A 57,671-nucleotide genomic window follows, 5' to 3' on the forward strand; every position below is an offset into this window, starting at 1 on the left:
TTTCATTCAAATCCTCTCAACCAAATGTTTATATGTTACATTTATTGGAATAAAAACAAATGGTATTTTACTACCAATTACTTAACATCATACTATAATCATTAAAATTTATTTTAATAGTGGAATAAAATTGTCCTATTCTCTCACTAAAATAATCTAATTTTTAGAATCATTGTAAGAACAAAATTTAAACACAAGACAGGAAAAGAATTTGGAGTAGGTTTAGAATCCTAAATATAAATTTATAGAATCTTTTCTCTAAAAAATAAAACCAACCTATGAGATTCTAAACTCTGCTATAATACTATGATATTTTTATAAGTGAGGTAAAGATGCTTTCTATTGTTATTTTGGCAGCAGGATTTGGCACAAGAATGAAGTCGCAGACTCCAAAGGTTTTGCATACATTATGTGGAAAGAGTATGATTGAATATGTGATTGATGAGTCTTTAAAAATTAGTTCTGACATTCATATTATCCTGTTTAATCAAAAAGAAAAAATTATTTCTTATTTAAAAAATAAATATCAATATTATATTATAGATAAAATTACCTTTCATGTGCAACTCCATGATATATATCCAGGCACAGGTGGTGCATTTATGCAAGAAAATAAAGAATTAATTCCAATAAAAGAAGATAAAGTCCTTGTGTTAAGTGCTGATTCTCCTATGATTTGTGCCGATTCTTTGTTACCTCTTTTGCAATCTGAAAGTGCAATCAATATTGCAACTTTTAAGACACGTAACCCAAGCGGATATGGACGCATTATAAAAGAGGATAATACTAATCATGTTATTCGTATTATTGAAGAAAAAGATTGCACACACACACACAAAAAGATTGATGAAGTAAATGGTGGGATTTATTGTTTTAATAAAACCATTTTGCAACATTATATTCCATTACTTCTTAATGACAATGCTCAAAAGGAATATTATCTAACAGATGTAATAAATCTATTTGCTAGAGATTCTCAAGCAATACATGATAAGGGAAAAAATTGTCAAGGAATTATGGCTTGTGAATTGAGTGAGAAAGAATTAATGGGTGTAAATACAAAGGCACATTTAGCTATCGCACAGAATCTTATGTTAGAACGTGTACGACACAGAGCAATGTTGCAAGGTGTGATTATGGATATACCAGAAAGTATTTATCTTGATTCCTCTGTTGAATTTGAGGGTGAATGCAAGCTTGAAAATGGAGTAAGAATTGTCGGAAAAAGCAAGATTCAAAATAGTATAATCAAAGCACATAGCGTAATTGAAGAAAGTGAGATTATCTCAAGTGATATTGGACCTCATGCACATATTCGCCCCCAATGCAATATTCAAGATTCTCATATTGGTAATTTCGTAGAATGCAAGAAGGCAATGTTGAAAGGTGTAAAAGCTGGACATTTAAGTTATCTTGGAGATTGTGAAATCAATACAGGAAGTAATATTGGTGCAGGAGTTATTACATGTAATTATGATGGTAAATCTAAGCATAAGACTATTATTGGTAAAGATGTTTTTGTGGGAAGTGATTGTCAACTTGTTGCACCAGTAACAATTAAAGATCGGGTTTTAATAGCGGCAGGTAGCACAATTACCCATGATATTCCACAAGGTGTGCTTGCTATTGCACGTGGAAAACAACGCAATATTGAAAATGGATTCTATAAATTTTTTGATGAAAAAGAATAAAATCAGATTTTCTTTATTAAGTATATCCATTATTATAATTTTATTAGCATTTTTCCTCTAAATGCTAAGATATGGTTAGAATTTTTAAAGATACTTTTGTATTAGTTCTTTATTTATTGATATATTATTTCTGCAATAAACCATATTTTTGAAAAATTCATAAAGCTAATTTTAATGCTTACTTCAGTGAAATTATGAAGCACAATCATAATAAAATACCTTATTTCAATTCATACTTCTCCCTTCAAATCACTCCCAACAAAGTCTCGCCCTAGCTCCTCGCAGCATTCAAATACGCTAAAACTACCGCTCGCAGGATCAAGCACTCTATCGCCTTTATCGGTGCAAGATTCTATCAAAGCCTTTTGTAAGCCCTTTGGTTTAGCATGTGGGTGGATTTTGAGTGTCTCTAACGGAATCTTTTCACTCCATATATCGCGGATAGTATGTAACTTCCAAGTGCCTTTTGCTTTGATGGGCTTTTTTTGTAAAATTAAGAGATATTCGCTTTGTTTGCGCGTACGATAACCCATACCCATTTTGCCTTTATCCCAAGTAATCAAATCTACGATTTGTAAATTGGTATCCTTAATCCATGTATCCACACCCTCACAAAGATGAAATTTATCAATCCATAGCATACAATATGCACTTTGTTTTAAAACATGATTGATTTCCTTGATGAACTGCCTAATCACTTCATCACTCATTTGCACAAGTTTGACACGTCCTTTTTGTCGTCTTCCTTCATTACCATATTGCATTTTATCGAGCACACCACGATATTGTGGGTCAAAAAAGCACAAATCTATGCTTTGAGATTCTAGCTTTTGAAGGAGTTTCAAACCATCTATATTAAGGCGTTTATTAAGTAATTCGTGCAAATTTTCTCCTAAGATTCTATGATAAAAGCTTCACACATTCTATAATGGCTAAACTCACTCCAGCCCCAAATAGCACACATAAGCTTAGTCTTTTTGCATAAAAATGAGGATTGAGAATCTTTTTTGCCGTGCGATACCCAGAGAGCATAGCCCCTGTGAAGCCACTTCCGGGAAATCCAAATGCAGAGGCAAAATAGAGATTTTGAATGGCTTTAGAGTTATATCGTCCTCGCCCCCAAAATCCCTCAAAGCTTTGGTCATAGCCATAGGGTGTGCCATTACTTGTGCGGATATAACGCTTTATCGTCTTTGGTGTGGCAAGTTCGGAGTGAATACAATAACTCATAATATGTGGAAACATCTCTTCTAAACGCGTCTCAAAAGCCTTTTTTATCACTTGCTTTTTTGCCTTATATGCTTCTTCGCTAAGATTATCCCATTCTTCATAGCTACTTAGTGTCGTCATCACACCAAAAAATCTATCATCGCGCTCACTTAACCCGCTTTCAATCTTAGAATAATTCACAAATACAAAATCTCTTTTTTCAAGCGAAGTCTCAAATTGATTCATCGTATCCTTATTAAAAGTCTTTGCAAAATTATCAGAATCTACAATAAAAGTTGAATAATCCATATTCGGATATTGTTTGCTTAAATTCGTATCAAAAATCATATAGACTGATAAAAGCGAAGTTTTGGTGCTGAATTTCTCCACTCGCCTAGAATCCAGCGCATATTCGCTTGGTGCTAAATCTTTTAACAATTCTTTATACACGATATTTGGGTCGCAATTTGCGATGATTTTCTCACCAAAAATTATGTGTTCCTGCCCTTTTTTATCCTTATAAATAACGCCATTTGCCCTCTTTGCTTTGCTTTTCTCATCAAGTAAAATCCGCACAACATCGGCATTTATCTTGACTTCTCCGCCATGATCTGTGATGATACTTGCAAGTGCATTAGAAAGCTCTTGTGAGCCACCTTTGACATACATTCCTTGATGATAGTAGTTTGCCTGTGCGACAGCGTGATAATTCCAATCAAACTTATACGGGTCATGGTGATAATAAGTGATATTGATATTTAGGATTCTCTTTAGCTTAGAATCTGTTATCATAGAATCAAGCATATAGCCTACATTGCGGTTTCTCAATGCGCTTAAACCAAAAAGCCAAAGTGTCGTGAATGGCGCGAAGAAAAAATCAAAAAAACTCATATCAAATGGGAATCTACGATTAAAATAGGCTTGAAACTTCATCTTTCTAAAATATTTTTTGATTCCCTTTGCCTCGTGCGGAAACATTGCTATCAACGCTTCTTTGCTTTTGCTATGGGGAATAGTTATTTGTAAATGTGGTGTGTGAGATTCTTTGATACTCCACGCAGTAGGGAGCGGGATAAGCGTGATTTTCTCTAAAAGTCCAAGTTGTCTAAAAATATGATGCTTCATATCCGTCCATTTGCTCCCCCAATCAAGCTCATGCAGCCCTGCATCGACAAGCATTCCTTTGCGTTTGAAACAAGTCGCACAACCGCCGATGAGATTATGCTGTTCTAAAATTAATACTTTTTTGCCTTCTTTTGCTAGAGTAGCGCCGCAAGTAAGCCCACCTAGCCCCGAACCAATAATGATTGTGTCATATATCTCCATAGATTGCCTTTTCATTTGAAATAAGAGCTTAATTATAGCTTAAAACATAAATAGGCAATCAAATATGAGAAAAATATTGAGAAAGTTTGCATTGAGCTGATTGTGTATGTTGTCGAAATGGCATTGTTTGATTCTGTATTTTTGAGTTTACTTTGTTTTTGATAGAATCTTCAGAAATTAATTTTGATAATACATAAGCCAATTTTTAGCTTTTAATATTAGGTTTATTGCTCTAAAAAGACTTATTTCATTGTTGCTATTTAAGATTTTGTGCAAAAATCTAGCTTTTTATTTACTAAGATACTAAGCTTTCCCGCATATCATTTATACAACAATTTACATTGACTTAATGCAAGTTTTTACCCTATTCCTTTATCCTAATAAGTCTAACCCACTACTTTTTAAACATCGCTTCTAAGCTCTCTAACACGAGAGGCATTTCTGTATAGCCATCAGATTCCATAAAATGTCCTCCATTCTGTGTTTGGATAAATTTTGCACTAAGTTTATGACTAAGATTTTTGCTTAGTTCTGTTGGCACAATCATATCATCTTTTGCTGAGATTACAACACGATTAGGGCTTAGAGCTTTGAGTGCAGTAAAGTCTAGCGGAGGTTTGAGAAAACTATCAAGCTGTGGAAGAATGCTAAGAGATTCATAGAATCCACTCACAAGCACGAATCCACCAATAATTATATTCTTTTTATCTGTCATACTTTGAGCTTTGGTATTTGTCTTTTGTGCCTTACTCTGTAAATACTGTAAAATTGTAATGCACCCTAAACTATGCCCGACGAGGTAAGTCTCATGCCCGAGTTTTATGCTGGAATCTAGCGTCGCAATCCACTTTGTAAGATTAGGATTTTGTGGATTTGGCAGAGAGAGAATATCCACACTTATATCTTTCTTCTTAAGTTTATCCTCAAGCCACCTAAACCAATTCTTATCTGGTGAGGAATCAAACCCATGCACGATATATACCCTCATATTTTGCTCCTTATGTTTGATTTTAGAATCTGTAAAATCTTTCGTGTTTTGTGCTAAGAGATTCATACTAAAAAATGTCATAATGCCTAAAAATATAATGACTTTTTGCAACATAATAATTCCTTTCATTATATACTTTTACTCTACAAATGGGTTTATCCTCAAAGAAAGAATAAATCGGAAGTTTTTTGTCTTTTTCTTACAAGCAAGATTCTATATTTTAAGAACTACATATTTTGTAAAAGGAAATACAAAGCCAGTTTGAGATTTTAGCATTATAAATAAAAAATATGAAGATATAATCTATTTTCTACGAATCAGTGTGTTTCATTCTCAATATTAGGTTTCATTTAGTATGAATAGTTCATGAAATAACTCTTTATTAGGGCTTTCGTTTGAATTTGGAGTAATTTGATAATACCAGATAAGCGTTGAGGGTTTTTATTCTTTGACCATCTCATTATTGGAATAAATTTGTAATATAACAATATAATACACAGCAAAAGAAGATTTCTAATTATAACACATTCAATTTTAAAGCTAAAGATAGTAATGTGTCATTCTTAAGATCTACAATATAAAAATAATGAAAGGACATAATGCTTACAAAAATTATACTTGTTGGCTTAGGCGGGGCGATAGGAGCAGTTTGTCGCTATCTTATGAGTGTATTTATTCTCTCTTATCTTTCGCACAATAGCCTCGCTTTTGGCTTTGTGGCGACGCTTTGTGTTAATATCATAGCGTGTTTTTTGATAGGGCAATGTGCGTATTACATCAAAGATTCTCAATCATTGTGGTATATTTTTCTCGCAGTTGGGATACTCGGTGGCTTTAGCACTTTTTCATCATTTGGACTAGAGACTTTTAGACTTTTAGAGAATCATCTCTTTGTGCAGGCTTTTTCTTATATCTTTTTATCAAATATTCTTGGTATTCTTTTTGTATTTTTGGGGTATAACATACAACGATTTTTGAGATCTTTTATAATTTGAGTTTTTTGGTATGAAGACAAGGTTACTTTTAAGAAATATATTTTGTGGCAAACTTGCTTAGAGCCTAGCTTATTAGATGTAATAACAACTCTTATGTCATACAATACGCTTTGGAGTGTTATTATAGGGGAACTTGTGATTAAAATATCTTTAAACAATCAAATAAAGTATTTCTTATAGAACAATTTTAAAGTTAATGTCTTAACATAAATAATAATTTTGTTGCGATTATGAATGTTTATTGGTAAGGTAAATTTTATGTTATAATATTGCAAGAATACATTGTTGTGATTTGAGGTGTAAAATGCTTGTTTTTAAAAATGCTAAAGTTTTTTGTGAAAATGGATTCAACGACAAGATTCTTATTGTAGAAGATACGAAAATTACAAAAGTATTTTCACCTCAAGAGTTCCAGACATTCCAACAAAGTAAAGGATTGCAAAATGATTATATGTCGCAAGATTCTATTAATAATGTGAAAATGCACCAAAACACTATTGAGAAATCTCAATCACATATTTCACAATATCGAGAAATTGATTGTCGGGGGAAGACAATTATTCCTTCGTGTATTGATATTAATATTTTTCCACTTGATAAAAGAATGAATGCGAAAACAATACATACTCTTGTGAAAAAAGCTCTAAAAGGTGGAGTATCTACCTTTTTTTTAAACCCATATACACAACCAAATATTGATAATGAAGCTATGAACGCCCTTATACAAAGTATTGATAATCATGAGAAAGTAAATGTATTCCCGCTCATTCCTAGTATAGATGCAAGTGGTCATCTTAGTAATATTGATATTTTACAGGAGTTGAATCCAAAAGCACGTGCTATTTTTAGTAATTCTTCTATTGGTTCAAATTATCTTTATCAAACTATGCAGTATGCGAAAATGTTAAATCTTCCATTATGTATATTTGCATATGATTTTAATATGGAGCAAGGTGTTGCATATGAAAGTATGTTTGCAAGGGGGCTTGGATTGCCTATGATGACCCCTATTGGGCAGATTAAAGAAGTTGCTAAAATTAAAGAGATGGCAAAGTTTTTGGATCTCGAAGTCATTTTAATGTCTATGAATATCGCATATTGTTTTGATATGGTGTGTCATGAAAAAAATATTCATACGCAAGTTGGTTTGCCCCATCTTGTTTTTAGTGAGCAGAGTATTCGATATTATGATACAAGATATAAAATTATACCACCATTGCTTACAAGAAGTAAGCAGGATAAGCTTATTAAGAGATTGCGGGAAGGAAAAGTATCGTTGCTTACAAGTATGCAAAATGCTGTTTCAAAAGAGTTTCAAGAACAGGTATTTGAGTTTGCCCCATCAAGTGTTGAAGGCTTAGAATATTTCTTTAGCCTTGCATATACACGTTTGGTAAAAGAAAATATTATTTCGCTAGAAAATCTTATAAAAATAACAAGTTCAAACGCAAGTAATTTTATGCAACTCAATAAAGGTAGGATTGAGGTGGGGAGAGATGCAGATTTTATGATTATTGATTTAGAAGAATCTTTTAGAATCAACAATCCTTTAAGTATTTATCATGATATGGAAGTATATGGTAAAATAAAAAATATGATTATTGGTGGGGATATTTGTGAAGTTGAATAAATCAGGAAAAGGGTAAGGTTGAAATATTGGAAATATGATATTTACATTAATTTTTATATCTTTTTGTAAGGTTTGATTCTATTCAAAATTTTGTGTATAATATATTTAAAAAAAAGGAATCTTACATGCGTGTTATATTATGTTATATTGTTTTTTTAATTGGAATGGGTGGTATAGCAATGGCAGATGATAAGCCAAACATTGTAATTTTAGCAACAGGTGGCACTATAGCGGGATCTACTACTTCCCATATTGAAACGACTGGTTATAAGGCTGGTGTTTTAAGTGTTAATTCACTTATACAAGCAGTCCCTGAGATTACCAATCTTGCAAATATTCAAGCAGAACAGATTAGCAATATTGATAGTGCGGATATGACAGATGAAATATGGCTTACTTTAGCAAAACGCATTAATATACTTTTAGAAAGTAATAATGTAGATGGTATTGTTATCACACATGGGACAGATACAATGGAAGAAACTGCATTTTTTTTACACCTAGTAACAAAAAGTACAAAACCAGTTGTGCTTACAGGTGCAATGAGACCAAGCAGTGCTATGAGTGCAGACGGACCAAAGAATCTCTATAACGCTGTTGCTCTTGCTTCAAGTAAAAATGCAAATAATAAAGGTGTAATGATTGTTATGAATGATAGAATCCAAAGTGCACGATATGCAACAAAAATTCATACGCTTAATACGGATTCATTCCAATCTCTAACAAGTGGTGATATGGGATATATTATTGATGGTGCGGTTTATTTTAATTTTACTCCAGTCCCGCCACATACCACCAAAAGTATTTTTCGTGTTGATAATTTAAATACATTACCAAAAGTTGATATTCTTTATTCTTATAGCAACGATGGGTTGGGCGTAGCTGCAAAAGCTTTGTTTCAATCTAAGGTAAAAGGTATTGTGGTGGCTGGAAGTGGTGCAGGAAGTATCCATGTCTTTCAAAAAAAGATTTTGAAAGACTTAATGCAACAAGGTTTAATTGTGGTGCAAAGTTCGCGAGTTGGCTCTGGTATTGTATTGGCAAATCAAGAGGATTCTAAAATAGGCTTTATAGGTGCAAAAGATCTCAATCCTCAGAAGGCACGCGTATTATTAATGCTTGGACTCACAAAAACAAATGATTTTAGAAAAATTAATACTTTTTTTAAGCAGTATTAGGTTGTAGTCTTTTCTCAACTATATTATGAAGAGTGTAGTAAAATATCTTTCGATAATAACTAATATATGGAATCTTAATTAATAAATATGTTTTTCTATGTGGTAAGTATTGAGTTTATGTTGATTTTTTAGTAGATAAGAATTTTCTAAGAATTATATTACATAATGTTATAAAGCATCATTAAATTTAAAATATAATTAATCAAGGAGTTTGTGTGGAACTTGTTATTGTAGGTTATGGCAACATGGCGAAGGCTATATTATGTGGGATCTTAAAGCAAAAGAAAGCAGATATTGGAATCTCTAAAATTACCATTGCAGGAAGAAATCCAAAAAAGATTGAATCTTGGTTAGAATCTTTCTTCTATGATAATATAAGCGAATTTAAAACAGATGTTGTAATGCTTGAGACTTATGATATAAAATGCAATAATAAAGCCATTCTACTGGCTTGTAAGCCAAGTAATCTATCTAAATTTTCATTTAGTGGATTTGCTGAAATTGTTTATAGTGTTCTAGCAGGAGTTACTATACAGACTCTACAAACATCGATTGATGCAAAAAATTTTGTTCTTATTATGCCTAATGTTTGTGCCATAGATTCTTTTAGTTCCAGTGCAGTGTTATGGGAACAAAATAAATTACGTACAAAAAGTATTAAAGAGGTAGGTAAGGTGTTAGATTCTCTCGTGGATAATCATAATCTACATGAAGTGGAACAAAAAAGTAGTCTTGAAACAAAGAAAAAAATTGAATATTTTGTTTCAAGTTTTGGAAATTGTGTTTTTGTAGATACGCAAAAAGAAATTAATGCAAGTATTGCAACAAATGGTAGTAGCCCAGCAGTTCTTGCTCTTGTAGCACAAGCCCTTATTAATGCTGGTGTTCATCAAGGACTAAAGCTTGAAGCAAGTAAAAAATTGGTGCAAAAAACATTCGAGGGAGTAGCTTATATGTTGCAGCATATAAGTCCTCAAGAAATTAAAGATCGTGTTGCGAGTCCTGGTGGAACAACCGCAGAGGCTCTTTTGCATTGTGATATAATGGGTGTGCAAGGTAATATTACGCAAGCATGTATTATGGCTGTGAGGAAAGCCGAACACACTATGAAACCTTACGAACTAAATGAAGCTTTATAGCATAAAAATTATAATAAGAAAATATTACATAGTAAGAAAAGTATAAAAATAATACTAAAAAAGAAAAAATTCAAAATTATAGAGTAAAATCTATTCATATTTTTCTATTTTTATGATATTGCAAACAAGGGAGTTTTATGTCCTCTTACTTTATGGTTGCTATTGAGAACTTTATACTGAAATCTATAAGAAGTAGCTTTCTTTTTTATTATATTGTTTTTCTATATATCGCTACATCTTTTGTTGGGTTGTATGCAAATCAAATACAATCTCAAGAAGAAAGTGTAAAACAACCAGTAGCAAATGTTAGCCTTGAGACTGATTTAGATTCTGTATTTTTAGATAGCCGTGAAATTATTGTTTCAGACAAACCTGTCATGTTGGTATTTGGCAAAAATGATTGTTATCATTGCAGTGTCCTTAATGCAAGTTTGATTGGAAACGCAACCATACAGGGTTATATTATGCTGAATTTTTCGCCATATTTTATTAATATTGACGACAAAAAGAAACATACAATCCCATATCTTAGTCTCTCACGAATTAGCTCCATAGATACGGCAAGACTTTATAAGATTCACGCATTACCCTTGATTGTTTTTATTTCGACGGATTCTGAAGAGATTATGCGCATTTCTGGTTTTCCTGGAGAAGCTCGAATGATACATTTATTGGAGTTTATAAATAATGATATATGGAAAAATTTTCATACACCAAAAGAAAGAATTGAAGGATTTCTAGAATATGAATCAACACTTGTAAAACCAAATAAATAAAAGATTTGATTATACAAGTTGTATAGAGATAAAATGTAAAATCTCTTAATGTTTATATAATTTTTGTTATATCATCATATGATGATATAACAGGATATTGCAGTTATAAACTCCCCTTAAATTCTCCCATTCTTTTTTGTTAGTGTGTAAAATTTTTATACATTCTTGTATCTTATTTGACATATATTCATAAAAAGATTGCAAAATAGCTTTATTTTTGTAAGATTTTGAATTTTTATAATTTTATTCAATGTGAGGTGTGATAATGAAGTTTTTTATACATACAATATTGTCTCATATATTTGTAATAGTTGCAATATCTTTTATTGTTGCCTGCAAAGATAAAGGTATTGATATTAGTGATGGCAACAATAAAACAGAGGAATTAGAGAACAAAATAGATTCCATTAATTTAGAAATTGAAAAAAGCTATAAGGGTTTAGAAGATATTTTTGTCAATTCTTCATTGATAGATTCTGATAAAAAGCCTATTTTATTGATTTTTGGTCGTAATTATTGTAAATATTGTGAAGATTTAAAAAATGACATTAAATCAAATGAAGAAATAAAAAACACACTTAAGGAGAATTTTGTTTCGTATTATATCAATACAAGTTATAGTAAAGAACATCGGGTAGGTTATTTAGATAAAACAATGGATACAGATGAGCTTGCAAGACACTATAATCTCACAAATACACCATTAGTATTATTTTTAGAGTCAAATGGAAATGAGATTCTTAATATGGTTGGTTATAATAAAGTAGTTTTTCCTCCAATGATAGATTTTGTATTACATAATAAAGCGTATAAAAATGAAAAGGATTCAAAAAAACGTATGCAACTTTTTTTAGATGAGTATGTAAAGAAATCTAAAAATCATTAGGAGTTTTTATGGTAAAAGCACCCCCACTTATACAATCAATTATTAATAATATTTTTGCATCTATACCACTTAGCATTTTTCTCATACTTGTTTATGCAATAGCTATTGGTTGGGCTACTTTTATAGAAAAAGATTTTGGAACACTTGTTGCCAACGATGTAATTTATCATTCTTGGTGGTTTGAATTTTTAAATGTTTGGCTACTTATTAACATTTTGGGCTGTATGTATAAGAGTGCAAAAATAAATCTAAAAGTAAACGTTCAGATTTTCCATATTGCTCTAGTTATTATAATTATTGGTGCTGGCATTACAAGATATTTTGGCTTTGAGGGAAGAATGGTTTTGGCAGATGGAGAGACAAGCTCTTTTATTGCCTCAAATGATAGCTTTTTAAATGTTTTGGTAAGCAATGATGTTGGTGATGATGGCACACAAAGTGATATTATACCACTTGAGAGTTTTAAAAAGGGGTATGATATTATGCTTAGCCCTTATGTGCGATTTTCATCATTTGATCTTGATACAAAAGAAGTATTTGATAAAAAATTGCGTATAAAGTCAATCAATGTGATTAATTATTCTCTAGCGAGTCTTTTTAGTGAAGCAGCAAAAGAAAAAAAAGAAGTAAGCGACCAAGAAATAAAGGAAAAACAAAAAGAAAATCATTATGTGGCAAAATTTGAGGTTGAATATGATGGTATTACCAAAGAAATGTTTCTTTCTAATCGAGGTGAGATTCGCAGTGAGAGATTTGGCAATCGTTATGTTACACTTTCATGGGGACCAAAATCAATTCTCTTGCCTTTCTCGCTAAAACTGGAGAAATTTGAGGTGCTTACATATCCGGGATCACTTTTAGAATCTAGTTTTGCTTCTTATGTTGAGGTAATCGATCCTGAACATACAAATTACAAGTATAAAATTTTTATGAATAATGTGTTAGATTATCGTGGATATAGATTTTTTCAAAGCGAATATAATGTTGAGAGAGATGAAAATGGCGAGATGAAAAGAGATGAAACAGGTATGCCAATTTATACAGGCACAATTCTTGCAGTTAATAATGACCCCGGTAAAGTACCAACCTATATTGGCTATACACTTATGATACTTGGTGCAATATGGTTACTATTTGATAATAGTTCTCGTTTTAGAAAACTTAGTAATTGTGTAAAATCGCAAAAAATATTTTCCGTCTTGATACCTTTTACAATTTCGTTCTTTGCGATAAGTGTTCCACATGTTGGATTTGCACAAGATAGCATACAGTTATCTTCTGAAGAATCTCTTGTAAAAAATGATATGGAAAAGCATTTAGTATTGGATTCTAACAATTTTTTTCTTGCTTTAAATGAGAGTAAAAAAATAGAATCTTCATCTTCTCAACGAAAAGATGAGGAAAATATAAGCAAACAAACAGATACAGAAGATTCTGAAGAAGTAAAGAAAAGATTAGAACAATTTGTAGCATATAATAAAAGCATAGAGCAAAAGAACCAAAAACTTGAACCTCTTATAAATGATATGTCAAAAGAAGCAATCCAGAAAAGGGTTGATGGATTAAAAAAGATTCCAAAAAAATCCCTCAAGATATTTGCTAAGTTGCAGATTCAAGGTATGGAAGGTAGAGTCAAACTCTTTGATACTTATAGTGATGAGGTAATGCGTAAAATCGTAGGAAAAACTCATATTTATGGTCTAGATCACAATCAGTTTTTACTAGGTATTATGGTTATGCCTAAAGATATGGCAAAGTTACGCTTTATTAAGGTAAAAGATCCGGAAATTAGGAAGCTTCTAGGTGTTTTAGATAAAGAATATGTTTCATTTGAAGATTTGTTTTATAGCGATAAACTTGATGATGTTTATGATTTTGCCACCTATCATGACCAAAGATTGATGGGAAGATTTTTGAGTGCGTATAAATTATATCACTTTAGTAATATTGCACGAAAGAAGCCTGAGTGGGAACGCAATGAATTTGATAAGGAAGTATTGAAACTTGATGAAAAAATGGATATGTTGTTACCATATTCTATATGGGATTATATGAAAATATTTCCCGAAGTTGGTGATGATAATTGGAAAATTATGGGTAATCCTCATCTTTCAAAAGATCTATTTACAAAATATTTTTATTTAAGTTTTATAACAGAATCACGAATGGGAATAAATTTACATGAGTGGAAAGATTTTGATACAGCAATAGATCTTTTACATCGATATCAGCGAAATACTGCCGGAAAATTGTTGCTTGATTCAACACATGTAAAATCTGAATTATTACTGAATCAATTAAATATTTTTCCTGTCGTAGAATACTTTTATTTATGTATTGGAATCCTATTATTCTTTATTGCACTCATTGCAATTATTGTGAATAAAAAAATTCCAAAATGGCTTGGAAAGGGACTCTATTCTATTTTATTGATTGCATTTCTTGGACATACTTTAGGATTAATCTTGCGATGGTATATTGGTGGACATGCCCCATGGAGTAATCCCTATGAATCGATGTTGTATATTGCTTGGGCAAGTGCACTTTCTGGTATTATAATTTTGAGGAAGTCTTATTTTGCAATGTGTGGTGCAAGCTTCCTTGCAGGCATGGCTTTAGTTGTTGCTCATTGGGGCTTTATGGATCCTTATATAGGCAATTTACAGCCCGTTTTGCATTCTTATTGGTTAAATATTCATGTTGCTGTGATTGTTGCGAGTTATGGATTCTTAGGGTTATCTTTAATGCTTGGTGTTACAAATTTAATTCTTTTTATTTTTCGCAAAGAAAGTCGCCCACAAATTGATAAATCGATAGTTTCTTTGAGCGCTATTAACGAAATGAGTATGATTATTGGGATTCTTATGTTGATTGTTGGGACATTTCTTGGTGGTGTTTGGGCAAATGAATCTTGGGGGAGATACTGGAGTTGGGATTCTAAAGAAACTTGGTCTCTTGTATCAGTAGGTGTTTATGCGTGTGTTTTGCATGTGCGATTGCTCCGTCCTCTTTATTTACCTTATATTTTTAATGTGTTTGCCGTTCTTGCATTTTATAGTATTATTATGACTTATTTTGGGGTGAATTACTATCTTGCTACGGGATTACATTCCTATGCTCGAGGTGATGTTGGTGGCATCAATGCTAAAATATATCTTGCACTTATTTTGACATTTTTACTAATATTTATCTCATTCTTCAAAAGAAAGCTTATGTTCAACAAGGATTTTTAATATCAAAAAATACAAGCAGACATTAAAAAACGCTTTTTTGTAACTATTTTTAGTCTGTTCGTAAGATTATAATAAAAATTTTAAGAATTTTATGTGTTGATTGATTTTTCTAGAGATTGTTGCAAAGATATAATATTGTAAAACCAGGGAGTAGATATGTTAATTGTGAGATTAGATGGTGGGCTTGGAAATCAAATGTTTCAATATGCTTTCGCAAAAAAACTAGAATCGAAAGGTTATGAAGTTGGGATTGATATATCATGGTATGCAGATAAAAAAAATACTAATCCAACTATCGCAAATTTTGCACAAAATCAACATGCAACAATTCGGAATCTTGAAATCTCTCATTATAACTTAAGTCTGCCTCTTTTATCAGATTTTAATCCATATGATTTTTTCATATTGCATGATAGATTTTATGTGTTGCGTAATAAAATAAATCGTTTTTTGCCTAGACCATTAAGAATGAAAAATTATAAGTTTTTTATTCCAGATGATGTAAAATTATGCAAAATAATACAAGAAAATAAGCCCTATTTCCCAGACTATGCTTATTTTTCAGGATTTTACCAGAATCTTTCTTGTATCGTAGAGCCACAAGATATTTCAGGGGATTTTTCTCTTAAAAATCCTCTTTCACAGGCAAATCAAGCTTTAAAAGAACAAATCGCTTCTTTCCAAGATTCTGTATTTTTGCACATTCGTAGAGGAGATTATCTTGCGTTTGAGCGATACATTCATCTTACAGAGAGATATTATAATCAAGCTTTATATATGATGAAAACAAAAAAAGATTCTTTCCATGTTTTTGTATTTAGTAATGATATACAATGGTGTAAGGAATATTTTATAAAACAATTAGATAATACATTAATGCAGAATCTGACATTTGAATTTATTGGAAACAATGATGAGGGTAATGCTATTATAGATATGGAACTTATGCGTACATGTAAACATGGAATTATTGCAAACTCAACTTTTAGTTGGTGGGCTGCTTATTTATTAAAATCAAAGGATAAAATTATTATTGCCCCTTCAAGATTCCTTCAAGATTCTACAATAGAAAGAATGAAATTGCTTTATCCGCAAGAATGGACTTTAATAGAAGTTTAAAGTGATTGCTTATATTTTTAGAATCTTAGCAATTCTCAAAAAGTTATGTTTTCAATATCTATAAAAAATGAACTAAGTTCATTCATCAAAAATTTAGATTAAAAGCTTATTTCTCTATTTTTATTAGAATAATAAATAGGGAAATTTTCTTAAATATTATATATATATAGTTTTATGATATAATTCATGCCATATTTTACATTAATTTTTGGGGTTTGGTATGGTAAAAGTTCTTTTTTTTCTTCGTTTCTTGTTTATAGGTTTTTTTATTTTAACTGGTTCATTTACATTTTATGGTTGCAACTCAAACAATTCTGAAATAGATAAGCTTACCACTGGTGAAGTCTCTACAATAGTGCAACCTTATATTATTTTTAAAGATAATATCGTAGATTCTAGTAATATTGGTGTTTTCCATGCAGAATCTTTTAGGCTTAATAATGAAGAAATATCTGCTCGTTATAATTTTATTAATAACAATAAAATGGTAATTTATTTTCCTAAACCACTCCATTCTAATACTCCATACACACTTGAAGTTCCAATGGAAAAGATTGCAAAAGATATGAAAGTTCAAGTCAAGAGTAAAACTATTATTTTAAAATTTAAGACAGCTCCTACCTCTATTGAAGTAGAAAATTTAACATTTTCAAATGCAAGTCCAAAATCTGTCAAACTGAATGCTACTATTGCATTATCGCAAACTATTGATTTGAATACTCTCACAAAAGCAACAAAGGTTCAGAGTGATGATGGTAAGAATATTCCATTTAAAATTACAGAGGATTCTAATAGCATGGGATTTGCTCTTATGACAAATGAAATTTCTAAACCAAAAGAGAAAGACATAAATTTTACGATAAGTTTTGATTCTAAAATGTTAGGTTTGCGAGATGATGTAAAATTTTCTATACCTCTTGTAACAGAATCAAATTTTATAGTGCAAGATGTGAAAGCAAAACCGGGTGAATTTCCAAGCATTAACATTTCTTTTTCTCAAGAATTACTTAAGAATATAAACCTTAAGGATTATATTAAGGTCTCTCCTGCCATTGATTTTAGTGTTGCACAAGCCGGAAATACAATTTATCTCACAGGAGCTTTTAATACTGAAACAAATTATAGTGTAAGTATTCTTAAGGGTTTAAAATCACAAAATAACAAGACACTGCAAGAAACTTATGAAACAAGCATAAAGATTAAAGATATTCCTCCAAGCATTGTTTTTTCAAGTACTGGAGTTTTTTTACCACAAAGTGCAAATAAAAAAGTTGCTTTTAAAACAATGAATGTAAAAAAAGTTCAAGCAAAAGTAACACGTATATATCCCAATAATATTACACAATTTCTTTATGATGATAATTTTGTTGGGGCTACGAATAATACATCAAGAAGCATTTATTACAATATTTATCGTATTGGCGATGAAGTGTTTAAAAAAGATTTTGATATTGAGAATACAAAAAATACATGGATACAAAACGAACTTGATTTAAGCGGTCTTAAAGATTCTAAAGGTGTATTTATTGTAGAATTAAGCTATCAGAAAAAAGATGTCGCCGGCAGTGCGACTAATTCTTCTGGTGAAGAAGATGATTATTATGATAATGTAAATCGAATTGGCAAACATCTTGTGTTTTCAAATATTGCTCTGATTGCACAACAAGGTAACGATACAATCACTGCGAGTGCGTTAAATATCACAACAAATGCCCCTATGAATGGTGTAAAAATTAGTGCGATAAATCGTAAAAATCAAATCGTTGCTCAAGCAACAACAAATGCAAGTGGTGATGCAATATTGAATCTTAAAAAGCAAGAAGTGCTTTATCTTCTTGCAGAATCTCAAGGAGATGCAACTTTACTGAAATTATCAAGCACGAATGTAAGTACAGATGGTTTTGATGTTGGTGGAAGTACATTTCAAAATGGAATCAAAACATTTATTTATACTGAACGAGGTGTTTATAGACCCGGAGATAATTTGCATTTAAATGCTATTATTCGCAATAATGATTCTCCATTACTTATAGATCATCCCATTTATCTTACACTCACTTCTCCACGTGGTAAAAAAATGCTTGATGAATATACCCTACATCAAATAAGCGATGGAGTGTATTATTATCAATTTAATATTCCTAAAGATGCTGATACTGGTGTATGGACGGCAAAGATAAATGTTGGCGGTAATTCATTTTATAAAAACTTTTCTGTCGAAACTATTGTTCCTGATAGAATCAAAGTTGCTATTAAGGCAGAGGAAACTCTTGATATAAAACAAAATAAGAAATTGCAATTTTCATTGCAGGGGGATTATCTTTTTGGAGCTCCTGCGAGCGATTTAGAATATAGCACCGAAATGTATATTCAAAAGCAAGAATTCCATAGTAAAACATATAAAAACTATATTTTTGATAATGCAAGTTCTATGAATTATAGCTACAATGATATTGTAAAGGGGAAATTAGATTCTAATGGATTTACGCAAAAAAGTTTTGATTTAAATAATATTGCACAAATAAACACTAATTTACGAGCTACTCTTGTAGCAAAAGTATCAGAAAAAAGTTCCCGTTCTGTTACTACACACAAAAGCATACTTTTGAAACAATACGATTCATTTGTGGGTATTGGAAGACCAAATAGCACATATATCTCAACCAAACAAGAAATTAGTTTGCCAATTATTTCTATTGTGAGTGATGATTCTAAACTATTGTCTGGCAGAAAACTTTCTTATAAAATTTATCGCAATAGTTATTCTTGGTGGTGGGATTATGATTATGGATCTTCACGATCAATTAAGACTGATAGTAATACCGAAGTCATTGCAGAAGGAACAATCATAAGCCAAGATAAGCCTGTATTTTTAAAACATACTTTTCAAGAAAGAGGTGATATTCTCATTGAGGTAACAGATGTAGAGAATGGATCAACAAGTTCGATTTCATTATATGCATCTGAATGGGGTGATCCGTTGAATGCAAAAAAAGTAACTGCATTAAAAATTTGGAGTGATAAGACAGAATATAGCGATAGGCAACATGCAAAAATTAGTTTTGAAGGCACAGATAATGCAAAAGCATTGATTACACTTAATAAAGATGGAAAAATTCTAAAAAGATTTTGGAGAAATGTCCAAAAAGGTGTAAATTCATTTGATATTCCTATAGATTCTCAACTTGCACCAAATGCGTATGTGAGTGTTTCATTGTTGCAAGATTATAATACAACAGATAATGATCTTTCTTTGCGACTTTTTGGAGTTGTGCCAATTATGGTAAAGGATTCAAAAAGCATTTTAACTCTTGAGCTTGATGCACCACAAGAAGTTTTACCAAATAGCGATTTTGAAGTAAAAATTAGCAATGCAGAGAAAAAACAAGCAACCTTTACACTTGCAATTGTAGATGAAGGTTTGTTGGGACTAACAGATTTCAAGACACCGGACCCATGGGACTATTTTTATGCGAAACTTTCTCTTGCACTCAAAACTTTTGATACTTATGATTTGATTATTTCTAAAACATTTGGTAAAGTGCATAATATTTTAAAAGCTGGTGGCGATGGAGGTGATGAAGAAATGAGTGCAACAAATGCAAAACAAAAACGTGATGAAAATGCAGAACGATTTAAACCTGTTGTGCTTTATACTGCACCCGTAAGCACAGATTCTCATGGTAATGCCACACTCAAATTTAAAATGCCCTCATATATAGGAAGCGTTAGAGTTATGGCAGTTGCAAGCAATGCTACAAGTATTGGATCTGCCCAGAAGAATATTACGGTATCTGCACCTGTTGTGATGATGCCAACACTTCCTAGATCATTAAAGGTTGGCGATAAGTTTAGTTTGCCAATCGAGTTATTTCCAACGAAAAATGATATAAAGAATGCCACCATCAAGCTTACAGCCCAAAAAGGATTAGTGAAATTGAATACAAATCAAGTAGAAGTGAAATTCAAAGATAAAACTTCACAAACAATTATTATTGAGGGTCAAGTAACAAATGCTATGGGTGTAGAAAAAATTGATATTGCTTTACAAACAAAAGGCTTTAATATGACAGATTCTACAGAAATCGATATAAAAGCGATTAATCCTTATATAACAAGTGTGCAAAAGCAAATTCTTGCACCAAATAAAACTATTCAGATAAACGCTCCAAAAGATTTTGTAATCGGTTCAAATAAAGGATTTTTAAACATTTCTGGATCACCTATCATTTCAATTGATCATCGTGTGCGGTGGCTCATTCATTATCCTTATGGTTGTGCAGAACAGACAACTTCAAGTGTTTTACCGCAGCTATTTCTTGATAAAATAAGTCATGCAAAATTCATTGATAAAGAAGAGATAGCAAACAATATTAATGCGGGTATTAGACGCTTACAAAGTTTTCAGGTAGCAAATGGGGGATTAGCATATTGGCAAGGAGATAGAAAGGCTGATGTGTGGGGTAGCAATTATGCTGGTCATTTCTTACTTTTGGCACAACAAAATGGTTACTTTGTGCCTCATGAGTTTTTGCGTAAGTGGATTAATTATCAGATTAACTATACAAAGAGTGTTGATTCTGTAAATTCCGCACAGATTTATTCACTCTATCTTTTAGCACTTGCGAAAGAGGCACAAATTGGTGTAATGAATGCCATTTATGAGGATAACCTATCAAAACTTTCTGTAACAGATAAATGGTTGCTTGGTGCGACATATAAACTTGCAGGGAAAGAAGATATAGCAAAGAAGATTACAAATAATCTTGGGATTACTCCTGATGGTTCAAAAGAATATTATTCTTATAGCTATGGGTCAAAATTGCGCGATGAAGCTATCATTCTTTCAGCATACCACACTATTTATGGCACAACACATGAGGCTTTATTAAATAGTATTGCAACTGCATTGGAATCTGAAGCATGGTATTCAACTCAAACTCTTGGTTACTCTTTGATGGCTCTTGGTGAGATAAAAAGAGATTCCCAAGATATGCAAATAGCTGGTCTCATTGATATTAATAAGCAAAAACAAGAATTTGATTCAATGACAAATTCATTGCAGTTTGTACTTAATAGTGGAAATGCAACAATTACCTCTAAAAGTCAAAAAGATCTGTTTATAGGATATGTATGGGAGGGAGTTCCTCTTGATCCTATGCCCGAAGTTGCAAAAAATATTCGTATTACACAAGAATTCTTAGACAATGAAGGCAAGTCAATTGATATTTCGAATCTTACCTCTGGAACAAGCTTTTGGATTCGCTTAACACTTTCTAAGGTTGATCAACCTGTGAATGTCTCAAATGTTGCCATTACACAAGGTTTACCAAGTGGTTGGGAGATTGAGAATCTACGATTAAACAATGATTCATTGCCGAGTTTTATTGTCCAACAACAAATCAATAATATTGCTTATACTGATATTCGTGATGATAAGATTATGTGGTTCTTTGATTTTTATGATAATTCTCAGAATAATAGCAATGTGCAACAAGCTTATGTGAAAATTAATGTCATTACACCCGGGGAATATACCCTCCCACCAGCTTATGCTGAAGCAATGTATGATAATAATTATCAAGCAAATACAAAAGCTATCAAAATAAAGGTTAAAGCGAAGTAATGCAATATTGGTATAAGAGAATTTTTAGGATTTTATTTCCTTGCTTTTCTCTTTCATTAAAAGTTTTTATTATTTACTTACATTGGATTCTTTGTTTTATTTTTATTATATATTGTGGATTTCTCTTCTTTAGTTTTTCGCCATTTGATTATGGTAATATAGATGAAAAACAAGCTAAACAAAATCAAAAAAGGATAGAAGATGTAAGGCAACTTATTTATGAAAGAAAAATGAAAGAACAAGAATTAAAACCCCAAGAATCTTCCTTAATGAAAAATACTTTATTTACAATAACTAGTGATTCTTTAGAGTCCTCTGCGACACCATACACTCATGAACAAATACAAGATTTGAAACAAAATCTACATTCCAGAGATTCTCAAGTAGATTCCAAAATAAACAATTCTTTTCATACAAGAAATTTTATTGATCCCTTTTTATCTCGTTATAGTAAAAGTGTATTTGATAGAAATGGGGAGCTTTTAAGCGTTTTTCTCAATAAAAATGAGCAGTGGCATATTAATGAAATAGGAGAGATTCCACAAAAACTTAAAACTTGTGTTATCCTTTATGAGGATAAAAATTTTTATTCACATTTTGGTGTTGATCTTTTTGCTATTGTTCGCACAATCAAAAATAATATTACGCATAATACCCGTGCTGGAGCGAGCACACTAAGTATGCAGGTTGTAAAACTTTTAGAATCTAATACACGCACTTATTCTAATAAATTTAAAGAGACTATTCACGCATTACGATTAGAGAATCTTTATAGCAAAGAAGAAATTTTACAAATGTATTTGAATAATGCACCTTATGGTGGTAATGTTGTTGGTTTTAAATCCGCTTCACTCCTTTATTTTTCAAAATTGCCTAAATCTCTAACTTGGGCAGAATCTGCCCTCTTAGCCGTACTTCCAAATGCACCTGGATTGATGAACATTTCTAAAAATCGGTCTTTTTTAGAAAAAAAACGCAATACTCTTTTGCACAGACTTTATGAAAGAGGAATTATAGATTCTAGGATTCTTTCTTTGTCTTTAAGCGAACCTCTCCCAAAAGGCGTTCAATCACATGTCAATATCGCCCCGCATATATCATCTCGTGTTATTCGAGAGGATAAAAATCAACAGGTAATTTTTTATACAACAATCGATAAGGAGATTCAAAAAAGCTTTGAATTAGCTGCAAAAGAATATTATTATAAATTACAAAGACAAGATATTTCTAATCTGGCAGCAATCTTACTTGATACTCAAACTTCCGAAGTATTGGCTTATCTTGGCTCACAAGATTTTCTTGATATTGAAAATTTTGGGCAAATTGATGGAATAATGGCAAAACGTAGTCCGGGATCTTTATTAAAACCTTTGTTGTTTGCCTTAAGTATCGATGAGGGTTTGATTGCACCAGAATCAAAGCTTATTGATGTTCCCTTGTTCTTTTCTAACTTTAATCCAAAGAATGCTTCATATAAATATTATGGCTTTGTGAGTGCATATCAATCCCTTGTGCGTTCGTTGAATATTCCTTTTGTGGGGCTTTTAAAAGAATATGGATTGACAAAATTCTTCTATACACTTAAAGATATTTTAAAATTTAATGATGATAATCCTATGCGTTATGGTTTATCGCTGATTCTCGGAACAAAAGAATTAAGCATGGAAGATATTGCCTCTCTTTATCTTGGACTTGGCAATATGGGTAAATTTGGTCGCATTTATTATACACTTCCTTATGATAAGATTCCGACAAAGAGTATTTTAACACAAGGGGCAAGTTACCTTACACTGCAAACAATGAAGGATCTTGCTAGGGCAGGTTTAGAAAATCTGCATAAAGACAAGAAAATTATTTCTTGGAAAAGTGGCACAAGCTATGGTAAAAAGGATGCCTGGGCTGCTGGTGTAACACCACAATATACACTTATTGTGTGGGTTGGAAATTTCACAGGAGAAGAGAATCCAAATCTTTCTGGAGTTGAGAGTGCAGGTAAATTATTTTTTGAATTATTTAGTGAGTTAAATTTTGTGGATAGAGAGTTCAATAAACCAAATGATTTAAAAGAAGTTGAAATTGATACACTTACAGGATATAGAATTACACAGGATTTGGAGTATTTTGGATTGGCAAAGACAACAATTTTATTGCCACAAGATTCAAAACCTTTGCGATCATCGCCATTTCTTAAAAAAGTATGGCTTGATAAGACAAAAACAAAAGAAATAGATTCTTTAAATAGCGATTCTTCACTCAATAGTGATTTTATTGAGGCTCTACCGAGCATTAAGCTCGACTTACCTATTAGTGTTCTCAATTATTACAAGTTACAAAATGTAAATATTTATTCAGTGAATAAATCACAATCAAAAAAAGATTCTACACTTAAAATTATTTATCCTTTAAATGATATAAGAATTGTCCAAACAAAGGATTTTAACGCTACGCAAAATCTTATTATTCGCATTGCGAATCTCAAAAAGCAAAAAGTGCATTGGTATCTTGATAAAGAATATATAGGGAGTTTTTATGACAATACATATGCATTGAATCTTGGTATTGGAAAGCATCATTTAATGATTATTGGTGAAGATGGCAAAAAAGACGAAATTTCATTTTATATTGATAAATAATATATTTATAAGAATATCTTAGATTTTGTATTTTAAGATTTCATAGATTAAAACTTTATTTTTGATATTATCGTTTGGGTTTGTTATAGAGCTATGCTTATTCATAAGAACAGAGTTAAATATAGTCTTGAATTTTATTTTGATTTTATTGTTGATAAGTTAAGAGGATAACGATATTATAAACACATTTTGATATTCTCAAAGGATCAATATGGGTGAATTACAAGAAATTATGCGATTTTTAGATGCAAATCGCATTCAAATTCTAAGCACTATATCTGATAATAAGCCAATTTCTCGTCCTATTGGGAGTGCGATGCTTTGTAATGATAGAATCTGGTATTGTATGAATAATGATAAACCTATGTTTTCACAACTTCAGCACAATCCATTTATATGTATTTGTGTTTGTGCATCTGATTTTAGTTGGATACGCATACATGCAAAAGTTGTTTTTAGTAATAATAGGGAGATAAAATATATTTACTTACAACGTCCAACAAGTAGTTTTAAGAGTGTTGATGACCCTCGTTTTAGTATTTTTTACCTTACTCATATTCATGCACAAATTTATAGAAAAGGGCAACTCAAAGAATTTGTTGTTAAAGAGTAAAATTATGATTTTAATTTTAAAATTTTATCTTTTGTAGATATTCCATAAATCTAAAGCCATAAGATTATATTTTATAATTTTTATATTTCATAGGTTTCTTGGCTGATGTTAAAAATATAGAGAATAACTATTAAATAGTAATATTTTTTAGAATTTATTCATCAAAGATTTACTAAAGTAAAATTGAAAATTTTATTGTAGTTTTATGCTTTTTGGCTATAATTGCAATATTAACAATTCAATTTTATGGAGAGTTACTGCATGAGCTTAAATGATAAATTTTTAGAACTAGCACAACGTGTGAAAAATCAAAAAGATAATATAAAAACAGAAGAAGCCACAAAACATAGTCTTGTTTTGCCGTTTTTAAATTCACTAGGCTACGATGTTTTTGATAATCAAGTCATTGTTCCTGAATTTACTGCGGATATTGGCACAAAAAAAGGTGAAAAAGTAGATTATGCGATTCTAAAAGATGGTAAACCACTCGTATTAATAGAAGTTAAAAATCATAATGAAAATTTAGATAATCATCATAATCAGCTTGTAAGATATTTTCATGCAGTTGCAGAAGTGAAGTTCGCAATATTAACAAATGGTATAGAATATCGTTTTTTTTCTGACATAGAGAATAATAATATTATGGATAAAACTCCGTTTATGGTCTTTGACTTAGAACATATAAGGCAAAAAGATCTTAAAGAATTAGAAAAATTTACTAAAGAACAGCTTGATGTAGAATCTATTGTAAAGTTCGCAAGTATTACAAAAAATCATAAGCAGATTCAAGAAATTTTTAGAACGCAAATAGAAAGTCCAGATGATGAGTTTGTAAAATTCTTTGCTATACGAATGACAAATAAGAGAATGACAGAAAATATTATTAACGAATATAGAATCCATATTAAAAAGGCACTCCAAGACATTATCAATGATTTAGCAAGTGAGAAAATTATAGCTGTGAAAAATTCTCTATCAAAAGATGAAAAAGAAGATTCGCATACAGAAGATCATGAAGATGAAAACTTAATTGTAACAACAGAGGAAGAATTGCAGGGTTTATATATTGTTAAAAGTTTCTTTGTGGAGTTTAAAGATTTTAATATTGAACGCATTTCATATAGAGATACAATTAGCTATTTTGGGATTATTGCTGATAATAATCTTAGGAAATGGTTTTGTCGATTATGGTTTAACGGCACAAAGAAATATATTACTATCCCAACACACGAAAAAGATCAACGAATTGATTTAGAAAATGTCTATGATCTTTATAAGTTTAAAAATGAGATTATTCAAAGTTTTGAATTAAAAACAGATTCTAAGCTAATAAATGGCAATTAAAAGTTATGTTATTTTGCATTCTATAATTTATCTAAAAGTTAGTTAAAGATGAGTAATTGTTATAGATTCTCTATGGAAAATATATTGTAATTTGAGCTTAGCAATTTCAAACTATTTTGCGTAATATCAAATAGAGTGAAACAAATGTTGTGATTGGAATAACTATGCAAGTGAGCAGGAATGAAGCGATAACTTGCATCACTTTATCAATCATCTCATCAAGATAATTTATGGCAATTTGTAATTTATTTATCACATTTTCTTTTATAAATGTCAAATTCTTGGGAGTATTCTTCATCTCATCGAGAAATTTCTCAGTTGTGTTCATTGTAGATTCTAACCATTTTGGGGTTGTAAAGAATGAATTTGTATTTTTTGACAAGAATTTATTATTTTTATCTACCGATTGTGTATCTTTAATGTCCAATTTTAAAGAAGATTCTGTTGTTTGAGAATCTTGCTGTTGTATATCTTGTGTTATTTTATATCCAAGTCCATCACTTAGTGATTCTAATTCTTTATTTTGGATTTGAATATATTTGATAGTTTCTTTATAGTCATCTTGCAAATATATTGTATAGATACTATGACTTAAAAAAGCACTTAAAGGAAAAGAAATCCACAAAAGAAGAGAAAATTTTATTATAAAAACACCCACAGCATCACAAATTGCATATCTCTTTTTTAATGAATGTGAAAGTAAGAGGAGAAATAATCCACATGGAAATAGAATCTTAAATACCAAAAAAGTAATAAACCCAAGAGAAAATTTTTGTAAAAGTATTGTGATAATAAGCATAAAAAGAACTGAAGACACTCTCTCAAGATTATCATTAATTGCAGCAAGTAGCTCTCCAGGTGCGAGGCTTAAGCCAATTCCAAAAGGTTGAAATGAGATTTGTGTATGTTGGAATATAGCTACAAATTTTGTAACGAATTTTACACTTACCCATACTACACCAAGTTGTTTTAAAGTGTCATCATAGTATTGCATTGTGTAAGATTCTATAAAATTCATAATTGGGATATTACTTTCATTTTGGTTATGTGGTTGCAACGGAAGTGTGAGAAAAATAATCAAAAACAAACATAAGAAAAAAATTTTTAGATATTTTGCATTTTTATGTATTTTTTGCGAACATTTTATATTCATCAGTATTCCTTATAAGAGGTTATAGAATTGTAACATACATACAATAAATTCTAATTTGATAAATTGAGTAAGCATTATATGATATATTATTATATTTTTTATCATCATAATGAACTTAGAAAAGGAATTGACATATTGTAATATATATAAATTGAAGTTTGTTTAAAAAAAAACGCTACAATTTTCCTATGAAATATTTAAGATTCATAACAAAGACATTAAAGTATATCACTTGTAACTATTGTTTAGTTTCCTAAAAAGGCAAGATATGAGCAAAGATTATATTGTTCGAGAGGGCATTCTTGATGTGTTGGAAATCACTTTTATTATGAATGTCATGCGTAAAAAGAAAATGAGAAATGAGTTTTGGCGGACGAAAATGGTAAATAATAGAAAACGTATTGTTGCAAATGAATCTGAATTGCGTAATCTCTATGATTTTTTTCAAAACTATAATGCAAAAGGAAAAAAAATTATTGTTACAATAATTTTAAATAAACTAGAAGCATTCTTCATATCTTTAGAAAAATAATATATTTTTTGTTATATTTTTGATAATTATTGCAATATAAATTTAGAAAAACATTAAAATTATTCTTTCAAGATTGAATTTTTAGAATAAGTGGAATTGTCAAACTTGTTTTCATGTATTTCAAATAATTATGATACATTTATTTTTGCGATGATTATTTATAAAAATTATTATTTTTGATTTGCTAGAAATTAGGGTAATAAAGAATATTGATACTATTTGTATCTTAATTTAGGATTTTGATATGTTAGAACATTTTGCAATAGATTTTAATCTTATATTAGATAAAGATTTTATAATCTCTATGTTGCCATTATTTCAAAAAGCTTTTTTCTTAACATTAGAAATTTCATTTTATGGAATCTCATTTGCTATTTTACTTGGTTTTGTTATTGCATTAATTGTATATTATAGAATCCCTTATCTTTTTGGACTATCGCGTGTTTATATTGAAATTTCTCGTAATACTCCTTTAATTATTCAATTATTTTTTCTTTATTTTGGGTTAGCATATTGGGTCGAAATCTCGAATTTTTGGTGTGCTATAATCGGCGTTACTTTTCTTGGAAGTAGCTACATGGCAGAATCTTTTCGTTTGGGGTTTGTATCTATTAAAGATTCTCAAATAGAATCTGCACTTTCACTTGGTTTGAGTAAAATACAGATTCTGAAATTTATTATTTTTCCGCAAAGTATTACTCTTGCTTTACCATCTATTTGTGCTAATGTTTTGTTTTTAATTAAAGAAACTTCTATTATTGGAGTCATTGGTTTGCAAGACTTAATGTCGGTAACAAAAGAAATTATTGGAAACTATGGACAAACAAATGAGGCATTATTTATGCTGATTATTGCATATCTAGTTGTTTTATTACCTCTAAGCTTTCTCTTTTCGTGGCTCGAGTATTTTTTTCGTAAATATGTTTTATAAGGGGGATTGATGGAAATACCAAATGATACGCAATCCAAAACATCAATACAAGGGGATATATCCCCACATAAGGGAGAAGATACCAAATTATTTCCACAGAGAGAAGTTGTGTGCAATAATCAACAAAGCAAAGATCTTAGAGAATCTCAAGGCTGCGAGCATTCTTGTAATTCTTTGAACATGCAAACTCACACAAAAATTTTTACAAACCCTCTTTATCTTACTTCTGGAAGAATTTTAGAACCCTATCAAATTATTTATGAAACTTATGGCACTTTAAATGATGACAAAAGCAATGCTATTCTTATAACACATGCATTAACCGGTAGCCATCATTGTGCTGGACGATATGAACATGAAAAAAAAGTTGGCTGGTGGGATAATATGGTGGGAGATCATAAACCCATTGATACAACGAAATATTTTGTTATTTGTGCAAATGTGATTGGTTCATGTTATGGTTCTACTTCTCCAATTAGCCCTATTTATGGAAGTTTTGGCGACAATGGTTATTATAGATTTAAGTTTCCTGTGATTACCATTCAAGATATGGTAAAGGCAATAAGAATTTTATTAAACTCTCTTGAAATCTCTTGCTTGTATGCGGTGATTGGTGGTTCTATGGGGGGAATGCAAGCTCTTAGTTTTGCCATTCTTTATCCTAAAAGTGCACGTGCATTTATTCCTATTGCAATGAGTTATTCAAGCAATCCACAAGTTATTATGATAAATAAAGTTATGCGAGAAATTGTTATGTTAGATTCTGATTTTAAGGGTGGAAATTATGCAATAAATAGTGGGGAATTGCCTGCATTTAAAGGTTTACAAATTGCACGTATGCTTGGGTTTAGCCAATATATTTCGTTAGCTACTATGCAAAAGAAATTTGCTCGAAATTATGTTGGGACAGATGGGGCATTTGATTTATTGGGGAGATTTGAAATAGAACGATATTTAGATTATAATGGTGCAAATTTTACTAAGTATTTTGATCCATTATGTTATCTTTATCTTATTCGTGCGCTTAGCATGTATGATGCCACTCTTGGCTTTGATAATTTAGAGAATGCACTCAAAAAGATAAAATCACCACTTCATTTAATCGGTTTTAGTGGCGATAATATGTTTCCCATAAATGAAATGTTGGAAATTAAAAAATGTATGGATATGCTCAATATTCCATGTACCTTTTATGAAGTTCAAAGTGATTATGGACATGATAGTTTTCTCGTTGAAGTTGAAAAGTATGGGGAGTATGTAAAGGATTTAATAGATAATATAAAGTAGGGTTATGTTCTACAATGCGACTTTGCTTTCAATATAAAAGTAGAGATTCTGAATAGCTTTTTATTAAAATTTTGAAAAAATCGTTAGGTTCTTGTTTTATCTTTGAGTTATCTATGTCTGATTGCAGTTCTAGTATCAAGAATATCGTTTTAAATTATTTATTCACTCCAAAATTAGAAAGGGGAAATCATGAATTTTTCTATCCAAGCAACACAAGGGAATGCAAGAGCATGTTCTTTTGAACTTGCACATGGCATTGTTCAAACACCAATTTTTATGCCTGTTGGTACACAAGGAATTATAAAGGGGTTAGATTCTATCGATATTAAAACATTTTTACAGACTAATCTTATCTTGGCAAATACTTATCATCTTTATTTGCGACCCGGTATTGATTTATTGCAACAAGCTCATGGAATCCATAATTTTGCAAATTTTCATGGGAATTATCTGACTGATAGTGGCGGATTTCAAGCATTTAGCTTAAGCGGAAATGCAAAGCCTAGCGATGATGGTATCGCTTTTAAATCACATATTGATGGAAGTTCTCATTTCTTTTCTCCTAAAAAAGTGCTTGATATTGAGTATGCCATTAATTCAGATATTATGATGATATTAGATGATTTGGTGGGTTTACCTGCCTCAAAAGGTCGTTTGCTAGATTCTATTAAACGCACAAGCATATGGGCAAAACAAAGTATAGAATACCACAATCGTAATAAACAAGAAAGAGAAATCAAGAATACAATTTTTGCGATTATGCAGGGTGGTATAGATTATGAAATGCGTAAAAGAAGTGCTATGGACTTAGTAGAACTTGAATTTGATGGGTATGCTATTGGGGGATTAGCTGTTGGTGAAAGTAGTGAAGAAATGTATGCATGTCTTGATTATGCTTGTGATTTTTTACCAATACATAAGCCTCGCTATCTTATGGGTGTTGGCACTCCCGAGAATCTTTTAGAATGCATTGATAGAGGTGTGGATATGTTTGATTGTGTTATGCCAACAAGGAATGCAAGGAATGCGACAATATTTACAAGTTATGGTAAATTGCATATTAAAAATGCTTGTTATAAAAATGATTTTACCCCGCTTGATTTGGAATGTCAGTGTTATACATGCAAGAATTATACAAGAGCATATCTTCATCATTTATTTCGAAGTGCTGAGATTTCCTATCATCGTTTGGCGAGCTTACACAATCTTTCATTTTACCTTGCATTAGTGCGTGGAGCGAGAGAAGCTATTATGCAGCAAGAATGGAATCACTACAAAAAAGAAAAATTAAGAGATTTGCAAATAAATTTAGAATCAAAAATGAAATAAATAAGATTATTTTTTACTTTATGTCTTATGCCCTACATGTAGCATAAATTTAATATTAAAGATTCTATAAAAAATAGAACGATATTATAGATAGTATTTTATATATAAATATAGTAATAAGTATTATTTGTTTATTTTAAGATAGTAGAATAATCTTTATTGTATTCTGATAATTTCTATGGTAAATATTAAAAGATGAATGAAATAAACAGAGTTTGTCATTGAAATGCAGTAATAAAAGGATATATAATGGACGAAAAGAAAAATTCAAGTATTTTTGCACAACATATAAATCTAAATTCAGGTATTTCTAATAAGAATCAAAAAGACATGAGAAAAAGATGGCTACAAACAAGAGTCTTTTTTGTTGTATTTACAATAAGTATATCTTATGTTATTGTCCTTATTCTCGCATTTTCTATGGGTGGAGCAAGTGTTAAGGATTTGGGCTTTGAAGTATTATTTCAGCTGCGAGGTTCAAGAATTTTTATGGGGATTCTCATTGGTGTAATGCTTGCTAGTTCAGGAGTTGTGGTGCAAAGCGTATTTGCAAATCCTTTAGCTGACCCATATATTATTGGTGTAGCAGCGAGTGCAACTCTTGGTGCGGTAAGTGCCTATTTGTTAGGATTACCAGATATTTATTACGGAATCTTTGGTTTTGTTTTCAGCGTGGCTGTAAGTTTTGTGATTTTTGCAATTGGACGACATAGAGATATGGCAACATTGCTTATGCTTGGTGTAGCTATTAGTGCTTTTGTTGGTGCTTTTACGACTTTTGCTATTTATCTAATTGGTGAAGATAGTTTTAAGATCACTGCATGGCTTATGGGTTATCTTGGTAATGCAAATTGGGATCGTGTGATTATTTTGGCTATCGCAGCTATGATTTGTTCGTGGTATTTTTTTAGTAAGCGACTTGAGTTAAATATTTTGTTGCTTGGAGATGAGGAAGCACGAAGTCTTGGTGTGAATGTCAGTAGATTAAAGATTCAGTTACTTATTGTATCGAGTCTTGCGGTTGGTTTTTGCGTTGGATTTAGTGGGCTTATCGGATTTGTTGGGTTAATCATTCCACATATTTTACGTTTGGTATTGGGAAATAGTAATCACGCTATAATTTTACCGCTTAGTTTTTTCTTGGGAGGGCTATTCTTACTTGCTTGTGATACTTTTGGGCGGGTCATTTGGTTACCCATAGAGATTCCAATAGGTGTTATTACTGCATTTTTTGGTGCACCATTTTTTCTTTATTTAGCCTTAAAAAGAAGATAAGGAGTATTCATGATAGAAGTTCAGAATCTTAATTTTTTTTATACTTCCAAACATATTTTAAAAGATATTTCTTTCCATGCTAGAAATGGTGAATTACTTGGAATCTTGGGTGCAAATGGTTGTGGGAAATCTACACTCTTAAAAAATATTTTGGGTTTTTTAAAACCGCAAAGTGGTGTGATAAAAATAGATTCTGTTCCGATAAATTCTTTTAGTCCAAAAGAGCTAGCTAATATTGTGAGTTATATACCACAAAAAAGTCTTTTAACAATGCCATTAAAAGTTTTAGATTTTATGCTTTCTGGGCGTTATGCAAAACTGAACAATTCTTTCTTTGGATACCAAAATAGTGATTTTGATGCTATTGAAGAAATCGCGAATAAACTGAATGTATGGCAATATAGAGAGAGGATTGTAACAACTTTAAGTGGTGGAGAGTTTGGGCGCGTTTTGCTCGCACGTGCATTGGCAAACGAACCAAAGATTCTCTTACTTGATGAGCCTACAAGTGCTATGGATTTACATTATGCAGTTGAGATTTTACACATTGTGAAACAACTTATTGTGAATCTTAAACTATGTGGTGTTATTGTTATTCATGATCTAATGTTAGCTAGTCTTTTTTGCGATAAAATTATACTTATGAAAGATGGAAAGATTATGGATTTTGGCAATCCTCACGATTTAATTATTGTAGAAAAACTACAACAAGTATATGAGGGGTTACAATGTGAGATTATCCAGCATAATGGATACAATATTGCTATCCCACAATCATTATAAAATTTTTAAAAGCTAGCCAACAAATTAGTTTGATAATTGTAGATTCTAAGATACAATAAAAATTAGTAGTATTATGTAATGATAAGAGGGTAATATGACAATAAAACAAACTGCTTTAAATCAGAATATTTTATATGGACTTTATGGCATTAGTGATACTAAGCTTACCCCTAAACACAAAATTTTTGATTTTTTGCAGGAAGCAATAGATGGAGGAATGCGTATTTTTCAATACAGGGATAAAGATTCTAAAGATAGTGAAATTATCGGACTTGTTTCTGAATTACAAGATTTTTGTGCAAAAAAAGATGTTTTATTTGTTTTAAATGATAGATATGAGCTTGCCATTAAACTCGGTGTAGATGGGTTGCATTTAGGACAAGATGAATTAGGAGATTTTATTACAATACGAAAAGCTTTTTCTGGAATCATTGGCGTGAGTTGCTATAATGACATTTCTTCAGCATTGAAATATGAAAAAATGGGGGTAGATTATGTTGCATTTGGAGCATTCTTTTCTTCTCCAACAAAGCCACAAGCAAATCTTTGTCCGCTTAAGATTCTAGAACACGCAAAAGAAAAAATTCATATTCCAATTTGTTGCATTGGAGGTATAAGTCCAGAAAATGCAAACTTATTGCGACAAAGCGACATGATTGCTGTGATTTCGAGTTTATGGAATAAGCAAGATTCTTATATAGAATCTTGTAGAGATTCACATACAAGGATAGACATTGTTTCTAAGCAGGACATCTTTGATACCAACAGAGAAAAAAAAGAACAAGAGGAAGATTTAAAATCCCTATGGTATGTTTGTATGAACGCAAGATTATTATTGCAAAAGTGGCAAGATTATTAAAGGAAAATAAGAAAGAAATTTAACAAAATTAATCTCTTTCTTGAATGTAGGAAATAAGGTTGCTATGATAATATTTGTCGTGGCTTGTATTTATGAGATCTGGTTTTAATCAAAGAAAGATTAATTGTAAAATTGTTTGGAGCTTAAAAGAGAGCCTCTCTTAAAGACTTTAGGAGAGGTTTATAAAGAACTGGATTACCATTATACATATAAGGATAAATATGGATACTTATTCTGAATGGAATCTTGAAATGTTCCAAGCAAAAGTGATTAAATATGTCGTATCAAAAACAGTTATGAGTGGGGAAATTGCAAATGTGGTAGAATATGATAATAGAGCGGAACAAGACTTTGAAGCAATAGACGCAAAACAATCACAACCACAAAAGGCGGTTAATTTTAATGAGGTATTTTATTGCAAGATACAATTGGAGAATTACTGCATTTTTTGTTTGTGTAATTTATACTTTTGATACAAAAGATTATATTTTTTCTTTATATTTAAAAAAATTTTATCAAAACATACTAGAATTCCTATATATTTAATTTTTTAGGAGTTTTGGAATTATGAAAGAACAGATTGATAATACACAACAAAAAATATTCAAAAAAACATTTATTAATTTATTGTTTGTTTTACCATTAAGTTTCTCGTTAAGTCATGCTTTCACAGACGCCCCCCAATTTAATCGGACATCCCCAAATGGACCAGGAGCAAATATGGTAGCTTCATATCATGATGCTATTAAAAATGCAACACGGGCTGTTGTGAATATTACAACAGAAAAAAAGGTTGGATCGTTGGAGAATTCACCTTTTAATGATCCATTTTTTCGGCAATTTTTTGGTGATATGGTGCCACAAGATAAGTTACAAGGAGGTATTGGTTCTGGCGTTATTATTACAAGTAATGGTTTTATTGTTACAAATAGTCATGTTGTTAAGGACGCTGATAAAATTTTTGTAACATTACCTGGAGATACAAAAAAACATATCGCAAAGCTTATTGGAGAAGATACTCAAAGTGATATTGCCGTAATTAAGATTGAGCGAAATAATTTACCTATTCTTCCTTTTGCAGATAGTAACAAATATGCTGTAGGTGATATAGTTTTTGCTATTGGGAATCCGTTTGGTGTTGGAGAAAGTGTAACACAAGGAATAATTTCTGCACTGAACAAAAATGGTTTTGGAATCAGTAACTATGAGAATTTTATTCAAACAGATGCAAGTATTAATCCGGGAAATTCAGGTGGTGCACTTATTGATAGTCGTGGTGCATTTGTTGGTATGAATACAGCAATCATTTCTCGCACAGGAGGGAATCATGGCATTGGATTTGCAATTCCAGCTGAAATGGTAAAAAATGTTGCGGCAGAACTTATGAGAACAGGCAAGGTTCGACGAGGTTATCTTGGTGTAAGTATTAAAGATATGGATTCTGAAATTGCAAATGTTTATGGAGATGCACAAGGAGCTTTAATCGTTGGTATGCAAGCAGATTCACCTGCACAAAAGGCAGGGCTTGCTGTGTGGGATTTAGTTACAGCAGTTAATGGGAGACCAACAAAAAGTGCAGCAGAGTTGCGTAATTATATAGGATCACTTCAACCAAATCAGCAAATTACTCTTACAATCATGCGTAAGGCAATGAAGGGTAACCAGTCAATTCCAGAGGAGAAACAAGTTACTATTCGCCTTGCAGAACAACCACAAAATTCTGCACAAATACGCAATACAAATGAACCTATTACACCAAGTGGGAATCTTTTTGACAATATGCGAATTGAAAATCTTAGTGCCCAAATACGAAGAGCATACAGAGTGCCAAACGACATAGATGGTGTGCTTGTTACTGAAGTGAATCCAAATTCAAAAGCTGTAAATGTAGGATTTGCAAAGGGGGATGTAATAGCACAAATTGAAAATATTCCCATTAAAAATACTACGGATTTTCAAAATACAATTCAGTCATTTAGTGGTAAAACAAAACGCATTCTTGCTTATAATATTATGACAGGCGAAGTTAAAACGATTGTTGTGCAATAATATTCTCATTTTTTATATTCTGGAATCTCCAATCATATTAAAATTGTAAAGAATTATGTAAGTTACTTTAAATGGTTTAGTACATTTATTGGGATACTTACCTTTCTATGATTCCATAGGAATTACTCTTTATAAAAATAAAATAAAATTTGTTTTGACCGATATAGCTTAGAAAATTAATTTAAATATTTTGTTATTCATGAATTATTGACTATATTGTGATATAAGGATAGATTCTGAATAATATAAAAGGAGTTTAATATGGCAACAAGTAAGGTAAATGAAAGACTTGAAGATCTTTTTAAAAAAGCAAAAGATGATTGCGTAAGTTATGAAGCCATAGCACAAATTATTGATTCCGAACCAACAATGTCTATGATTACAAAAGTAAAATCTCTTTGCAAGACATATAAGAAAAAACTTATTAGTTCTTCTGAAATGGCAAAGAATCTGAATGAAAAAGATAAGATTGAAGCAGAAATTATAAAACAAAAAAATATTGAAGAATCATTAAGCGAAGAGTTTGATTTTCAACGCGAAAAAGAACTTTTAGAGTGGAGCAGAAGTGACAGCCCTGTGCGTATGTATTTGCGTGAAATGGGACAAATTCCACTTTTAAGTAAAGATGAAGAAGTAAGTCTTAGTAAGGACATGGAGAAAGGCGAAGATATTATTATTGATGCAATTTGTTCCGTGCCGTATCTTATTGATTTTATTTATGATTATAAAGAGGCATTAATTAATCGTGAACGACGTGTTAAGGAGTTGTTTAAAAGTTTTGAAGATGTCCAAGATGATGATATAGATTCTGATGAGGTAGATTTTGAAGATTCTGATTTTGATGAGGATATAAAAAGAAAAAATAGAAAAAACTCTAAAGCTGATGAAGCAAGAATAGAGAAGGTATTAGAGAGTTTTCAAGCTCTTAATGATGCGAAAAATGATTGGTTGAAAATCATTGAAAAAGATTGTGAAGATGAGCAAAATAGGGTCGTAAGAAGTGAAGATGAGGAATTATTACACACATTTATTTTAGCACATAAAAAAAATATTCTTAAACAACGATTGCTTGCCTTAGGACCAACAAGCAAGTTGATTAATGAGCTAACAAAAGCGATGGAAAATAGTTTAAAAAGTGATGGTGGTTTTGAACGGGAACTAAAAAGGTTAGAATATCGTTTGAATCTTTTTAATGATTCTTTGTTGGAAAATCACAAAAAAATGTTGAAAAATATTACAAATATGTCGCGTGAAGATATTGTAGCACAAGTTCCTGAAAATACTATGGTAACAACTTATGTTGAGATTCAGAAACTTTACAAAACAAAGGAAGCAAGCCAAAGTGGTTTTAATCTTGAGCCAGAAAAACTTAAAGAAATTTTGGAGCAAATTAAACGTGGCAAAAGAATTTCTGATACGGCAAAGACAAAAATGAGTCGCAGTAATTTACGACTTGTGGTAAGTATTGCGAAACGTTACACGAATCGTGGATTACCATTTTTGGACTTAATACAAGAAGGAAATATAGGATTAATGAAAGCCGTAGATAAGTTTGAATACCGCAAACAATATAAGTTTTCTACCTATGCTACTTGGTGGATTAAACAGGCTATTTCTCGTGCTATTGCTGATCAGGCAAGGACAATTAGAATCCCAATCCACATGATTGATACAATCAACAAAATTAAAAATCTTATGCGAAAACATGTACAGGAAAAAGGTGAAGAACTTGATGTAGAATCTATTGCCAACCAAGTTGGTTTAAGCGTTGACAAGGTAAAGAATGTCATTAAAATTACGAAAGAACCAATTAGCTTAGAAGCACCAATTGGCAATGATGATGATGGTAAATTTGGCGATTTTGTTGAAGATAAGGAAACAATGAGTTCTATGGATGCTATGTTAAAAGAGGATTTACGACATCAAATTGATCATGTTCTTGACCAACTTAATGAACGCGAAAAGGCTGTTATTAAAATGCGTTTTGGTCTCTTAGAAGATGAAAGTGATAGGACACTCGAAGAGATTGGGAAAGCATTAAATGTTACAAGAGAACGTGTGCGTCAGATAGAATCAAGTGCGATTAAAAAACTTAAACATCCGCGTATAGGACGACAATTAAGACAATATTTAGGTGGTTAATAAAATTAACATGATATTATGAACTTATATTCTTGATGTTATAAGACATTATAGTTTTTACAAAATATTTTGAATTTTTCTAATGTTTCTTGTATTATAATATCTTCCTCTCTCGGTGTAATATGTTTTGTGGTTTTTTGTAACTCAATGAAATAAGAACTATCCATATTATCTCCTTTCCATAAACTTTTATCTCTTTTGCTACAAAGTAAAATAATAGGGATTTTAAGATTATTTGCTATGTGACTTGGACCTGTGCTTGGGCTAATAAGAAGTGTTGCATATCGCAATAATGCAACAAGATTTAACAAATCATGGGTATTATAAAAGATTTTAACATTTTGTGGCAGTGAATCTGGTAATTTTTTATTATTAGAATAGGTAGGGATAATAAAATTTATTGTTGGATATAATGAACTTAATATATTAATGAGCTTGTTCCATCCCCCCTCCCCACATTCATGTAGAGTAAGATTGCAAAAGGTAGAATGCACAAATGGATTGATGACTACAATTGGAGATTCGAGACAAATATTATGCGTGTTAAAAAAGTTTTGAACAAAATCATCATTTTCTTGATTTGAACGCAACATAATAGCAGAAAAGTCTATGGCATTAATATGTTTATCAAAGATTTGAGAATCTATTTTACGAACAAGCATAAGCATTCTTTGATATTGTGGCATAGAATTAAAATTTCGAGAAAGAAAAATAGTATGAAATCTTGATTTAAAAATATTGCCAGCAGATAAGAATGAAATAATTTTTTTGCAATTTGTGTGGTATATCAAGTTGCAATGCCTACGATTAGCTTGAGTAAGCACAAATACATCAAAAGAATAACTATTTATATTATTTTGCAGTTCTTTTTGTCCTAATGAATCTATATTGATTAAAACATCAATAAAGGTAAATTGTGTATAAAGCTGTATCCCATTAGAATTTGTATAGACAACCAGTAGTGAATCTGGATAAAGGAATCTTAATACATAAATTGCGTGTAATGCAACAACATTGTCCCCAATTAATCCTGCACGATAAAAAGCAATTTTTGCATAGCCCACTTTCATTCCTTATGTGTTATTGTTGCAGAATTATAACATAATTTTATTACCCAAAATTTGTATCTAGGTTGTATAAAAAAGTTTGTAGTAACTATCAATGAATCTACAATATTAGAAGGAATTTGGTGATAGATTTTCTTCACAATCCAATACCTAAATCTTATCATATAATAATGTGTTTTGCCATTTCAAGATTTTAAACATTTCTTAAGACTAGTCCAATGATAATTTACAACATATCTACTTCCCACACAACATTTTGAAGTATTTTTATATCATTATATGGTGGATTCTCGCATTCAAAAAGTTAAGTTCATATTAAGAGTAAAATTTATTGTATTACTATCAAAAATATCTTTGTTATCTTTTAAAATTCCATTTTATAAAAAATTCAAGCTAGAAATTTTGGAGAATATTGTAAGGATTATTAATGTTTAAGCCTATCTTATACATTGACTTTATTTTATTCTAAATCAAGATAAAATATTATTTTTCATTTATAATTTAATGCATTCCCCACAATTTTAGGATAATATTTGCCAAATTTGGCTTTACAACACGCAATCACACCAATGCTTTAGGATTTTAAGAAGGAATAATATGTGGTATGACATTTTACAACAAGAACAAATTGCAATCAAAGTTCTAGAATCTAGATTTATTAAATCAGCAAGTAAAATTACAGAATCCATTACTACTGAATCCACAGAGATTGCGATACTTGGGCGTAGCAATGTAGGAAAAAGCTCATTGATTAATCTTTTACTTAACCATAAACTAGCAAAAAGTTCTAGCACACCAGGTAAAACACGATTGATAAATTTCTTTGGGACAACTTGGCAAATCCTCAAAATAAAAGAGCAAAACCAAATACATGTTATGCAAGATTCTCGATTAGTATATGATTCTAACAACAAAGTCAAACAACAAGATTTTAATACAAAATTAGAAGCGGATACAATTTGTATCCCACTTGTAATTGTAGATTTTCCGGGATTTGGATATGCCAAAGTAAGTAAAACAATGCAACATTTATGGGATAAAAATCTCACAGAATTTATCCAAAAAAGAAAGAATATTAAATTATTTTGTCATCTTATTGATTCTAGACATATAAATTTAGAAATTGATCAAAAAATAGAAAGTTTTTTACAATCATTACTTGTTGCACGCAAAGATTGCAGAATCTTAAAAATTTTTACAAAAGATGATAAACTTAAAAAGAATGAACTTCATAAATTGCGTGCAAGTGGTAATATTACAATTTCAACACTTAAAAAAAATCCCCAATCAATACAGAATCTCTTTCGCGAGATTCTTATCCAAAGTCTGGGAATAGATATTGAGAAGTTTTGATTAATTAGAAATATAAAATTATATAATTTTCTAAATGAGTGTAATATTGTATTGCTTAATTTTCTAGCGTTTCAAATAATTAGACTCTATAACTTAGAGAATTATATTTGCAAAATGGTATGAAGATTGAATAACTTGTATATGGCGTAGATATACAACAAACTATAATTAATTGTATAAAGATTTCTAACACTTTATAGAATCTTAAAAGAATTTAAAAGATATTTAATTAGTATTATGTGTTTTTATAAAATTATAAATTGGACTAACTATTTCAACCCTTAGCCTTTATTAATTTATATTTGGAGAGTAATTATTTTTTATAATATTATTACATTTTTGATATAAACTACTTGTTAATAAATTTACAATTTCTATAAACTCTATTCTTCCAAATGATTTATAAGATACTTATATGAAATAATAATACTTGAATGTAGTAAGTAGGAAATTTAGATTATTATAGGGTTTAGAATCTAAACCCTATATTTTTTAAAATTGAGAAACAAGTTTCTAACATAAAGTTATATTTTAGAGGCGAGACTCATATCTTCTTAGCATGTAGAGTCGCTTAAGCATTTTCTTTTTTGCATTAATTTTACGTTTTTTGCGTTGTTCCGTTTGAGATTCAAAAAATCTTCTTGAGCGACATTCAGTTACAATGAGATTTCTATCTGCTTGTTTCTTAAATCGTCTATATGCTTCATCAAAAGTTTCATTGTCTTTGACTTTAACACCCGGCATAATACCACCACCTTTCTGAAATAAAATGGACATTATAACAAAAAAATACAAATAAAAGTGCTTTTACATACAATAATATATATTTTTATTTTACTTTAATCTTATGCTACAATTTCTTTACAACAATATGTTTAAAAAGGAAAAATCATGATAATTATTCCTGCAAGACTTGGTAGCACAAGATTCCCACAGAAAATTTTATGTGATATTGGCGGTATGCCAATGTTTATTAGAAGTGCAAAAAATGCTCAAGAAATTGATGAAGTCATATTAGCTTTAGATTCTCATGAGACTTGTGAGATTGCCAAACAATATAATATTCAATATGTTATGACAGACCCTGCTATATCAAATGGTAGTTTGCGTGTGCTTGAGGCAAGTAAAATATTGGGATTAAAGTCGGATACAACCATTATTAATTTGCAAGCTGATGAACCATTCTTGGAGCATTCTGTTATTTTATCATTGCGAGATTCTATGCACGATAATCCCTTTATGGCAACTTGTGCAAAAGAAATTGATTCTGAAAATGCACAAAATCCAAATATTGTAAAGGTTGTATTAAACCATAATAGTGAAGCAATTTATTTTTCTCGTTCCTGCATTCCTTTTTATAGAGATAATGCTAATGTAGAACAAAAATATTTAGGACATCTTGGCTTATATGCATATTCTAAGGAAAGTCTTGAAGAATTGGCAGATTTACCAGAAACAGAACTTGAGAACATAGAAAAACTAGAACAACTCCGTGCTATTTATTATAATAAGATTATTAAAGTCGTGTGTGTGGAAAGTCACAGTATCGGTATAGATACACCACAGGACTTAGAAGAAGCAAAAAAAATGTATGGAATCTAAAGCGAAAATCGGGAGAGTATTTTTCATAGACTCTTTCAAGGTTCTAATATTTTTTTAGAATACCATAAGAAAAAATTAATTTTATAATTTTTATAATATAAATTAAATATTTCATAAATTTTAGATTCTATTCAGTTTCCAGTAATATCTACAACTTACAACAAATAAGATAAAAAGAGGTAATAACATACTAATTTCTGGAATAAAAATAGCATTTGCATTCAATTTTCCAAGTGAAAAAAATATACCCCAAATCATAAGAGAGAGTACACTAAAACCAATTCCAAGTATTGCGAGATTCTCATATCTAGCAAGAGGTGGGGCATAATACGCAATAATCACAGCTATCATTGAGATAAAAAAGGGTATAATGCCTAGTGAATATAAAATACCTCGAGTGCGTTTTGTATCAGCATGTTCTTGTAAAAGAATATTTAATGAATATATTGCATCGATTAAAGAAACAGATGGTTTGTTCTTATAAAAAGTATCAAGAATTTTTGGACGAAAACCCTTGAGAATTTGAATTCTTTCATGTTGTGTTGTTGTCATTGTTGTTTGTCCTAATTCATAAGATGATGGAAAAGTGGAGATTCTCGGTTCTATTAAATGCCATTCATTCTGTGCAAAAAAACCTTCATTTGCACGTGTAATACTAATTAATTGTCTTTTTCCATTTGATAAAGAACGCGTTTGATATACTTTGATATTTTCAGCTTTTTGTAAGAGTGGATAAATTCTTTGAAAATAAATATAGTCCTCACCGTAACGAATAAATAAATCTTTGGAAATTGCACTACCTTCATTTTTTTGGATAATATTATCTACATTTTCTTGAGCATAGGCGAAATTTGTTGCATTCAATCCAATATAACAAGAAATAATGATGTTTATTAATATAAATGGTGGGAAGAGTATCTTTTTTTTTGAATATCCAAGCGATAAGAGGGCGATATATTGATTACTTTTAATGAGTGTAATATAAAATACAATTAATCCTAAAAGAAGAGAAAGAGGTAAAACATAATTAAAAGCATACATGGCATTAAACGCTAAAAAACGCACAGCAGTATTCGCAGAACTTGAGAGTAAATCAAAATATTGCAAACTATCAACAGCAAGAAAAAAAAATTCTAGCCCTAACAATATTATTATGGTTGGCTTTAAAAAACGGACTGCGATAAACCAAAAAAACATGCAATTCCTTTTCTAAGTTTATGGCGTATTGTATCAAAATCTTTTAAAGGAAGTTTATTAATGAACACCTTAAAAGAAATTTATTGACAATATTTGGTGGAAAGATTAATTTTATGGTTTTAATGCAGTGAAGATCATAAGTAATCTAGCTATTAACTCAATCAATAATTTTACTTGAAATAACTTCTTAAGATTTTAAAGAATAAAATGAGATGAATGATTTACCTAAAAAGTATAGAATCTTTTTAGAATGAAATTCAGTATATAAAGATTCTAAAAATGTATGGAAGAATTTTGAATCAAATCAATAGTTATAATCTAAAAATTATGAAATTATAATCAAGATTCTGACTCTCGCAAGGATAAAAAACAGAATGTTGATGGTATATAAAAAATATAAAATTGCACTTATTTTTTTACTATTCTACACGCATCAATATGCTATTGCACAAAATTATGGTGGTAATTATGATTGGCGTATGATCGGTGGAGGACCACTGCAGCTTGTGTCTTTTCATGTGGGTTCATCAACGAGTATTACGCATAATGGAGACACAGGTTATAGTTTGGGTGTGAGTGTGGGGTGGAATTATTTTTCTGCATTTTATGGTGTATTTGATAATATAGAGCATGTGTTTGATATGGGTATGCGTGTGAAATATAACTTTAATCATAATGTTATAAAAAGTCATTTGGTTGGTGCAGAACTTTATTTGCATTTCCCATATAGCACGACAAATATTTTTGCAAAATTTCCACAACCATTTTCACTTATTCTTGGTGGAGGAGGAATCTTTGTTTATCCTGATTCTAAAGCAAGTAGAGCGGATATTCATGGGTATTATGTAGAAACAGGAATTGGAATTGCAAAATTTTTTATTGTAAATGTCAATCTTCTGTATCGTTGGAGCTTTTTCCCTTCTGGTGTTAGTCAAGGGAATGCAATAGGATTGCAACCAATAGAGCAAAGCTTTCACGTAGAATTTGCGATTTTTTAATAGAGCAACACAGAAATAGATAAAATTAGAGAATCTGTGCTATAATTCTAAGCTTAAACATATTAAAATAATTAAAATTTATGATCAAAAGAATTGATAAAAACAAGAATAGTCTAAAATACTTTTTACCTCTGTAAAACTTTTTGTAAATTTAATTATAAGATTCTATTTTTGATTGAAGGCTATATGTGAGAAACAAAAATAAAATATTATGCAATATTGCATTCTTGTTCTATATGTTTTTGATATGTCTCAATCCAGTATTTGCTGCACCAAATGACAATGTCTCAAAGATTAATGGTGTGCCAATTCCAACTGTGGATTTAAGCATTAATCCACCAAGTACACCTACACAACTTGTAACTACGCTTAATATCGTTATCCTGCTGACTTTACTTGTCTTAGCGCCATCACTCCTTTTAATGATGACAAGTTTTACAAGGATTTTAATTGTATTGGGTTTTTTACGCACAGCACTTGGCACACAGCAATCGCCGCCAACACAAGTTTTGGTAAGTTTTGCATTAATCCTTACCTTTTTTATTATGGAACCTGTTGTAAAAGATGCATATAATGTTGGGATAAAACCTTATATGGCAGAAGAAATCGGCTATGAACAAGCATTTGAAGATACAATTCGTCCTTTTAAAAAATTTATGATAACCAATACGCGTCATAGTGATATTGCACTTTTTTATAAAATACGCAATGAGAATCCTCCCCAAATGAATAATATTAATACCGATGAAGATTTCGCAAAACTGATTGATCAAGTTTCATTAAGTATTATTGTCCCCTCATTTATGATTAGTGAGTTGAAAACAGCATTTCAAATTGGTTTCTTGCTCTATTTGCCATTTTTAGTTATTGATATGGTGATTGCGTCTGTGCTTATGTCTATGGGTATGATGATGTTACCTCCAGTTATGATTTCTTTACCATTTAAGATTCTTATATTTGTACTCGTTGATGGCTTTAATCTGCTAACATGGAATCTTGTTCGTGCATTTAATTACAGCTAAGATTTATCATAAGAAAATATAAGGGATAAAAGAGTATATGCAAAATACTACAAAAAAGCTTAAAAAAGCGATTGTCTTAGGTGGTGGTGGGTCAAAAGGTTCGTATCAAATTGGAGCGTGGAAAGCTTTAAGAGAATTACAAATAGACTATGATATTGTTACAGGCACAAGCATAGGTTCTTTCAATGGTGTACTTATGGTGCAAGATGATTTTGAACGTGCACTTGATTTGTGGATGGGGATTGACATTGACAAGGTTATTATCAATGGTCTCAATCTTCGCACAGATTTTAATTACTATCGAGATCATAGTGATAAGCTCTTACCTTTTTTAAAAAGCTACGCAGACAATAAAGGTATGGATATTACCCCATTGAAACGACTGCTTTCTGAATATATCCATGAAGATAAATTCTTCAAATCCCATATCAATTATGGACTTGTAAGTGTAAAATTTCCATCTATGAAACCATGTCAAAAAGCTAAAGATACTATTCAACACGATTCTCTAAAAGATTGGATACTTGCTTCATGCTCGTGTTTTCCTGCATTTCCTATATATAAAATTGGAGATGATGGGTATATTGATGGTGGCTATTATGACAATTTACCAATTAATTTTGCATTTATGCTTGGTGCGGAACAAATTATCGCAATTGCACTGAATCCAAACCCTCATGAATATAGTAATCACCCGCTTGTGCGTTGTATACAGCCAAAAGAGAGTTTGGGTAGTATGCTTGATTTTGATAATGCGACAATTAGCGAAAACATTACATTGGGATATTTGGATACAATGAAATCTTTTGGTAAGATTCGAGGAAATAATTTTAGCTTTTATGATCTGGATATGAAACAATACAATGATGCCTTTATTCGCACATTATCTAAAATTCTTCATGATGAAGCAACAACGCATTATGAAGCAAGTAGTTTTGAGTTATTGCAGAAAATTGTAAATATTTCAAATAATACACCCATTCATAATAGAATTTTAGAACTCCTTACATCTTCTTTAAAATTACCAGATGGTTTTATAAATACACTATCGCTTCTCCCTCGTACAACATACTTGGAAAATTTTGTTCTCGCATTAATAGAATCTCAAATGTATTATTTCGAATTTGATGTATTACAAATTCATACAATACCAAATGTGCTTCAAGATATTTGGCAAAAATCTAGAGATTTCTTACATAATCAAAACATCACATCATTAAGTAACGATATAACAGATAGGGAATTTTTGTCAGTTATTCTTTGTTATTTTATGGAATCTCTTTAGACAATAATTCTTTTTTTAAAATTCTCAGTAGTATTATGTTCTTTGAAGTGTAGGTATTGTAAGATATAAAACTATATGCAAATATTTTATAAAAAGGTGATATGAATTAAAAGTAATAAAAGATTTTGTTGTAAGAATGTCATATTTTAAATAAAATATTGCTGAAATAGTGAAGTTAAAAAGGGTAGGGTTACATGTAAAATTATTACTTACTCAAGAGCATAAAGTGTTTGAAAACTTGTAGACATTAGCAAGGTTTTTTATATCTGAATATATAAAAGATTTCAAAAAATAGAAGAAATTTTTTATAGAAAGTTTGTTATAACGGGAATTGTTAGAGTAAGATTCTAACTTACTTAATATCCATAATAAAACCTCATAGAGGATTCCTTTATACTTTATTCATGAGATAAGTTCAGTTGATAATTTTTTGGTAGCGTAAAACCCACAACTTGTATATCAATATTGTAATACTGATATATTATAGGATTTATTTTTTATTAATTTATTCACATGATATTTCCACATTAGCATCAATTCTAACTTCTTGTTCTTCTGGAACAGGCAACTTTACATCAATTCTTGTATCGCTATCTGCAACAACACTTTTTGCGTTTAATACCATTGACATTGGGAAATGAACATAGGGAAAATCAATTTTTGAAATTTTACATGTTGTGGAAAGATTCTTAGCATAATATTGGCTCATATCTTTTGCTTGTTGGATAATAGAATCTTTTAATTCCCCTGTATATTTTGCCCTTTCCTTTTCTGGAACAAAGCTTTCTAGTGGTGGGACAGAAACTGCTAAAAGATCATTTGCTTGGGTAGCTACAATAACCTTATTGAGAAAAGTAATATATGTGTCTTTTTGCGATTCATTAAACTCGCATCTAGCCTGTATAATGGCATTATATCCCTGTTTTGTTTTACCATTGTTTTCCCAATATTCTTCTGGTCCTATTGAGTTTTCTCCACCACTACAAATGCTTGAATTTTCTTTAATAAGAGCAATGATAGTATTAAATGTGGTCATAATTTGTTGTCGCTCAACTTCATTTATTGTCGTTAAAAGTCGAAGTTTCATATTTCCCCTAATCGCTATTCTTACACGAAATGATGTGGGAGTTACCATTTTATTTACTTTTATCTGTTGAGATATTTTAAGCGAATCCTTATTCCCACTATGTAGAGAAACTGGCATTTTTTTTACCACAAAAATATCAAATAAAATACCACCAACAAATAATGCCAATAGAACCACTGCTATCGAAATGCTTTTTACCCAAAACATTACAAACTTCCTTAATTATCAAGTATGGAATAGATTCTATCATAAGAAAGTAAAAGAGATTATATTTTTTCAGTATTTTTTGATAATACCAAAATATTGCTATAACCATACAAGTTCTCTATAAATATCATTACACTCATTTACAAATCGAATGTAGTATAGAATTTTTTAAAACAATTTTCTAAGAATTATACAAGAGGTATTTGTAAAAATTATTTTATATAATTGCACGAAAGATTTAATTAATATATGTTTATTGTGGTGAAACTTGATTGAGCGGAAATCACAATATTATATCCAAATATCAAGCCATAAAAGTTATATATCAATCGTAAAATTGGTTGTTTTAAGAATAAAAGTAAAATTTTATATTTATTTAAGGTATTATAATGTATAATACTCGTTTTATAATTTTGGTATGCGGAAGTGGCGAAACTGGCAGACGCACTAGACTTAGGATCTAGCACCGCAAGGTATGGAGGTTCAAGTCCTCTCTTCCGCACCATGAATTTATGTTTGTGTTTTTTTAAATTTTATGCTATAATTGCAAATCCTAAAAGTGCGGGAATAGCTCAGTGGTAGAGCACAACCTTGCCAAGGTTGGGGCCGCGGGTTCGATCCCCGTTTCCCGCTCCATATGATTTTTTAGAGACTATCGATTATAAATAGTCAAAAATATCTATTCGGTGTTATCTGTTGACATAATTAACTTAATATAAGTATAACTTATATGAAAGTATTTTTTATTGGTTGTATAGGTCTAAAAGATAAATTTGCTTTTTTGTTATAAATGAAACAACTATTTTTTAGCTTAATAGCTAATATTGCACTAGATCTGCCCAGGTGGTGGAATTGGTAGACACAAGGGACTTAAAATCCCTCGGATTTTTTTTCCGTGCCGGTTCAAGTCCGGCTTTGGGCACCATTACCTTATAAAACAATATGTTATTTGTATTATGGCGACATAGCCAAGCGGTAAGGCACGAGCCTGCAAAGCTCTGATTCCTCGGTTCGATTCCGAGTGTCGCCTCCATAGCAGTAACCCAATTTAATTGTTATAATCGAGAGATGGCTGAGTGGTCGAAAGCGGCGGTCTTGAAAACCGTTGAGGCAAAACCTCCGGGGGTTCGAATCCCTCTCTCTCGGCCATTTTATAGTATAAAATTATCTTCTTATAATTTTCTATTTATCTCCAACATTCACTTCTTTAGTTTTTAGAATATTTTGTAATTTTTTTTGATAGTTTTTAATTTTTATTTAGAATAAAACAATAAAGAAGTGCATCTTTTAAGATTATATAAGAATCAAATTTATTCCTAAGGATATTTTTAGTCAAATTATACTAATGAAAAAGTAGCATAAGATTCTGAAAATTACAGATTAATAAATAAATAAGTGTCCCACCAATAATGCTTAATAAGATGTTTTTAGATAAAATATGTATAGATAGCACGATTATAATGCCAACAACACCAATTATACCATTGCTAAAATTTTCATCAGGATTTATTAAACTACTAATAATATCCTTGCACGAATAAATCAATACCATTGCAATAAGACTAGGTGGTAGCATAATCCCAAGCCATATAATAAAATTGGGAATGCGATTTGAAAATATAAAAAATGGTAAAAATCTTGTTAACGCTGTAATGGTGGCAATGAGAAGAATAGTTATATATATCATAGTCTTTCTTTCATCAATAATTTATATTAAAGAATAATTATTTCTTAATATCAATTATATCTTGTTAATATATGTTATATTTCCATATTATTTATTTTCTGGAAATTTTACATATTATATCATATCTTTTCACAATATTTATATCAAATCAATATTCAATAATTTTTTACTTTAAGCTAAATTTTAAGAATTAGTATTGATAAATTACTTTTATATATTTTCTATAAAGTTACAGGATTATTAAATAAAACCAAATCCTTTTTATCTCGGTGTTTCTTTTAATAGTGGTATATTGAAATTATCTCTTTTTTCCCGCCAATCTGGTATTTGTGTGCCATTATCTTGCGGAGGAATTATATTTGGAATTTGATTATTAGGTTGTTCACTATGTGGTGGATTTTGTGATAAAGAATCTGTATTGTTAAACTGTTGGTCTAAGTTGTGATTTTGTGTTTGTGTCTCAGAGTCATTTTGAATTGGTGGTAAAATATTGTTTTGTTGTTGTTTTTCTTGGACAGATGTTTGAGTATCTAAATTCTTTGTATCTTGTTCTAAATCCTGTTTATTTTCTTGGATATTAGTTTTTACTTTAGAATCCAGTGAATCATCTATTGTCTCTTCATCTGATTGTGGTTCTTCTTTTGACATTACTGACGCATCATCTTGTTGTTCTGTTTTTGGTAGATAGACTCCCTGCAATCGCTTTACTTCATCACCATATTTTTTGACACCATAACATTCTATTTTTGTGGTGTATGGTTCACCACGATATGGATAGTTTTCCATGACTTCAGATATATCCACACTCTGACCAACTTTTAGGTCCATAGGAATTTCTTTATTATAGACATATTTTGGTTTAGCGTAATTCAATGCAATATATTTAATTTTTGTAAAACCAGAAGTCTTGGAAGTATCATAGAGAATCTGATGCGACATAATACATCCTGCTATGTTTCTTTTTCCTACATTTGTTATATTTGCGATGTATTGATATACTTCTGAATAGTTATAAACACTGTCATAAGCTTTCTTTATTTCTACTTTGTATAATCTTTCTTCTAAGAAATATCGAACGACAAAAGGAATTGCAATGATTAGTGTGAATCCGAGCAAGAAACATAAAATAGAAATAATTCTTTTGCGAAATGTTAAAAATGAGAGAAATATTAAACACATTGCTAAAAGTGCAAGTGCCGAAAATAAAATCATATCATACCAATGAAAATATGAAAAAAATTCAGTAATTTTCTCTTTCATGACTGACCAAACCTTGTTTTATAGCTATTCTTGATTATGCTGCTTGCTAGAGAGAATTGTATTTTGTGCACGAGATTTTTTTTCATCGACACCACTTGTTCCCATTCGTCGTTCTAATTCTTGGTAGATTCTATCAGGATGAATTTTCATACTGGCAAGTGCGACAAACATATGATAGAAAACATCAGCACATTCATACACAATTTCGCAAGTATTTTTATCTTTAAAGGCAAAGCAAAACTCTCCGGCTTCTTCAATAATTTTTTTTGCAATCGTATTCTCACCTTTTGCAAAAAGACTTGCTGTATAAGATTTATTAGAATCTGCATTTTTACGATCTAATAAAATATGATAGAGTGTATCAAGGACACCATACATTTTCAAACTTTGTGTTATATTTTCATTTTGGTTTTGTAGATGATTTGTCTTGTTATATTGTCTATAAGATTGTATTGAATTGTTTAAAATATGTTGTGCAATTGGAATTACTTTAAAAAAGCAACTCGTTTCTCCGGTATGACAAGCATAACCTTTTTGCACAACTTTTAATAGCATAGTGTCATTGTCACAATCAAACGATATTTCTTGAATCTCCTGAATATTCCCACTCGTTTCTCCTTTTTTCCATATTCTTTGTTTTGAACGAGAAAAATAATGAGCAATATGAGTTTCAATACTAAGTGATAAAGATTCTCGATTCATATAGGCTAACATAAGAACTTTGTTTGTTAAATAATCTTGAGTAATGCAGGGAATAAGACCATGACTATCCCATGCTATTATACTTTCTAATGTTTCTATACTATAATCTTGAATTATTTCTTTCATTCTTAAATCCCAATATTTGTTCAAAAACAATTATAATGATTTTATGTTGTTATAGATTTTCATTATTGATTGCTAATTGTTGTCCTTTGTTTATTCTTAGAATCAACCCAAATGTTTGGCACTGCTCCACCTGGAGTTAGGAAAATCTGTGCGTCTCTATTGTCTCTTAAGGCCTCATTAAATTTACCTTGAATTTCAATTTGCCGTAGTTCAAGTAACCTTGAAGAAAGACTCTCGCTAACAAGTCTATTTGCTTCTGCTTGTCCTTTTGCTTCCGTGATTGATGCATCTGCTTTACCTTGTGCCCTTTCTCTTAGCGCATTTGCTTCTTGTTTTGCACGTTCCGCTTCTTGTTTTGCAACTTGTACTTGTTCAATTTTGTCTTTGATTTGTTGTGGTAAGATAATTTTTCGAAGTTCTAAGGAATCAAATTGAATTGACTGATCTTTAATCGAGGCTATTTTGTTCTTAAAACTCGCAATAATGAGCCTTGCTACTTCATCTCTTTTGCTTGGTAGTTCCTCTGCATTAAAGTTACCAACTGTACTAGCAACAGCTTCCGCGATATATGGAACAACGATATTTTCGTCCCATTGCATGGTATAATCGCGAATCATTGCTGAAGCTTTATCACCTTCCAATCTATATTTTAATGTCAACTCAATAGATACATCAAGTGCTTGCTTGTCACGCACCTGTATAGGACTTTTATATTTTGTACTTGCGTTTTGACTTCTATCTGTATTATCATCGCTTATAAAATGTTGTGTTCGCACACGCGTATCTACAATAATAATATTTTGCAAAATTGGAACGAAAAAATGTAAACCTGGTAATAACGGTGCTGGTTGGTATTCCCCAAGATTTACTTTTATACCAACTTCACCTGAATTAATGACGATAAAGGGTCGCGCGAGGATAAAAAAGAATATTAAGATAGCAATTGTAATCAGAAAACCTACAAATTTTCCATTCATATTAGGCATTTGGATAGAATTCATATTAAATCCACTACCATTATTTCGATTACTATTAGGGCGATTATTGCTATTATTGTTTGGTGGTGGAACATTTTGAGATGGTTGATTGTTGTTTTGTTTGCGTCTATGTTCGTTTAGATCTATTGGCATTTATATTTCCTTTTGACTTGTTAAATTAATCAATGTATGTTAAAAAATCTTGGTATTTTTCACTTTTTCCCATAACAATTCTAAAAAATTCATCTTGCAATTTTTTTGTCATTTCACCACGACTACCATTGCCAATTTTTCTGAAATCTACTTCACAAATAGGTGTAATTTCCGCTGCAGTTCCTGTGAAAAATGCTTCATCTGCAACATAAACTTCATCTCGTGTAATGCGTCTTTGTTCTACTGGGATACTTAAATCTTTTGCAATGCACAATACAGTATCTTGTGTGATAGATTCTAATGAATTATCATATGGAGGTGTGATAAGTTTCCCGTTTTTTATGATAAAAAAACATTCACCACTACCTTCTGCAATAAAACCATTATCATCAAGCAACAATGCTTCTTCGAATCCACATGCAATTGCCTCGTGCTTTGCCATTTGAGAGTTAAGATAGTTTGCCACTGCTTTTGCTTTCCCCATGCTTGATTTAATATTATTGCGAACAAAGGAACTGATTTTTACACGAATCCCTTTATTGAGTGCTTCTTCTCCTAAATATGCTCCCCATTCCCATGAAGCAATAGCAACATCGACGGGAGAATTGAGATGATATACACCCATTGCTCCGTATCCTAAATATATAATTGGTCGGAGATAAACATTACTTCTATAGTCAACTTTATTTGCACGAAGTAATTCTATTTGTGCTTGTTTTAACTCTTCTTTGCTATATGGACATTGAATCATGACAATTTTTGCACTATTGAGCAACCTTGCGGTATGTTCTTCAAGTCGAAATATAGCCAATCCATTATCTGTCATATACGCTCTAGTTCCCTCAAATACACCATTCCCATAATGTAGTGTATGAGTTAAAATATGCGTTGTAGCTTCTTTCCATGGAATAAGCTTACCATTTTTCCATATATATTTTGATTCTGTCATTACTGTCCTTATTATAGTTTTATTTGGTGTTTAAGACTTTATGAAACTAAATAAATTAAGCGTTAAATTTGTGATTCTACCACAAAAGTTATAATATAATCTGTTTTTCAAAATTTTTACATGAAAATATTGCATTGAAAATTAAATAACCGAAATAATTATAATATAAACTTTGTAGTTTTAACAAATTTTTATTTTTTACTATCAAATATTTGAATGACTTGCAACAGAGAAGATTTTTTGGTTGTAATATTGCTCTATCTATCGTATTCTTTGGTATTCATAGTATAATCAGGAGTGGTCTTTTTTGATTTTTTTGGGGGGGGTGGGGCTTATTAAGGTCCTATTTATTATGTAAATTTAGGTTATCATCACGCAAAAAACTATTAAGTTGCTGAAACATTTCTTCTACTTTTTCTTTTTTCTTGTCAATTTTTTCCATTCTTTTATTCAAATCAATATCTAAATTTATATCTATTTCAGAATCTTCATTATATTCTAACCCCATAGATTTTGCATTAGTTTTCATGTTTTGTATTTTGAAGTTTGGATTTTGTGTTTTTAATTTTGTATTTGAAATAGGTTGAAAGTCTTCGTTTTCAGGTGTAATCATTTTACTTTGCATATTTTCTCTGAAATTATCTTCCTCAGATAAATCACGTAACTCAATTGTTAATTTTTTATTAGTTAATTCCAATTCATTGATTCTATCTTTCAAGCGAAAAAGCCTTTTTCCTACTCGTTGATACACTTCATAGACATCTTCGGAATATACAACTTGTGCGACACGAGCCATAGCTGTGGCACCATTTTTTATATGGACACTCACTGTGCTTAAAGGTTGAAATTTTTGAATCATATCTTCAAAATCCAACATATCTGTTTGATTATCTTCTTTTTGTAATATAAAACTTTCTTGAAAGTCAGAAGACTCATTTGATTGTGATTGCTTCCCTTGCATAATTTTTGTCTTGTAAAATTGTGCTTTAGAACGCATATCTTCTAATTGTGCTTTAATTGTATCAAGCTCGTCATTCGCATCTTTTAAAAGATTATTAGCATCTACTATTTCTGCAGTAATTATCTTAAGTTGTCTTTCCTTATCTTTAATAAGAGAGTCATATTCTTGTAAATTTTCAATGAATTCTTTTTTCTTGTTTTCAAATATTTTAGCGATTTGCCATGATTCTTTAATTGTTTCTGCTTTTGCAATGAATTCTAAAAAAATTTCTTGTTCATCAATATTTTGAATCATATGTGCCAACACTTCTCGTTCGTCTTCTTTCAAATTATGCTCCTTTATTTAATCTCAAGTTCTATGCTTTCAAGTTTTATATCTCTACCCTTTGCAATAAAGGTATTTTCACTCTTACAAAATGGACAAGTTGGATTTTCGAGATTGTGAAAGCTTTGTTTGCAATCATTACATTCTATTGAAACTTGTTCTGTAATTATGGTAATTTCAGCATGTGATAATTCATCATATTCAACTTTCAAAATATCAAATGCACTTATTAACAATGATTTCTCAATATTCGATCGTTCGCCAACACTAATAATAATATTTGTAGCATTTGTCGCATGATTTATTCTAATTTGTTCCATACAAAGTTCAAGCAATGAGGCAATAACCGAATATTCATGCATATATTTCTCCCTTTATCTCTAATGTCGTGGTATGTGCGGTTTTAATAATGCAACATGAAAATTTTCCCAAGACATAGGCATACTTTGGATACATACGCACAATCCACACACAAGCACATCAAACATTGCATGATAAATATCAATTGAGCTGGAAAAAATCATCCAAAGTAGAAATACACAAAGCATTAATATACCACATACACGATCGGTGCAATATCCAACTGCAATAAATATTCCAATAATGAGAATCTTGTAATTAGTTGATCCATAAGACCATTCAAAGATTCCAAAAGTATTACATGCAAATAATATCCATGCAAAAAATAAAAATATCATTCCTTTATAGCTTATTATTATACCGATTTGATTAACAAAACTTCTTATAATTGATAAAATACACACAAGAGCAAGTAAAAAACTTGGTATATCAAAGAGACTATAAAGTAACCGTGCGATACTATATTTTCCAAAATGTATCAGACAAATAATAAAAATAAAAATTGCAAGACCAGCTTTAAGTGTTGTATTAATTGTGAAAAGTCCTGCAATTCTAGCAAATGATATTATTGTGAGTGTGAAAGCTGTGCAAAAAAGTGCATAGACAACAATAGCATAAATATCCATATGTAACCTCTAAGTATATTGCTTATGCTTAACTCAAAATTATATAATATCTTTGTAGATTTTTAATTTAAAATATACATGATTTTAGAAAATTGAATATAAAATATTTTTTGGAAAAAGTGAGAGAAATATTTTATTTAACACCTAATTTAAAGATTTTTTAGTTTTTTAAAAAAACATATTGATACCTTATTAACCTATGATTTCACATAATTAAAGAAAATATTTTGGAGTATTTTGAGATTTTTTAATGTGAGATGGAGATTATTTCAATATAATTTTGTATTACGAAAAATATTTAAAACTTCATCAGTTTTTAAGAAATAGTATAGAATTTGCTTAAACTTTATATTTGGGTATTCAATTAAAGGAAGCATAATGAATAAAAAAAAAGCTATTTTTAGAATCTTTTTAACTACCAAATCAATTATGAAAGCTTTTTTACAAAAGATTGACTTTATGTTACTATTTTTTCTTGCATTATTTATGCTTACCCTTACTTCCTTTTTCTTCTTTGAAATGCCAATGAAGAATTACAAGAAACATAATGAACTCCCTATAATGGAGATTCATCAATTTATTTTACATCGTTTTAATGAACAATATATTGATATAAATATTAGCGGAGAAAGTATGCAACAATATCAAGAAAAAGAGGTTTATAAAAATTTTCTTGGGAGCAAATTTAATGATGATGGTTCTATTGAACATCTTGATGGTAAAGAGGTATGGCATATTGGAGATGAGTATGATTTTATTTTGGGGATAAATTATAGAAAAACTCCTTATATTAAGTTTTTTTCAGAAAAAGGGGTGTATAATATTGTAACTGAAGTTTTTATGGGAAAAGGCGATTTTTTCATCGAAGATGAAGGAATGAAAACTATGGGGAAGAATATTTTTTATGATAAGAAAACTGATGTAATTACTGCACACAATATTAATTCACAAATTTTGAAAGTTAAGTAGGAGAACTGAATATGTATACATTAAAATCTTTGC

At 30.5% G+C, this 57,671-nt stretch carries 47 protein-coding genes and 5 tRNA genes (2 of these 52 cut by a window edge); 35 read left to right on the forward strand and 17 right to left on the reverse strand.

What is annotated here, in order from left to right:
• Positions 1-6, reverse strand: partial view of a signal peptidase I gene (gene lepB, locus CQA53_RS00235; protein ID WP_115542023.1) — the 5' portion only. Its footprint begins 939 nt before the window's first position; the window shows 6 of its 945 coding nt (coding positions 1-6); it begins with the start codon at positions 4-6; the stop codon falls past the left edge of the window.
• 326 nt (positions 7-332) lie between these two features.
• On the opposite strand from lepB, the gene glmU reads away from it, so the two are divergent.
• Complete coding sequence (glmU, locus tag CQA53_RS00240; RefSeq protein WP_115542024.1) at positions 333-1,691, forward strand: bifunctional UDP-N-acetylglucosamine diphosphorylase/glucosamine-1-phosphate N-acetyltransferase GlmU; 1,359 nt, start codon at positions 333-335, stop codon at positions 1,689-1,691.
• 230 nt (positions 1,692-1,921) lie between these two features.
• Here the strand turns inward: glmU and CQA53_RS00245 are convergent, their stop codons facing one another.
• From CQA53_RS00245 to CQA53_RS00255, 3 genes are all read right to left on the reverse strand, one after another.
• Positions 1,922-2,575, reverse strand: a complete 654-nt coding sequence (locus CQA53_RS00245) for a DNA-methyltransferase (RefSeq protein ID WP_245945525.1) — start codon at positions 2,573-2,575, stop codon at positions 1,922-1,924.
• Positions 2,576-2,591: 16 nt separating this feature from the next.
• The gene (locus CQA53_RS00250; RefSeq protein WP_181882296.1) at positions 2,592-4,226 is read right to left on the reverse strand and encodes a phytoene desaturase family protein; all 1,635 of its coding nucleotides are present in this window, start codon (positions 4,224-4,226) and stop codon (positions 2,592-2,594) included.
• 394 nt (positions 4,227-4,620) lie between these two features.
• Positions 4,621-5,328, reverse strand: a complete 708-nt coding sequence (locus CQA53_RS00255; protein ID WP_245945527.1) for an RBBP9/YdeN family alpha/beta hydrolase — start codon at positions 5,326-5,328, stop codon at positions 4,621-4,623.
• A 485-nt stretch (positions 5,329-5,813) separates the two neighbouring features.
• Here CQA53_RS00255 and crcB point away from each other — a divergent pair, with 485 nt between their 5' ends.
• The 12 genes from crcB (at position 5,814) to CQA53_RS00315 (ending at position 26,386) form a co-directional block, all read left to right on the forward strand.
• Positions 5,814-6,209: a fluoride efflux transporter CrcB gene (crcB, locus tag CQA53_RS00260; protein ID WP_115542027.1), complete on the forward strand. Its 396-nt coding sequence runs from the start codon at positions 5,814-5,816 to the stop codon at positions 6,207-6,209.
• A gap of 304 nt (positions 6,210-6,513) precedes the next feature.
• Entirely contained in the window at positions 6,514-7,839 is a 1,326-nt protein-coding gene (locus tag CQA53_RS00265) for an amidohydrolase family protein (protein ID WP_115542028.1), read from the forward strand.
• 164 nt (positions 7,840-8,003) lie between these two features.
• A complete protein-coding gene (locus CQA53_RS00270; protein WP_281271156.1) occupies positions 8,004-9,017 on the forward strand; it encodes an asparaginase in 1,014 nt (337 codons plus the stop codon).
• A 215-nt stretch (positions 9,018-9,232) separates the two neighbouring features.
• Complete coding sequence (locus CQA53_RS00275) at positions 9,233-10,156, forward strand: pyrroline-5-carboxylate reductase dimerization domain-containing protein (protein WP_115542030.1); 924 nt, start codon at positions 9,233-9,235, stop codon at positions 10,154-10,156.
• A 137-nt stretch (positions 10,157-10,293) separates the two neighbouring features.
• Positions 10,294-10,932: a thioredoxin fold domain-containing protein gene (locus tag CQA53_RS00280; RefSeq protein ID WP_245945529.1), complete on the forward strand. Its 639-nt coding sequence runs from the start codon at positions 10,294-10,296 to the stop codon at positions 10,930-10,932.
• Between the two features lie 265 nt (positions 10,933-11,197).
• Entirely contained in the window at positions 11,198-11,818 is a 621-nt protein-coding gene (locus tag CQA53_RS00285) for a thioredoxin fold domain-containing protein (protein ID WP_115542031.1), read from the forward strand.
• A gap of 8 nt (positions 11,819-11,826) precedes the next feature.
• Entirely contained in the window at positions 11,827-15,051 is a 3,225-nt protein-coding gene (gene ccsA, locus CQA53_RS00290; RefSeq protein ID WP_245945531.1) for a cytochrome c biogenesis protein CcsA, read from the forward strand.
• Positions 15,052-15,207: 156 nt separating this feature from the next.
• On the forward strand, positions 15,208-16,170 hold the full coding sequence (locus tag CQA53_RS00295) for an alpha-1,2-fucosyltransferase (protein WP_115542032.1): 963 nt from the start codon (positions 15,208-15,210) through the stop codon (positions 16,168-16,170).
• Positions 16,171-16,390: 220 nt separating this feature from the next.
• The gene (locus CQA53_RS00300; RefSeq protein ID WP_115542033.1) at positions 16,391-21,796 is read left to right on the forward strand and encodes an alpha-2-macroglobulin family protein; all 5,406 of its coding nucleotides are present in this window, start codon (positions 16,391-16,393) and stop codon (positions 21,794-21,796) included.
• On the forward strand, positions 21,796-24,429 hold the full coding sequence (gene pbpC, locus CQA53_RS00305; protein WP_115542034.1) for a penicillin-binding protein 1C: 2,634 nt from the start codon (positions 21,796-21,798) through the stop codon (positions 24,427-24,429). Before CQA53_RS00300 ends, pbpC begins: the two co-directional genes overlap by 1 nt.
• A gap of 211 nt (positions 24,430-24,640) precedes the next feature.
• Positions 24,641-25,042 (forward strand): pyridoxamine 5'-phosphate oxidase family protein, encoded by a 402-nt coding sequence (locus CQA53_RS00310; RefSeq protein ID WP_115542035.1) that lies wholly within the window; start codon positions 24,641-24,643, stop codon positions 25,040-25,042.
• Between the two features lie 261 nt (positions 25,043-25,303).
• Positions 25,304-26,386, forward strand: a complete 1,083-nt coding sequence (locus CQA53_RS00315; RefSeq protein ID WP_115542036.1) for a type I restriction endonuclease — start codon at positions 25,304-25,306, stop codon at positions 26,384-26,386.
• Between the two features lie 106 nt (positions 26,387-26,492).
• On the opposite strand, the gene CQA53_RS00320 is transcribed toward CQA53_RS00315, so the two are convergent.
• Entirely contained in the window at positions 26,493-27,539 is a 1,047-nt protein-coding gene (locus tag CQA53_RS00320) for a hypothetical protein (protein ID WP_115542037.1), read from the reverse strand.
• A 268-nt stretch (positions 27,540-27,807) separates the two neighbouring features.
• Here CQA53_RS00320 and CQA53_RS00325 point away from each other — a divergent pair, with 268 nt between their 5' ends.
• The 10 genes from CQA53_RS00325 (at position 27,808) to rpoD (ending at position 38,726) form a co-directional block, all read left to right on the forward strand.
• Complete coding sequence (locus CQA53_RS00325; protein WP_115542038.1) at positions 27,808-28,071, forward strand: hypothetical protein; 264 nt, start codon at positions 27,808-27,810, stop codon at positions 28,069-28,071.
• Between the two features lie 244 nt (positions 28,072-28,315).
• On the forward strand, positions 28,316-29,002 hold the full coding sequence (locus CQA53_RS00330; RefSeq protein ID WP_115542039.1) for an amino acid ABC transporter permease: 687 nt from the start codon (positions 28,316-28,318) through the stop codon (positions 29,000-29,002).
• Positions 29,003-29,011: 9 nt separating this feature from the next.
• Positions 29,012-30,289, forward strand: coding sequence for a homoserine O-acetyltransferase MetX (gene metX / locus CQA53_RS00335; protein WP_245945532.1), 1,278 nt, complete (start codon positions 29,012-29,014; stop codon positions 30,287-30,289).
• 189 nt (positions 30,290-30,478) lie between these two features.
• Positions 30,479-31,618: a tRNA guanosine(34) transglycosylase Tgt gene (gene tgt / locus CQA53_RS00340; RefSeq protein ID WP_115542040.1), complete on the forward strand. Its 1,140-nt coding sequence runs from the start codon at positions 30,479-30,481 to the stop codon at positions 31,616-31,618.
• Positions 31,619-31,948: 330 nt separating this feature from the next.
• Entirely contained in the window at positions 31,949-32,893 is a 945-nt protein-coding gene (locus CQA53_RS00345; RefSeq protein ID WP_115542228.1) for a FecCD family ABC transporter permease, read from the forward strand.
• 9 nt (positions 32,894-32,902) lie between these two features.
• Positions 32,903-33,676 carry an ABC transporter ATP-binding protein gene (locus tag CQA53_RS00350; protein ID WP_115542041.1) on the forward strand — a complete coding sequence of 258 codons (774 nt, stop codon included), beginning with the start codon at positions 32,903-32,905 and terminating at the stop codon, positions 33,674-33,676.
• A gap of 94 nt (positions 33,677-33,770) precedes the next feature.
• Positions 33,771-34,535, forward strand: a complete 765-nt coding sequence (gene thiE / locus CQA53_RS00355) for a thiamine phosphate synthase (RefSeq protein ID WP_115542042.1) — start codon at positions 33,771-33,773, stop codon at positions 34,533-34,535.
• A gap of 221 nt (positions 34,536-34,756) precedes the next feature.
• The gene (locus CQA53_RS00360) at positions 34,757-35,008 is read left to right on the forward strand and encodes a hypothetical protein (RefSeq protein WP_115542043.1); all 252 of its coding nucleotides are present in this window, start codon (positions 34,757-34,759) and stop codon (positions 35,006-35,008) included.
• A gap of 127 nt (positions 35,009-35,135) precedes the next feature.
• The gene (locus CQA53_RS00365; protein WP_407918833.1) at positions 35,136-36,584 is read left to right on the forward strand and encodes a Do family serine endopeptidase; all 1,449 of its coding nucleotides are present in this window, start codon (positions 35,136-35,138) and stop codon (positions 36,582-36,584) included.
• A gap of 261 nt (positions 36,585-36,845) precedes the next feature.
• On the forward strand, positions 36,846-38,726 hold the full coding sequence (gene rpoD / locus CQA53_RS00370; protein WP_115542045.1) for an RNA polymerase sigma factor RpoD: 1,881 nt from the start codon (positions 36,846-36,848) through the stop codon (positions 38,724-38,726).
• Between the two features lie 38 nt (positions 38,727-38,764).
• On the opposite strand, the gene CQA53_RS00375 is transcribed toward rpoD, so the two are convergent.
• Positions 38,765-39,790, reverse strand: a complete 1,026-nt coding sequence (locus CQA53_RS00375) for a glycosyltransferase family 9 protein (protein WP_245945534.1) — start codon at positions 39,788-39,790, stop codon at positions 38,765-38,767.
• Positions 39,791-40,390: 600 nt separating this feature from the next.
• On the opposite strand from CQA53_RS00375, the gene CQA53_RS00380 reads away from it, so the two are divergent.
• Positions 40,391-41,146, forward strand: coding sequence for a GTP-binding protein (locus CQA53_RS00380; protein ID WP_115542046.1), 756 nt, complete (start codon positions 40,391-40,393; stop codon positions 41,144-41,146).
• Between the two features lie 531 nt (positions 41,147-41,677).
• Here CQA53_RS00380 and rpsU read toward each other — a convergent pair.
• Positions 41,678-41,890 carry a 30S ribosomal protein S21 gene (gene rpsU, locus CQA53_RS00385; protein ID WP_115542047.1) on the reverse strand — a complete coding sequence of 71 codons (213 nt, stop codon included), beginning with the start codon at positions 41,888-41,890 and terminating at the stop codon, positions 41,678-41,680.
• A gap of 147 nt (positions 41,891-42,037) precedes the next feature.
• Between rpsU and kdsB the strand changes: the two genes are divergently transcribed.
• On the forward strand, positions 42,038-42,748 hold the full coding sequence (gene kdsB, locus CQA53_RS00390; RefSeq protein WP_115542048.1) for a 3-deoxy-manno-octulosonate cytidylyltransferase: 711 nt from the start codon (positions 42,038-42,040) through the stop codon (positions 42,746-42,748).
• Positions 42,749-42,868: 120 nt separating this feature from the next.
• On the opposite strand, the gene CQA53_RS00395 is transcribed toward kdsB, so the two are convergent.
• Positions 42,869-43,945 carry an LptF/LptG family permease gene (locus CQA53_RS00395; protein ID WP_115542049.1) on the reverse strand — a complete coding sequence of 359 codons (1,077 nt, stop codon included), beginning with the start codon at positions 43,943-43,945 and terminating at the stop codon, positions 42,869-42,871.
• A 374-nt stretch (positions 43,946-44,319) separates the two neighbouring features.
• Between CQA53_RS00395 and CQA53_RS00400 the strand changes: the two genes are divergently transcribed.
• The 3 genes from CQA53_RS00400 (at position 44,320) to CQA53_RS00410 (ending at position 47,250) form a co-directional block, all read left to right on the forward strand.
• Positions 44,320-44,943: a hypothetical protein gene (locus tag CQA53_RS00400; RefSeq protein ID WP_115542050.1), complete on the forward strand. Its 624-nt coding sequence runs from the start codon at positions 44,320-44,322 to the stop codon at positions 44,941-44,943.
• 236 nt (positions 44,944-45,179) lie between these two features.
• Entirely contained in the window at positions 45,180-45,965 is a 786-nt protein-coding gene (gene fliP / locus CQA53_RS00405; RefSeq protein ID WP_115542230.1) for a flagellar type III secretion system pore protein FliP, read from the forward strand.
• 37 nt (positions 45,966-46,002) lie between these two features.
• Positions 46,003-47,250 carry a patatin-like phospholipase family protein gene (locus CQA53_RS00410; RefSeq protein ID WP_115542051.1) on the forward strand — a complete coding sequence of 416 codons (1,248 nt, stop codon included), beginning with the start codon at positions 46,003-46,005 and terminating at the stop codon, positions 47,248-47,250.
• A 505-nt stretch (positions 47,251-47,755) separates the two neighbouring features.
• Here the strand turns inward: CQA53_RS00410 and CQA53_RS00415 are convergent.
• Entirely contained in the window at positions 47,756-48,544 is a 789-nt protein-coding gene (locus tag CQA53_RS00415; RefSeq protein ID WP_115542052.1) for an SIMPL domain-containing protein, read from the reverse strand.
• Between the two features lie 420 nt (positions 48,545-48,964).
• Between CQA53_RS00415 and CQA53_RS00420 the strand changes: the two genes are divergently transcribed.
• From CQA53_RS00420 to CQA53_RS00440, 5 genes are all read left to right on the forward strand, one after another.
• Positions 48,965-49,049: transfer RNA gene (locus CQA53_RS00420), tRNA-Leu, on the forward strand.
• A 56-nt stretch (positions 49,050-49,105) separates the two neighbouring features.
• Positions 49,106-49,180: transfer RNA gene (locus CQA53_RS00425), tRNA-Gly, on the forward strand.
• A 201-nt stretch (positions 49,181-49,381) separates the two neighbouring features.
• Positions 49,382-49,469: transfer RNA gene (locus CQA53_RS00430), tRNA-Leu, on the forward strand.
• Positions 49,470-49,502: 33 nt separating this feature from the next.
• A tRNA-Cys gene (locus CQA53_RS00435) sits at positions 49,503-49,577 on the forward strand.
• 29 nt (positions 49,578-49,606) lie between these two features.
• Positions 49,607-49,693 (forward strand) — tRNA-Ser (locus CQA53_RS00440).
• A gap of 193 nt (positions 49,694-49,886) precedes the next feature.
• On the opposite strand, the gene CQA53_RS00445 is transcribed toward CQA53_RS00440, so the two are convergent.
• The 8 genes from CQA53_RS00445 to CQA53_RS00480 form a co-directional block, all read right to left on the reverse strand.
• A complete protein-coding gene (locus CQA53_RS00445) occupies positions 49,887-50,231 on the reverse strand; it encodes an AzlD domain-containing protein (RefSeq protein WP_115542053.1) in 345 nt (114 codons plus the stop codon).
• 261 nt (positions 50,232-50,492) lie between these two features.
• Positions 50,493-51,491, reverse strand: coding sequence for a DUF2393 family protein (locus tag CQA53_RS00450; protein WP_115542054.1), 999 nt, complete (start codon positions 51,489-51,491; stop codon positions 50,493-50,495).
• A gap of 24 nt (positions 51,492-51,515) precedes the next feature.
• Positions 51,516-52,319 carry a bifunctional phosphoribosyl-AMP cyclohydrolase/phosphoribosyl-ATP diphosphatase HisIE gene (hisIE, locus tag CQA53_RS00455; protein ID WP_181882297.1) on the reverse strand — a complete coding sequence of 268 codons (804 nt, stop codon included), beginning with the start codon at positions 52,317-52,319 and terminating at the stop codon, positions 51,516-51,518.
• Positions 52,320-52,381: 62 nt separating this feature from the next.
• A complete protein-coding gene (locus CQA53_RS00460; protein ID WP_115542055.1) occupies positions 52,382-53,449 on the reverse strand; it encodes a prohibitin family protein in 1,068 nt (355 codons plus the stop codon).
• Between the two features lie 25 nt (positions 53,450-53,474).
• Positions 53,475-54,398 carry a branched-chain amino acid transaminase gene (locus CQA53_RS00465; RefSeq protein ID WP_115542056.1) on the reverse strand — a complete coding sequence of 308 codons (924 nt, stop codon included), beginning with the start codon at positions 54,396-54,398 and terminating at the stop codon, positions 53,475-53,477.
• 343 nt (positions 54,399-54,741) lie between these two features.
• Positions 54,742-55,686 (reverse strand): nickel-binding protein Mua, encoded by a 945-nt coding sequence (mua, locus tag CQA53_RS00470; protein ID WP_245945537.1) that lies wholly within the window; start codon positions 55,684-55,686, stop codon positions 54,742-54,744.
• Positions 55,687-55,697: 11 nt separating this feature from the next.
• Positions 55,698-56,045, reverse strand: a complete 348-nt coding sequence (locus CQA53_RS00475) for a hydrogenase/urease maturation nickel metallochaperone HypA (protein ID WP_115542057.1) — start codon at positions 56,043-56,045, stop codon at positions 55,698-55,700.
• 18 nt (positions 56,046-56,063) lie between these two features.
• Positions 56,064-56,669: a hypothetical protein gene (locus CQA53_RS00480; RefSeq protein WP_115542058.1), complete on the reverse strand. Its 606-nt coding sequence runs from the start codon at positions 56,667-56,669 to the stop codon at positions 56,064-56,066.
• Positions 56,670-57,047: 378 nt separating this feature from the next.
• Between CQA53_RS00480 and CQA53_RS00485 the strand changes: the two genes are divergently transcribed.
• On the forward strand, positions 57,048-57,638 hold the full coding sequence (locus CQA53_RS00485) for a hypothetical protein (protein ID WP_115542059.1): 591 nt from the start codon (positions 57,048-57,050) through the stop codon (positions 57,636-57,638).
• A gap of 11 nt (positions 57,639-57,649) precedes the next feature.
• On the forward strand, positions 57,650-57,671 hold the start of the coding sequence (gene lptA / locus CQA53_RS00490; protein ID WP_115542060.1) for a lipopolysaccharide transport periplasmic protein LptA. The gene runs 452 nt beyond the window's last position; only the first 22 of its 474 coding nucleotides appear in the window; it begins with the start codon at positions 57,650-57,652; the stop codon falls past the right edge of the window.

It is taken from the genome of Helicobacter didelphidarum (assembly GCF_003364195.1).
GTDB lineage: Bacteria > Campylobacterota > Campylobacteria > Campylobacterales > Helicobacteraceae > Helicobacter_A > Helicobacter_A didelphidarum.

What these genes read in the sequence shown, in the direction of transcription:
- CQA53_RS00295 (WP_115542032.1), top strand. Translation starts at nt 15,208, where the DNA reads ATGTTAATTGTGAGATTAGATGGTGGGCTTGGAAATCAAATGTTTCAA.
- CQA53_RS00310 (WP_115542035.1), top strand. Translation starts at nt 24,641, where the DNA reads ATGGGTGAATTACAAGAAATTATGCGATTTTTAGATGCAAATCGCATT.
- CQA53_RS00485 (WP_115542059.1), top strand. Translation starts at nt 57,048, where the DNA reads ATGAATAAAAAAAAAGCTATTTTTAGAATCTTTTTAACTACCAAATCA.
- rpoD (WP_115542045.1), top strand. Translation starts at nt 36,846, where the DNA reads ATGGCAACAAGTAAGGTAAATGAAAGACTTGAAGATCTTTTTAAAAAA.
- CQA53_RS00325 (WP_115542038.1), top strand. Translation starts at nt 27,808, where the DNA reads ATGAGCAAAGATTATATTGTTCGAGAGGGCATTCTTGATGTGTTGGAA.
- CQA53_RS00320 (WP_115542037.1), bottom strand. Translation starts at nt 27,539, where the DNA reads ATGAATATAAAATGTTCGCAAAAAATACATAAAAATGCAAAATATCTA.
- CQA53_RS00330 (WP_115542039.1), top strand. Translation starts at nt 28,316, where the DNA reads ATGTTAGAACATTTTGCAATAGATTTTAATCTTATATTAGATAAAGAT.
- CQA53_RS00265 (WP_115542028.1), top strand. Translation starts at nt 6,514, where the DNA reads ATGCTTGTTTTTAAAAATGCTAAAGTTTTTTGTGAAAATGGATTCAAC.
- CQA53_RS00285 (WP_115542031.1), top strand. Translation starts at nt 11,198, where the DNA reads ATGAAGTTTTTTATACATACAATATTGTCTCATATATTTGTAATAGTT.
- crcB (WP_115542027.1), top strand. Translation starts at nt 5,814, where the DNA reads ATGCTTACAAAAATTATACTTGTTGGCTTAGGCGGGGCGATAGGAGCA.
- CQA53_RS00255 (WP_245945527.1), bottom strand. Translation starts at nt 5,328, where the DNA reads ATGTTGCAAAAAGTCATTATATTTTTAGGCATTATGACATTTTTTAGT.
- CQA53_RS00345 (WP_115542228.1), top strand. Translation starts at nt 31,949, where the DNA reads ATGAGAAAAAGATGGCTACAAACAAGAGTCTTTTTTGTTGTATTTACA.
- CQA53_RS00460 (WP_115542055.1), bottom strand. Translation starts at nt 53,449, where the DNA reads ATGCCAATAGATCTAAACGAACATAGACGCAAACAAAACAACAATCAA.
- CQA53_RS00280 (WP_245945529.1), top strand. Translation starts at nt 10,294, where the DNA reads ATGTCCTCTTACTTTATGGTTGCTATTGAGAACTTTATACTGAAATCT.
- fliP (WP_115542230.1), top strand. Translation starts at nt 45,180, where the DNA reads ATGTTTTTGATATGTCTCAATCCAGTATTTGCTGCACCAAATGACAAT.
- tgt (WP_115542040.1), top strand. Translation starts at nt 30,479, where the DNA reads ATGAATTTTTCTATCCAAGCAACACAAGGGAATGCAAGAGCATGTTCT.
- CQA53_RS00380 (WP_115542046.1), top strand. Translation starts at nt 40,391, where the DNA reads ATGTGGTATGACATTTTACAACAAGAACAAATTGCAATCAAAGTTCTA.
- kdsB (WP_115542048.1), top strand. Translation starts at nt 42,038, where the DNA reads ATGATAATTATTCCTGCAAGACTTGGTAGCACAAGATTCCCACAGAAA.
- CQA53_RS00350 (WP_115542041.1), top strand. Translation starts at nt 32,903, where the DNA reads ATGATAGAAGTTCAGAATCTTAATTTTTTTTATACTTCCAAACATATT.
- hisIE (WP_181882297.1), bottom strand. Translation starts at nt 52,319, where the DNA reads ATGAAAGAAATAATTCAAGATTATAGTATAGAAACATTAGAAAGTATA.
- ccsA (WP_245945531.1), top strand. Translation starts at nt 11,827, where the DNA reads ATGGTAAAAGCACCCCCACTTATACAATCAATTATTAATAATATTTTT.
- thiE (WP_115542042.1), top strand. Translation starts at nt 33,771, where the DNA reads ATGACAATAAAACAAACTGCTTTAAATCAGAATATTTTATATGGACTT.
- CQA53_RS00360 (WP_115542043.1), top strand. Translation starts at nt 34,757, where the DNA reads ATGGATACTTATTCTGAATGGAATCTTGAAATGTTCCAAGCAAAAGTG.
- CQA53_RS00450 (WP_115542054.1), bottom strand. Translation starts at nt 51,491, where the DNA reads ATGAAAGAGAAAATTACTGAATTTTTTTCATATTTTCATTGGTATGAT.
- CQA53_RS00410 (WP_115542051.1), top strand. Translation starts at nt 46,003, where the DNA reads ATGCAAAATACTACAAAAAAGCTTAAAAAAGCGATTGTCTTAGGTGGT.
- CQA53_RS00475 (WP_115542057.1), bottom strand. Translation starts at nt 56,045, where the DNA reads ATGCATGAATATTCGGTTATTGCCTCATTGCTTGAACTTTGTATGGAA.
- CQA53_RS00415 (WP_115542052.1), bottom strand. Translation starts at nt 48,544, where the DNA reads ATGTTTTGGGTAAAAAGCATTTCGATAGCAGTGGTTCTATTGGCATTA.
- CQA53_RS00315 (WP_115542036.1), top strand. Translation starts at nt 25,304, where the DNA reads ATGAGCTTAAATGATAAATTTTTAGAACTAGCACAACGTGTGAAAAAT.
- rpsU (WP_115542047.1), bottom strand. Translation starts at nt 41,890, where the DNA reads ATGCCGGGTGTTAAAGTCAAAGACAATGAAACTTTTGATGAAGCATAT.
- CQA53_RS00445 (WP_115542053.1), bottom strand. Translation starts at nt 50,231, where the DNA reads ATGATATATATAACTATTCTTCTCATTGCCACCATTACAGCGTTAACA.
- CQA53_RS00270 (WP_281271156.1), top strand. Translation starts at nt 8,004, where the DNA reads ATGGGTGGTATAGCAATGGCAGATGATAAGCCAAACATTGTAATTTTA.
- CQA53_RS00465 (WP_115542056.1), bottom strand. Translation starts at nt 54,398, where the DNA reads ATGACAGAATCAAAATATATATGGAAAAATGGTAAGCTTATTCCATGG.
- CQA53_RS00250 (WP_181882296.1), bottom strand. Translation starts at nt 4,226, where the DNA reads ATGGAGATATATGACACAATCATTATTGGTTCGGGGCTAGGTGGGCTT.
- glmU (WP_115542024.1), top strand. Translation starts at nt 333, where the DNA reads ATGCTTTCTATTGTTATTTTGGCAGCAGGATTTGGCACAAGAATGAAG.
- pbpC (WP_115542034.1), top strand. Translation starts at nt 21,796, where the DNA reads ATGCAATATTGGTATAAGAGAATTTTTAGGATTTTATTTCCTTGCTTT.
- CQA53_RS00400 (WP_115542050.1), top strand. Translation starts at nt 44,320, where the DNA reads ATGTTGATGGTATATAAAAAATATAAAATTGCACTTATTTTTTTACTA.
- CQA53_RS00395 (WP_115542049.1), bottom strand. Translation starts at nt 43,945, where the DNA reads ATGTTTTTTTGGTTTATCGCAGTCCGTTTTTTAAAGCCAACCATAATA.
- CQA53_RS00300 (WP_115542033.1), top strand. Translation starts at nt 16,391, where the DNA reads ATGGTAAAAGTTCTTTTTTTTCTTCGTTTCTTGTTTATAGGTTTTTTT.
- metX (WP_245945532.1), top strand. Translation starts at nt 29,012, where the DNA reads ATGGAAATACCAAATGATACGCAATCCAAAACATCAATACAAGGGGAT.
- CQA53_RS00480 (WP_115542058.1), bottom strand. Translation starts at nt 56,669, where the DNA reads ATGGATATTTATGCTATTGTTGTCTATGCACTTTTTTGCACAGCTTTC.